Genomic DNA, 57,671 nt, shown 5'->3' with positions numbered 1-57,671 from the left:
ATTAGGTTGTTGTTTTTTTGAGTTAGAGAGAACAGTCATATTTGAAAAATTTTCACCAAATACATTACAAACGGTCTTTGTATTATTGAAATAATCTATTTCACCGATACCATTATATCCATTCCAATACCAATTAAATTTAACCTTATTAATATCTGGTTTATTTGCAGTTTCAGGATATGCCCGTTGAATTTCAGTAACCCAAATGTAAAATATATCAAACTCACTCAATATACTTGCTCCAAAATTATTTATACGAAGTGTTTTTCTACTCATAAGTATCAAATTTAAATTTTAAAATGGTTTAATACTCCTTGCTTAATCTTTGCTTCAATTTTTATTGTATGTTGCGAGAAGCTCGCATACAACGGTCTCGTATAACGTTCGTGACGGCTGGCGGCCAGTGATCTGGAAAACTAAAAGACCTTCCAATTTCTTTTAAAAAAAATTCTATAGTCTTACATTGACTACCATCTATAGCAGTTATAAAGCTATTATTTTCTAAATATTTATCAATCATTATTAATCTTTAATTTAACTAAATGTTTCATTACCATAAATATGCTCAAAAACTTTGTCGCCAATTTTTAGATTATGACCAAAGTGTGTCTTAATATTTAGTCATGTGGGGAGTAATTTTCAATTTTTAATTATTATCCCTAATTAGTAGATATTGTTAGTTTTTATTATTCAAATACTCTTCATCAAACCAATCTTCGTAGTCACTATTTGGTTTAGTTAAATACTCAACTAATAAATCTTCATTTACTATTCCCCTATGAGCAATAAAACTCTTTGTACTATCATTTTTATGAACCATTACTCCAATTGGTTCTTCTGGATGAAGAACTAACTCTGATTCTTTTTCTATTCCTAATAAAGGTTTATCCAGATCTAATCTATATATATAGTGCAGATCTCTTTTTGGGGGAACACCTCTACGAGTATATAAGATCTCTTTAACAACTATACCTTGTACTCTTATATAGTCTTCTTCATTATATTGCTCATCGTCAACATTCATTAAATTATTGGTATTCTTTTCTCCATTTTTATTTACTGTATTTTGACAAGAGATAACAAAAACAGCAAAAAATAGACATACAATTATTTCTTTTTTCATTTATAAACCATTTTTAAGTGCTTTCCAATCCATAGACATATGTGTCATATATGTTCCTCTACCTTTAAATTTTCCTTTATAGTTTCCACTAAACTTCAGATGAAATTCATTAAAACTCATGTTTTTGACGCTAGATGGAATTTCATCGGCTGAATTATATCCAAGTAATCGAGCTACTTTTGAAGAGGCACTATGTTTATTAAGTTTACTAATAGATCCTAAAAACTTACCTTTAGAACGTCCTAATTTTCCAAAAGCTCCACTAGTAAAATCAAGCTCTTCCATATACTGACTGAAAATAACCATTTTAGCTGAATTAGCATCTCCTACATAGGAGATGAAATTTGAAGCAGTTACAGGTTGATATTGTCCACTATTTTCACGTCTTAATAATTCTCTTGATATAGGATCACTACCACCTGCTAATATTTTATTACGCATTTCATAATCTGATCGATCATATAAATAGTCTGTTGTACCATTATAATAAGCTACTTCATTTCTGAGTTTATGAGTAGATAGATCTGTTAATGAATATTCACCGGAAGACTTACTTTTAGTCATACGGGCTTCAGTTAACATCAAACCACTATTAAATTCTTCCATAAATGCAATATCTTCTTCAATAAATTCACTTAATCCTTCAAAACTTCCATCACTGTCCTCCCTATTTAGGAAACCTAATAATCTCGCTATCTCATCTTCATCATTGGTTTGATAGCCTCCATCCTCTGTTCTTTCCCATAATCCTGTAGGATCGGAAAACAGTATTGGGTTATTAAAACCGAATCTATAAGGTGTATAATTTACAGCCATTTCAGACAACTCATCAATGACATTGTATCTTCCTATAGCAGGATCATATTGCCTAAATACCATTTCTGTCATTCCTAATCCTAGATCTTCATTAGATTCCATCCCATTATATTTCCATTGTTGGGCAAGGGAACTTCCATTTGACGAAATAACATTATTATACCCTAATTGTTTTAAACCAAAAGGATAGTAACTACCCGTGATTTTTTAGTCCTTTTACACTTTTCCAACCAATGTCCCTCTTTTACCAAAGGGGTATTTCAATGAACAAACTATTTGTTTCAAAACTAAATCATTATGAGTATTTGACCTAATTTCCTCAGAAAATTTAGGCTCTATAATCCAAAATTTTTTGAATTAATTCATCATCTATTTGAGGTGTTTCACTTTCCGATTCAACAATTTCATAGACGATTTTTTTTCCCCTTAATAATGTCATTTGTGGTTCATCTAGACCAAATAAACCTATTGAATATTCTCCTTGAGGGGTTCTAAATTGTATTAATATTTTTTTATCTAGAGAAGTCCATTCGTAATGGTCGTCTGGATTATCATAGTAGGGATGGACAAGCTTATATTCACAATCAAAATAATTCGCATGAAGGATCCTAATAGTATCCTTAGTTCCTTTCTTGCTAAAGCCATTGCAGTAATGACATGCCATAGCCAAGTTTTCTATTTCAAATGTAAATAGAGGGTATCTTCCCTTAGGCGCAATATGTTCAATTTGACCCTCACTTGTTCCTCCTAAATCCAGACCACAATAGGCACACTCTTGGTCTTGCATTACTAATAATTGGTCTCGAATTTCCCTTTTTATTTCCTTAATTGTATCATCTGGCGGCTTGTCCCACATATCTTTAGTGTGCGGACGTAGACCATTAATGTGATCCAAATAATTTTGTGCTAAGTTTAAGCGGGTTAGAATTTGTTTAACCATCAATATATTCTTCTATTCGTTCAATGACTTCATTTAATGGATCGTGTTTGTCTAAACTCACTTTTCTTAGCCTCAATAATATCTCTCTAATTCTGACAAAATCATCTGATTTTTCTGCAATCAGTCCTAGCACTTCTCTTAAATCTAAATCCAAATAATAATTCCTAGTTGTCCTCATTTTAAAAATACGATAAAGAACAGCCTCAGCTGACCAACCATAGGTATCGACATTGTGTGCAAACTCAAGAGTCTTAAGTCTACTATTCTCCCTAGTTAAGCCAATTATTTTTGACGAACTGGCCTTTAAATCAGAGACTAAAAAATGTGAATGGGTCGCAATAAAAATATGTGTACTATTATAAGCAGGTAGTGAAAATAATTCTCGAAGAAAGCTTATGTATTTAATCTGCCAATTTGGATGTAAGCTAACCTCTGGTTCATCAATAAAGGCTACCCCCATAGGTTTAATGGTTGCTAAAAGTCCAACCATAGATGATAAAAAATGGTACTCTCCTGAACTGCTTTGCTCTAGTTTAAAACTACCTTGATTTAAACTAATTTCGGGAGGAGTTAAAAAACCTAGATTTCTCAAATGCTCTAAGTAATAAAAGTCTTTTCCAATATCGAATGATTTAACCTTTGGTTCGAGAATGTCATACATTATTTTCTTATTCGAACTACGATAAATATGAGTGAGACTCCCATCTTTTACTAATCGATTCATAAACAGGCAAATCTCATCAAGCTCCCCAGGGGATGACTTCAAGATTTTATTAAAATAATTCAACTTAAAGGGTGGAATTGATGTCGAATCCTTATATTTCTCAGCTATACTGAAAAAGTAGTTTTCGATGTTGATTTTTTTCACATCGCCAGTGAAGAACTTTTTGGTATACCTTGTTTGATAAACAACTTGCAAGGATTCATTAAGCCCTAAAAAGTTGGTTATTCTTCTTAGTCCAACGTTAAATAACCTGTCATCAATATTTTCTACAATAAATTCAACTGTCTTTCTAATATAAGAACGAGTACTTGCTTGTTGTGGGCGGTTCCTAACACCAAGATATTTATAAGGAGCAAATTCGAACTTCTGGAGTTCTTTTTTTAGCTCTCTAGGGACAAAAAATTTATCCGTCAGCATTATGGAATTAGCAACAATCGAAATTGGAAACGATGCCTCTGAAAAAGCTACTCTTACATCATTCTTCTTAAGATAATTTGGGTTTCCTTTCTTGGTTAAAATTTTCATATCCTCTGATATGCCTTCGACCGGTAAAAAGTTGGAATACTCAAACGTATCCCCAATAAAGTGATATCTCATACGAAACCTTCCATCAACGGCATAGGTTCTTTTACCTCCTCTACTTAACAACCAGAGTTCTCGAAATAATTCGATCATAGTACGAAAAAGATTACTTTTTCCAGTTCCGTTTGGTCCAATAATCAGTGTTGTATAAATCGAAGGTTGATAATCGACATCCTCAGAATCAATAAACTCAAACTTATTTGTTCCAAGAAAAGAATTATCACTTAGTTCAAGTGAGATAATTCGAAATTTATCTTTTAAATCCATTCTTTATTTGGCATCAATATTTTATTGTTAATAATGTAATTAAATTACTACTCATTTATGTTAATATCCAATTTATACATTCAATAATTTCAGCATGGTCATTTGGCAATGTTGTCTGAGTTCCGTGAGTTTCAATGTCATTTACAAACCTCGCCCAAACAGCTTCGGTTTTCCCACTTAAATTCAGATGTCTTTCAATAGTTCCTTTTTTCCAAATCCAAATGTTTTGGACTTGCAGTTTTGTCTTTAGATTTTGAATATTCGTTTGAACATTTGGTTGTGTAGCTAATAACGTAAAAGCTTCTGCTGCCGACATGGAACTATTTTTATTCGTTGGCAAACCATTATCTAAAGATATCCCATTTGGGCCTGCTAGTGATGATAATTCCGAAAGACAAGCGGCTAAATCAGGGTCATTTACTTGTAAAAAACCATCATCAACTGCATGCTTAAAAGTATAATCTAAATCAACGATTGCTTTACATGGCAAATCCATCATTTCAAGAACCATTTTTGATTTTCTTGTATTACCAGATCCACCCTGCTTTACCAAAGCGCATTTGTGAGTTCCTAAAGTATTATTAGTAATGTTCTCTATTAAAAAGGGAATAAGTCTTTGTTCTGTTTTTCCTTCTGTTAGAACAACTCTTTCTGAAAAAAGTATGTTGCTTGAGTTACTTAATGCAAATAACAATGTTAATTGATGCTGTGCTTCTTGTTCGACTTGAGGTATAGCTGATTTTAAGGAGCTTCGTTTGTGAGTACCAAGAGTGGAATTCTTTCTAATCAAGATAGTGTTTGCCACATCTTTTTCTGTAATCATAAATGGCGAATGGGTTGTGAAAATAATTTGATACCCTTGGTTAGATAGAGTCTTTAATGAAACTCTCAATATTTCAATTGCCTGCGGGTGTAAATAAAGTTCAGGTTCATCTATCAATAATAATGTAGTTGTAGTTTGTTCTTGCGAAGCTATTTTCAAATCTGCAAGATGTCGTATCAAAGTCATCTGAATAGAACGCTGGGCACCATGTCCCAAAGCAGAAACATCTGTTCCGTTTGTGTTTTGATTCTCGTAGACTTTAATTGTCCCCTTTGTAAAAACTTCTTTCAGTTCGGGTGTAGGAACATGAACTTTGACATTAATGTCAGGGAAAAAAGCATCTAACTTTTCATTGACTTGTTGGTCAAACTCTGTTAATTCGGTTGCTCTATTTTCTCCATCTGCATCTAAAACTTCCTTTAATCCATCCAGAACCGTTCTTAACTTGTCTCCATATTGTTCTTCAATTGGCCCAATTATCTCTGATAAAAGTTTTCCAATTGTAGTTCCAGCTTTAGACTTACTTACATCTTCTTCCGAGTTTTCCATTGCCCCAATATGTATAGGTTCGGGAAATAAATCTTTGATTGCATTGTCAATCCCGGTTGGGTTTGATTGCCATTGTCCATCAGATGGATTAAGCACTTCAAGTCTAATTTGAGCAGTTGTTGTTGTAGGTGTTGCTTGTATTCTTCTTATCGTAAGTAACTCTGAATCCAAAAATGGTTCTATTCTTAGTCTGTGAGTTGTATTTAAATTTTCAAGGATTGTCTCACTTATTCCATCAATTTTTGCTGTAATAATAACAGATTCATTGACATCATTAAAATCTGTAGCTTTTAAAGAGCTTTTTCTTAAAACCCATTTTATGGCTTCAAGAATGTTGGTTTTCCCTGCATTATTATATCCAACTAATGGAGAGTATTCGGTTAGCTCAAATTCAAGTTCAATAATCGACTTAAAGTTCTGTATTTTTATTGTGGTTAATTTATGACTCATTGGCTAGTTTTGTATTTGTGTAATGTTGAGATTCATTTATTTGTTCGATTCATGATCAACTCTATAGGTGTGATAGTTTGTTCTTCTATCCATTTGTTTTTTTCAACCAATTGTTCTATTAAACTCTGGGCTTCTTTGGAGAAGGCATCCCGTTCCAAATTTGTAAACTCTCCCTTTTGCCACTGACTAAAATGTTTTCCCGATTTTATTGGTTTTAGCATTGGGTTTTTAGGAACTAATAACAAAAAATTTATGCCCTTTTCGATCAGCAATCTCTTAATCCGCAAGTATATATCCAATCCATGGTAGTCCCAATCACAAACGTAGAATATTGGATGGACTATTTTTTCTGAAGGTAGATCTTCTAGTTTTTTAGTGTTACTGCCACCTAAGTGCCATAATTCGATGTTGTTCTCTCTGAAAGCCCATGGATTTTTTAAAAAATCAATATTCTCGCAAAGCAGGATGTATTTTGGGTTTTTACAATCGACTACCAATCGCCACTGTTGTGATTTAGGGGATTGGTTCGGAAACTTTTCTACCCCCAAAATTTTTAAAATATCTTTCTGTAATCTTTTGTTGTCATCTAGAAACTTAGAATCTTTTTCTTCAAAAAAATTGCTAGAAAAAATATGTGGAGTTGATAGAGTATCTTTTAGCTCTTCTTTGTTTTTATGAATCAACATTAAAGATTTTAGTATATATTCAGAATAAGTTCGAAGTGCTGATTTTTCGATACCAACTTCATCAAAAAAATTAGCATAGTATTGATAGTGATCTAATAATTTTTCTTCAAAGAATTTATCGAAGCCATCTTGTTTTTCAATAACATTTAGATTGCCATTCTTGTAATCGATTACTCTTTCTATCTCATATAAAACCCTTTTTACATATATGTTATTCATTAACTTTAAACGTGTACTTTTCCCCTTATACAACCGATAAAGCCCTTCCAATTCTCTCCAAGTTAATTCTTCTCTCATAGTTTAACTGAATATTACTGACGGGTGGTGGTTAGCTCTTTCCTCTTCTACTATTTTGGTAAGCCTATAGATATATTGATTCTCTCTTTTAAGCTTGTTTGGGCTTATGGATAAAGAAATAATTTGATAATCGAAAAGCTCAGCTATCTTACTCAACATATCAAAGTTAGAACCAATCCCTTCCGCCTCATCAATACCCATGAAGCGAAGTCCAGGAATTGGATCTTTATTTTTCGTCCCTCTATTTTTCAAGGACAATTTAGCTATACATAATAGAGCTATGGAAGTATAGGTTTGCCCTGTACTACCAGAATTTCGTTTTCCACTTTTGGTTACGATACTGTAATCCAGGCTGTAATATGAAAATGGGTTTAATAATCTTCTAACAGAAATATTTGGTTCTGGAGTTTTGCTAAACTCCTGATATGCGAATAATAGTTTATCTTCTAAAGAAGGTAGTTCTTTGTTTTTGGAATTTAGACTTTCTTGATAATCAAATAACCCTATATCAATGGTTGCCAATTTTTTAAGATATCCTGTTATCCAGCTCAAAGAAACCGTAGTGCTCGGTTTTATTTCCAATGAAGCATTATTATCTCCTGTTATTTTTGTGTAGTCCTCCTTAAAAAATCGCTTAATTGATTTATTAATTTCGATCTGATTACTTACCTCTATCTTTAAATTATCCAAAATATCTTTTATCGCAAGAAGCTTGTTCTGATTTATTTTGGCATTGATATCTATTATCTTTTCAAGATATTTTTCAATTTCGTCTAATATCGCTGCTTCATCAAACGAAATGTTCTTAAAAATTTCCGATGGGAACAATAGTTTAGATAAATGCATAAAAGATTTTTCTCCTTCAAGTTGCTGTTCCTTATCGGATAGTTTATAAGCAATTAGTATAGCATTAAGTTCTCTACTATAATTTCTATCCGCATCATCGTAATCTTTATAAATTTTGTCGTAATCTTCTTTATTTAGTTTTTCTTCTAAATTGACATTGGCGACATAAGGGTATTTTATTTTGAGGGTTTCTAATTCTGTCTTTATTGAATTTCTGTTTTGAATAGATTCTTCGATATCTTCTTCTATGTTTAAGTTGTTGACTGCGTCGGTGTGCTTTTTTGTAAAATCTATTATGAACTTATCTTTGTCTACTGAAATATCTAAAGTTGGTTCAGTTATTACTTTTTCCTCTTTTGCTATGCTTTCTAAATTAGAATTACGTTCTGGTAGAGTATGAATTTCGAAGGTATCCAACTGCTCCCTTAGACTTTCATATTGCCTGATATTTTTACTGGTAACGCTTAGCTCTTGTTCTTTTTTTGTGAATTCGGAAATGATACTTTTTTTGTGGGGGTATTTTTCTATTTCTTTATCGAAGTCGAAATCTCCAAATCGGGTAAAGATTTCCTCTTGTTGTTCTGTTTTTTGTTCCAGATTATTTCGGTTTTGCCACACCTTTAAATCATTTTCTGGTTCAGTTAGTTGCTCTAAAACAAACCCACGTAATTTTGTACTGATTTTCAATAATACTTCCTTTTCCTCAAGTTTTATTCTCAAGTCTTTTCTTTTAGATCGGAACATTTTTTTCAATTGATCTATATTATCGGATTTAAAAATGGGAGGGTCTATTTCCTTTATAAACACATGAAGGCCAGAAAGTGTTATCCAAAATCCATTTTCTTCATTCTCAACAGTGCTATTTTCCAGAGTTTCTAAAATGTCATTTGGGCTTGGTAAATATTGACTATCATCTTTTATTTTTTCAGGTTTGACAGTTTGAATATTGAAATAGTACCTTATGACGCTTTCTTCTTTTATATTAAAATCCCTATTTTCATTAATAACCCAATATGCCATTGATTTTGGGTTTTCATAATCATGAAAATTTATCAACTCATTGTATTGTCTTATTTGATTTGTACTCTTTGAAATTTGTTCATCTAATAAACTAACAATTTCCATAAATGACTTACTGAGGTCCAAAGCATTAAAACTATCTTCTAACCCTTGCTGTTGTAGTTGCGTTTTTAATTGAGTATATCTATGTATTTGAGCTTCATTTTCTTTATATGACGCATAGGATAACTTTAATTCTTCCCATGATTTAAGGGATAGTTTCTCTAAGGCCTTATCAACAATATCAAAGAAATCCACAGTAGTTTGTAAATTTTCTTTTTCTTTTTTTAATGTTTTCTCTTGAGGTGTGATCTCTGTAATTTTTGTATCACATTCTTGGATTGTTTTTACTTTTAGATTACTTAACGATTTAAGAGTAGCTATTGCCGTAAAATAGTTTTGTAATGTTTGTCTTATTTCATTATTTATTTGTTCCAAACTGTGATTTTCAAAATTATATTTCGCGTTATTATATTTTACTTGGGTATTATCCTTTACAATCTTAAAGTTTCGTAGTTTTTTAAGTAGTTTGTTTTTTTCTTTTATTTCTTGGACTTCCTGATGATTTTTTCGATGACCTATAATCGAATCTTCCATCTGTTTTACAGCATCTTGAAACTGATTGTAAAATTTTAGCCCAGTGGTTTTTCCATGTAAAAACTCTTGTAAATCCACATCGTTTTTGACACTTATTCCCCTACGGGCAAATGCTTGTAGAATCTTTGCATAATCCATGAGATCACTATTGTTGGTAAAAATGTCAATTGGTAGTATTTTATTCTCAAACAATACTTGATGATAGTCTTTAAATAAATGAAATACTTTACAGCCTAGATGGTTACCTGTGTTAATGTGCCTATCAAATTCTTGTAACGTCATCCATTTACTGTTCATTTCAAAACGTTCCACTGTAAAAGGGGTTTCAAATGGGATCAATGTGTTTTGATCAAAATCCAAATTCTTCTGAACAATAAAGGCCTGTGTTTTTCTAGACCTTCGCTCTATATAGCTGCCTACTAGTAAGTATTTCCCTTTGGCTACTTCTACATTAAGATAAGTATAGCCATAATCTCCTTTATCAAGGGTTTCTATAATAAGACTATTGTAGGGTCTATCATCCGAGCCTTGAGTCGAGGACAAGTAGTGGGTTGAACCTACAAGGATTAGTTGAATTAAATCTGTGATAATACTTTTCCCCACACCGCTTTCACCTGTAAAATCAGTTCTAAATGGATGAAATTCATAATCAAATTCTTGATGATGTATAATATTTATAGCCCCTAAGCTGTGTATGCGCGGATATTGTTTCATTTATAGTTCTCTACTATCGTATCTATTTTGGGTATAATGTCTTCATATAGAGTTATAATTCTATGGAAAGAAGTTCTAGGTTCAAACGTATCCCCTTGATAATCTAACCATGCTAGTTTTCTAAATTGTTTTAAGGCTCTGTCCACAGCACTGTCAATTGCTTCATCATCATCAAAATTATCTTTGTCAGCTGTAGATTGGGCCACAAGCTTTCTTAGACCAGGTTTAAATTCTTCATAATCATTTCTAATGGTTCGCTTTAATTTTTGAATAGAGGATAGTTCAAGGTTTCCTTCCAGAAATATTATTTTATAGATTATTAGTCCTAAGATGATGTAGTCGTTTTTTAGGGCATCCCTGAACTGCTGCGGCATATTTCCCCTGCTTGAATCATTAAAGTCTAGAAAGAAGTATGAGTCCGCTTGTTCGTTCTCTTCTTTGAGGCTTATCCCGAAAAAGCGTTCATAATATGCATTTAAAGAGCCTTTATGTTTTTTTAAAAAACGATAGTAAGGTATTTGATCCCCATAGTCTTGAAAATGCACCCCATCTTTTAGACCGTAATCCAACCTTCCAAAATATTGAACAGAATCTTCATGTTTTAAAAACTTCAGGTATACTACTTCTGAAATATCATTGTTTTCCATAGTGCTATATTCTCACTTCTTACCAAATTAGTTTTATCTATGTCCACATCGTATTTTTCATTGTTATGGGCATCTTCAACAACCTTGAATGTGACTTTTGTTGCGATTGTTATATCATTTGTTTCTTCCAATACGGAGAAAAATCCACTTGAAATATCCAATTCTTTTTTCTGTTGTATTTGAGCAAAAAACAATTGTACCCAATCATCTATTATCTGCGTGTCTTTGAAAGCTTTTTCCAAGACAGCTTTGTTTTGTGCTTCTATTTGAGGGTTTCTAAAATATTTTTTTCTTGATTTTGACTGTATAGGGAATAAATTTCGATCTCTGTCTATCAATAGATATTTTGGGCGTTTATAATTTGAAATTTTAGTTTTTACTTCTTCAGGAAATGCAATTTCTTTATCATTTCCTTTTCCATCAAGTATCGAATATTTTAATAAAAACCGTATGAATCGATCTATTTTTGCACTGTATTCCGGTTGGCTTAATGTAAAAAAGAGTTGTTTAATTTTTGGTTGAATTCTATCTAGCCTCCTGTTTGTATTTCTGAGTCTACTTTGAACATTATCAAAAAAACGGGAAGTTTGATTTATATACTCCAATAATATCTCCTTTTCGGTATCTATTTCCATTAATAATGTACTTATGGAATAGCTTTCTGAAAATGCCGCTCGCAACTCGTCATTTTTTTTCTGTATATCTGCAAGGTCGTCACTAACCATTTGCAACAACTTTAGTGGTGATTGTCTTTCAGAAAGAGTGTCATTTCTTAATTTTTCTACAGCTTCGTCAATTTGCCTATCCAAAAAATCTATTTGCTGTTTAAGGTGAGGATGAAAGTTCTCGAAATCTATTGTAAACCATTCCTCTGTTTTGACTTCATCCCCAATGCATTTCAGGAGTTTCCGTTTCAACTGAGAACAAATGACTTTAATCTCGGTGGGTTTAAAAGACCCTCTTATAGTTTCCTCGGATATTCTGCAAAACTTTATCCCATATTCTTGAAAGGAATACAGTTGTGTTTCTTCGTCATATTTTAAGAAATACTTTTGGAGTTTGTTTATTCGCTCCTTTACTAATATTACTCTTTTTTCCCCTTCGTTTAATGTAGACTCAAACAGTGAATGAATTTCCTCAGCAGTAAAAGAATCATTATCATACAGCCCTAGTTTTACACGTTGATATAAATGAGCAATTACAAGACCCTCTCGCTGGTCTGGGTATAACTGGCGGTAGGTTTCAAAATTTGAAATTTCATCAATGAAGTTAAATATGTCTATTTTCGCTTCTTCCAATTATTCTATGTAATTCTATTTACAATTGAATGGTTAATTTATGACGCTCTACTATAGTTCGCGGTCTAAAAATCATTATGAAATTTAGACATCAAAAGCATACTGTGGTTACGGATTACCGCACTACAGTCTATATGAGCTGGGGAGAGTAAAGAGTAAAGATAGTTTAATTAAACAATAGGATGCAAACTCTCGATCATTTCATGTAAGTTTTCCAGATTGTCTTGCACGTAATGTTCAGTCGAAGAAATATAACGATGCCCTGCCATATATTGCACTTTCCGGATATTATAGGCCTTAAGCCAATGAGTAATAACCGAAGCCCGAATCTGTTTGATATCTTTTACATTGAAATTGATACGTTTTAACTTCTTAAAAAGTTCATAGGTAAAGGGAAATCTATCCCCGTGTAGTGGAAATAAGCCGTCTGTGTGGCAGTTAATCAGTTGTTGAAGTATTGGCCTGTCTATTTCAAGATATCGCGACAGTGATAATATTTGGCAGGATTCAAGTTTTAGTTCCCTGCTGTTTGTTTTTTTCGTGGATGGAATATAAATCCGACAGGTATTCAAATTCAAATGCTCTGTTTTAAGATTTTTAAGTGCTGTTGCATTTAAACCTTGATATACCATTAGACCGGTAATGACTTTATCCCTTGAAGCTACATGGGGGCTACTTGGGAGCTGAATGTTTCGAGTAGGTAGGCTGTAAAATAAATCTTCCAGTTCCTCAAACTCTAAAAGGTTGTGGTTAAGACTTCGCTTTACCCCACGAATGTTGATATTCTGAAAGGGATTATCTCCTCGGAAATTCTCTTCAATAAGGTAATTGAAAAATATTTTTAAAACTCCTATTTGATGTTTGGCAGTTTTCTTTGATATCACTTTTCCTTTTTTGGGTTGTTGTATTTTTTTGACATACTGCAAACATCCTTTGTAATCAATAGTGTCGATTTCATAATCTTTAGTATCACACCATTTAATAAAAAATTCATGTGAACGCAGATATGATTGTATCGTTGTTTTAGAATAGTCTTGTTCTAATAAGTAACCATTAAAGGATTTCATCTTTTATTAACTGCGTTTTTTGTTTATCCTCTGATATTGCCAGGTGCGTATATATTTGAGTGCTTTCCATTGAAGTATGTCCTAAGAATTGACTAATAGATTGCATAGGGACATGGTTCTGCATTAGATGAGTAGCAATACTATGACGAAGGATATGGGGAGTAATCTTCTTTTCTATGATAGTTTCATTCTCGGTAGCTTCTACAATAGCATCTAATCTTTTAGCCATGGTTATATCACTTATTCTTTTTCGTTGGCTGGAGAGTAACAATGCATCTGTCTGGTAATTGCCAAAAAACTCTGGTCTGGCTTCATAGATATAGTCTATAAGTATATCTAGGTTGTATTTGTTAAGTGGAACAAACCGCTCTTTGTAGTTTTTTCCTTTGCGGACATAGATTCTCTGTTTTTCCATTAGGATATCTTCACAGTTGACCATCACCGCTTCATTTCTTCGCAGTCCGCAACTGTATAACAATACAAGAATTGCTTTATCCCTCATTTGAAAATGCTCACTCATGTGGGAGTAATTACAAGCATCAAAGAGTTGTTTAATTTCCTCTTGGGTAAGAATTACCTTATCAGCATTATGATAGGTTATCTTTTCTCCTTTTAAGTGAACGCCAAATGTGATATTGGCATTATGCTCTTTGAGATAGACTAAAAAAAGTTTTAGAGTTTGTTGATGTTTGTTTAAAAATGCTTTGCTAATTCCACCTCCTTGTCGCTGATTAGCACGAGTGGATAGCTCTTTATAGTATTCTGTTATGAGTTTAGTTGTTACCCTGTTAAGATCAGTATGTCCTCGGCGTTCAAGAAAATAAAAAAATTCTTGGAGGTGATTAGGTAGGTTATAAACGGTAGATTCTGCATACCCAAGAACATCCAGCCAGTTCCGGTAGGAATCTAACAGGGAGATAAATGTCTCACTTCTAAGGGGTAGTTTCTTCATTTTTTTATTACGCTTTTATAATTTTAGTAATTTGTGGCGAACCTTTCGTTATCTTCTCATTATTAAATAGTTAACCTCGCCATTATGCTAATGGCGAACCTCTGGCGGTCGAGAAGCTCGACACCTATATAAAATCAACTCATTACAGGTTCTTCTTCAAGATCTTTCAAGCAATCATTTAATGCTTTTTCTACTATATCCTCTAAGTTCTTATACTCATCCACATCCACAATTTCATAACTATAGGATTCAGTTCTGTTTTCCTGTCTTTTAAGAATATATCCTTCCTGTAACAAAAGATTATGATATCTCCTGAGGGTTGATTCCGCTATGCGTAGTTCCCTTCTGATTTCCTTATTAAAGAAAACTACATCTCCCTTCTTTTTTAAGTGCCCTTTTAGGGCTTCGAGGTAATTGCGAGTAGCACCGTTGAGAGGATCGGATTTTCTAAGCAGTACCGATTTAATTAAATCATTAGCCTTTTTGATGTCCTCCAATGTAGTTTCGATATATTCTTCTCCAGTCTGCTTGCAGAATTTTGATTCTCGTTGATGTTGACAGTAGAAAGTAACAGCTTCAATGAATTGTAGGTAATGGCTGTTGCTTCTTCTTGGTTTAAATACTGATCTTGGGAGAACCAGGTATTCTGCAAATGGATTGCGGACCGTAACAGGTGATAATAGCCTCTGCGTGTTTTGTAATAGCTTGGTTGCATATAATGCATCCTCAATATTTATTTTGCCAGCGGAGGCTCTCCGTTGGTATTGCATAATTCGTTCATCCTGTTCGATACTTTCATCAATATAGAGCAGGAAGGAACGATTGGAATTATCCTCATACAAACTTTCCTGTGTTGTACACCCGGCTACACAAACGGGACCTTCCACGGTAAGATTTTTTGTTTTTCCTTGTCCGCCAATTCCCTTCTGTACTACTGACTTGGTAATACGCTTTTTGGTTTGCAATTCCCGTAGCGGATACAGTACTTCTTCAGCACCATCTAAATCTTCAATTAAGATTAGTTTGTTTTTAAGTTCATTTCTTTTGAAGTAGTAAAATGCATTGGCTGACAGGACAGTAATTTCAAGACGATCTTCCTCCGGGATTAACTCGGCGACCTTATTCTGTAAGTGTGTTTTCCCCGAACCACTACTGCCAAAGGATATACAGTGCAATGGGTTTTCCATTTTCCGGGAAGTGAAAATAAGATACATCAGCAGTCGGTTGGTTTCTTCCCCAATTACTCCGCTTGCTCCAATGAGTTTATTGGTTTTCTCCAATAAGCCAGAAGATTTTAAAAGTCGCATAGCAGATCTTCGTTCTGCTTTAGTAAGTTGGTATTCTGTTATATCCTCCTTGTTTTCCTTTTCCAACAATTCCAAACGATGTTGTTCTAGCTTATTAATGAGTTCTTGCAGGCCTCTTCTAATTTTAGAAGTGCCTACTTCCAAAAATTCGGCAATCTTACAAACGAGTTTTTCAACCCCGTTGGAATTATACAAATCAATGTTATGCCTAAGAGCGTGATACTCATCATCTAGCTTATGTACCTTTAAAGTTACTCTCATACGATCCAAGCCATGTATACTTAAACCACCAAGAATATGAAAAACCATCATTTCAGTTGTAAAAATGTAGTGATTGTTGTTAGTTGAATTAAATGTGTTCATAGAAGATATCCGCATTAGACACACAAATATAATTAAAATAATGCTTTTAAGCACATAAAATATCTTATTTAGTGTGTTTATTGGTGTTTTAATAATTTTCACCTACATTTGAAGTGAAATATTTAATGATTATGACACTTTCACATCAATTAATGATTGACAACCTGAAATTCTTTAGAAAAGAAAAGAAACTTACCCAAGCTTATGTGGCAGAGCATTCCGGTATGCTCGCCAGTACCTATTCAAGGCTAGAAACAGGACAAGTATCCCCACAGTTACAAACCTTAGAAAGGGTATGTGATGCCATCGGTATTGCCGTTGGAGATTTATTTCAATCGAGAGAAATAGCTGATAAAACCATCGCCCAAAAACTGGAAATGATCACTGATCTGTCTGACTACAATAGGAGTGTAGTAGATATCCTATTGGATTCAATTATCGAAAAGGATAAGTTGGAAAAGTTACAGGAGGTGAAAATGAAGAAGCGGTTAGAGGAGTTGGATAGAATAAGAGAGAAATAGACCTTGAGCTACCTAAATTTCACAACTAATCAAAATACTATTTAATTTTCATTGCTTTCTCCCTCTTCTTTTTTGAAGATATTACTACCAAACCTAAATGTAAGAGAAACAAAAGGATTTACAGTATATAAATCATTATGAAGTTGATCTTCAGTCAGGTTTTCTTGTATAACCTGTCCTTCTGTATATTGACCATCAAGAAACTTCTGCTTATGAGCAGTTATTCCAGCCACGAAGCTAATATTTTGATTATAGAACAAAGAGCCTCCTATAAAAGCTGTGGGAGCTTCAAGATCGAATCCTAATCCTGCGGTAAGATTTAGAGAAAAGTCTTGATTAAGACTTTCATAAGGAATCCAAGTAAAAAAAATGGACGGAGCAAAATCTAATTTTTTACGCCCTTCTTCTTTTGTAATTTCAAATGAGGAATCTACCGCTTTTGAAAAGAAAGTTTCTTCTTCATTTAAGATTCCTGCAATAAATGAAAAACCATAGCTAGTGATCCATTTTCCACGTTTAGGAGTTCTATATTTATATTTCCAGGTTTTCGGATCACCATCAGTTTTACGTACTATGGTAACTTCGAGTTCTTCCCCTTTTTTAAGTTTTCCAGAATATACTATCTTTTTGGTAAATTGGAGTACCTGTTCAGCTTTGAATACATGATATGCTGTGCATCCTTCATCCGTAGTATCTTGTACTTGAAGAATCTTCTTAATCTCACTGATATCTATTTTTATTGAATCGATTAATGCTGGCAGTTCATTTTCATCTGTGGCAAGATAGATTTTCCCTAGCTTGGTCAAAAATGCATCGCACGCTCGAAGACCTACTCCAAGCGATCTAATATTTGGATCTTCTCTTGGAAACTCCAAAGGATCCAACCAAGCCGATTTTTTCTCCACAACCACACTATAGTCTACATCTGGAAGCTTATTAATAATTGTGATAGTAACTTCCACGTTAGCAGGAATACTTTGAGTAACAAAATCATTAGTGCCTTCAGAGAGGTCAATTGTTAGGTCTTTTTGAGCCAAACAAATCTGAGAAATTATAACTATAAAAATGAATAAAGTTCGTGAAAATGTGCCCATAGTAATAATATAAAATTTTTCCCTTTTCCAGGATTAAAAGTATATAATGAAAACTCTAATTAGAATACCCAGTAATGGGTATATTCTATGGGGAGAGATATAAAGATACTTAAAAATTTGTCCTATCCAAAATTCTCAAAACAACTTTCTGAAATTGGACTGATGATAATCAAATCTCTATTTTATAGAAATTTTGGTGGTAGTCACACCAAATATTCGTTATGATACAGGTAGGCAACTCAAAAAATAATGAGTCAAAAGCGAGCAATTTATTAAACAGAATACAAACACAATCTTTTAAGATATCGGTAAGCAGGATTGCATTATGACAAGTTCTTTTTCATAATGCAGTCCTGCTAGGGAGACCCTAGAACCCCCTACGGATTATTCTATATTTACCGGACGAACACTAAATTTTCTGAAATGATATTAGGTATTGAAATCTCAGTATGGGTTAATTCCCTAGGGCTATTTATTGATATAGTTGGTGCTGTATTAATATATAAAAACACACCAAAGGCTAATTTTGATAACTTTTTTTATGACCAAGAAGTTTATGATAAAATGAGAATTACTGCAAAAAAAATGAACAAAAAAGTGAGATTGGGAACCATGTTCCTGTTTATAGGTTTTTTAATCCAGCTTATCTCAAACTGGCTTTAAGATATTAATTTATCGTTTTCTTCCTCTGGTACGGTTTCTTTGTTTTAGCCGAATATGCTTTAGGGTATCAAGGCGTTTATTTTTAGATAAGTTCTTATCAAGACTCTTTAATACTTCCCTATCATAACCAAGGGTCTTAAACCGAAATCGTCTCTTTAATACCACTCCGGCCTCACGACCACTTCGAAAGTAGATAACTAGTCCCTGTTTTCTTAGCCGGGTGTAGAAATCTTTCTCTGAGGTAGCCGAAGCAAAAGCATTTTCAAGCTCTGTAATTACCTGTTCTTTGTCAGAGACAGCACCTCTCTTTTTCATTTCTAGTTCCGGGTCTTTAAGGACGCTTTGTCTTTTTTTTTACTTGGATTGTGATCAATCTCAGACTTTGAAAGCTCTGGGAACCGCCTCTTTTGAAATGCCTCCATTTCCAACTTTACCCTATGAAAATCAGCCCTTGACAAGCGTGTTGATCTCCCCGTGCGATACTCCACCCCGGAAAAGACAAAGTGAAGATGTGTATGGGAAGTGTCCCGATGAACGCTCGCCACACACATAGCATGTTTTGACCTGAGGGAAATATACTTTCGTGCGATAGCTTGCAAGATTCGGTTGTCCTTTAGTTTCTCTCTGTCCTTTGGATGAAAAGACAACACCTCCATGTGAATTTTTACGTTGTTCTTTCGCCTATGGATACGGTGCTTTTCATTCTCTTCAAACTGCCCGGAAATAGTATCGGGAGAATGATCTTTTCCCTTTACAAAACGGGTAATCACAAAAGAGCCGTCCCGCCCGGATTCACGCATTACGTAATGAATGACCGAGCGGATGCTCCTCTTACCCTTATATCCCCGTGATTTAATGATCAATTTTTAAAATTGCTTCTTCAAGATCGGCGATCTTCTCTTCCAATGAGCGGATGGCTTCAGCACCCGCCTTAAGCTCTTCCGTTACCGTGAGATCCGTCAGGTACTCACTGATTAAAAAGAGCTGCTGCTCAATGACTGAAGTGTCCACAATCCGGGTTTTGACAGGTTTCCGGTTCATGTAACCCAGTACCGCCTCACGGATAAACCCGGAGACTGCCTTGTGAGCACCCATCTTCGTCTGAATTCGATCATACTCATCCTTTGAAAAGCGGGCAGAAACTACACGGTAGTTCTTTCGCTGACGACGTTTAAGGTCAGTGTTGTACATCCGCCAATAGTCCTTTTTGGCTTTTTTAATGTCCTTGTAGGCAACAGCCCAGCGATCTTTAAAAACCTCGTCCAAATAATCGTAAACACTTTTGTACTTAAATGCCATCTTCTATATCAGCATTTGGAACCATATCGGAGAGCTTAGCTACTTCAGGTTTGGGTAATGTGCTATAGATAAGCTCCGGTGGAGCCAGTTTGCTGAGAGTCAGGTATTTTTTGATTTTGTAAAAAGGCCTAACCCTTTTTAAGAAGACTCCACGTTCAGCCCCTACAAAGAGCAGGCACTCCCCTTCTTTCATAGCCCGGATGGAGTCGGGAGTAACCAATTTGCGGTTACGGTCAGTCTCACTCTTGGTGTCCTGATAGGTGTACTCCCCGAGCATTTCGGCAATGGTTTTGGAAAAATTAATGTCCAGGTTCCTAAGAAAGACTTTTACATAGGAATTTTGCAAAATACTGACTGCCTCTTCCCTTGAGTAGAGGGTTTCCAGTTGTTGGTAGGACTGTAACCCCAGACAGATACTGCCACCGTACTTTCTAAGGTTTACCATACACAGCGGCAACATGCTTCCGAGCTTAATGGATGAGGCTTCATCAATGAGGAAATAGATCCTTGGAGCATCTTTGTTTCTAAGCTCCCGCATCAGGGTTTCAAAGAAGAAGTAGAAGAACAAGGAATTTACCGGCCTTAGAAACTCCTGTGACAACACCGAATTTTGAATAAAGACCACTTGTTTGTCCGATGTTATAAACCGCTCCATTGAAAAGGTGTGGTTTCCCGTAACACGTGCCACCTCCGGATTGTCAAAAACACCCAAAGCTGCCTGACAGGTAGCCAAAACACCTGTAACTACTTTACTGTCGGAGGCCACCAGAGCCTTGTAAGCTCCAAAAGTAACATCTGAGGCGTAACGGGAAAAGAGTTGGTCAAATAGTTTAGGCTCCCCTGCAAAACGCTCAAGTAAGTATTTTAGAAAATACAGGGTGTGGTACTTTCGGTCAAAAACCTCTAAGATGAAGTCCATAAACAGTGCTATGGTGTTTACAGCCGAAAGGTTCCAAAAAGGGTCTGAAGCCCCCGTCATGGTATTATCCACAAGGAGTTTGGAAAAACTCTTGGTGCTTTCTGGCGAATACCGGAGTGCTTCAAAAGGATTCCAGCCATCGGTGGAACAGTCAGCCGTATTCGGGTTGATCACTGAAATTTCATAACCCCTTTCCTTCAAAGCAGCTCCGGCAATTTCAAGCAATTCTCCTGAGACATCCAACACCACAAAATTCCCATTCGATGAAAAGAGCGTATTTAAAAAGAACATGGTGGTCTTCCCTGTCCCAGAAGGGCCTATGATGATCTTCGATTTTCCACTGTCTGAGTCTGATAGCCGCAGGTGACCTACAGCATAACCCGTATTACGCCTACTTAAGGGTGACTTTGAGCCAAAGCGTGCTTTTAGGCGATGGTCTTTTTTCAAAAGATCAAAGCACAGTCCAAGAAATTCTGAAAGACTCTCTATGAGTAATTTTAGAATATCAAAAAATGCTTTCATATCAAATTTTACGCTTTAAAAATTCATTGAGGTTTTTAAGTACAATCTCCACTAAAGAGCTTATAAGGTAGAGCCAGATTATAAGGAGTTTAACAATTACGGACAGCACCGCCTTTATGATCCCCCATGCTTTGTTTCGGCTACTCATAACTACGGGTGGCACTCGTTAGATTGGCTGAAAAGGAAATGGGAATCTTTAGCTGACCGAAGACCTGGCTGTACACTGTCCGTAGTTTTTTAAACCGGGTGTTTTCTGTGTTGTCTTTAGGGATAAAAACCACATGGACACTCACATTGGAAGTGTGAGGTAGTTCCTTGGCTTTTCCCAAATACCGCTCCACCAGTTGCTTCGGTTGGTGATTCAGCAGCCACAAATCCTCACTTCTATAATAAGACAGCCAGTGGCTGTTCTCCATCAGGTCGCTGTAGACAATAAGATGTTTTACGCAGTCTGTTGGGAGAGATGCCAGTATTTTTAGCTCCGAAACTATAGGCTCAAAAATGGAGGAATGCGGAGCTTTGAATATAGCATCCTGTCTTACAAAAAGGCTGTCCAGTTTGACTTCAAACTCACGGGCTTTTCGTTTTTCATCCACCGCATTGGAAAGTAGCCCGCTCTGGCTGGCTGGGCGAACCAGTTCTTTGGAGGGATTGTAGTCCACATCGGAGATTTCAAAGTACCTGACCAGTACCGATTTTTTGGTATCGTCAAGTCTCATATACTTTTTTAACTCCTTAGAATCAGGTCTGGCGATCAGGGGATCAGTAAGGTCATACAATACAGAGTATGCTTCTGCCCGTGGAACCTCAGGGCTACATGCCACAAGGCTCATTACTATTAAAAATACTGACTTATTCATCATCTTCCATCTCCGCATTATCAAATTCAAGTAGCGCCTCGTCCTGAAAGTACAGGGTTAGCGGCGGCAACCCGGACTGATCCTTAAAGCACAGTGGTATGGCCGAATCGCTTCTGTAATGAAGGTTGTTGCTGATATATACCTGATACGCATCTTTATACATCGCGTCAATTTTGAGTTCCACATCTTTAGAACTACTAATGAGTGTTCGCCGGGTAATAAGGCTGGTACTGAGGTTCTGCTCCATATCTTCCAGTGTGGTATCCAGAATATCCTTTTGTTTTTTAAGTTTCTCAATATCTTTTTTGGCGTTTTTCCACCGGCGGTATTTTTCCAGTTCGGATTTTAGCGGGAGGTAGCTAAGTTTTAAAAACAGTGCGCAGCAGAACAGGAATAATTGTATGCCCATAAATTGAAAGGGCGAGAGCTTAAAACCTGTCTGCCCGTCTGCTATCACCCTTAAATACTCTAATCTAAAGTGTCCCAGCGTATAAAAGACTGCCCCTACTACCACTAGAATGACTGCCAAAACTCCTACAAACTGGATCTGCGAGGTGGTTTTTCGTAGAATTTTGGTGCCGATAAGGGCTGAATAGTAGAGGGCAAAGGCAAAAACAACCCCCACCAAAAGACTTAGTGCCATATTGGGCATTAGCAATTGCAAACTTGTGGCCGAGAAAAGGGCTTCCCCACAGCACAGGCCAATGATTCCCGGAAGTACTTTTTGATATTGGGCAATCTTTTCCCGATATGATTTGAGGTTTTCAAAGGCCCGTAATTGAATACGGATATTGTTGTTTGCCTTTTTTAACTTTCCCAGTAATCGCTTTTTTTGACGTTTGAACGTTTTGATCTCCTGGTTCATATGGAACTGCTGTTGGCTGTTCTGGGAAGAAGATTTGTAGTCCACAACAGCCCGGTTAAAACGGGTGGTTAGAAATTCTGTATGAATAGAACTTTTGGTTTTAGCTGACGGGATGTTCTGTCCGGCATGGTCTTTGGCTGTTTCTACAGTCAGTGGAACAATCTCCTGAAGATAAATGTTGTTAAACTTCTCTACAAACTGATGGTCCGATGCTTTGATCACTGTAACCAGTTTTTCGTGTTTGTCTTGATTTTTGTGTTTGAACATGCATAGTGTTTCGCTTTAGGCCTGCCTATCGGCAGACAGGGTTAATAATAAAAAGGAAAAGCACCTTAAAGATTTTCAGGGTGCTTTGGTAAATCTATTTTTTGTAATACTCGACTAGTTTTTTAAACTGACGCTCTACCTTTTGAAAACTAGGGGCGTGATACCCCTGATTGGTATGGCCATCGAATGCCATGTATTGTTTAGAAATGGGATCGAAAAGTAACCAAATCCGTCCCATAAAATCTAAAAAATCCATCTTCAACAGCCTTTTGTGGGTTAAAACTTCAAAAGGTTCCGTGCATTCGGGGTAGTTTCGTTTTTTCTGCTTTCGGCGCATCCATAGTTTTCCGCTTTATTTTTTGATATTCAACAAATTCCTTTCTTATGATTATTTATACTCTTCTTGGAAAGGGGAAAAATACTTCCCCATTTTTTGAATCATTAATATTTTTTCCATTTAAAAAAATATTAAGTTCTAAATGAGTTTTTTTAACTTTTCCACTTTTTATCTTATATGTATGATTTATTCTTTTTTGAGTTTTCATTTTCATTTTTTTTAATTAATTGTTGGTTGCTATAGATTTTATTTTTTAAGGAGGCTTTTGAAAAAGAGAATTAAGATGGAGGTATTGCTTATTTACAATACTGTGATTTACTACAATAAACTGTATCATAAGATTAGGAATAGTACAATCCCTAATATTTATAGTGATGATTTTTTTGGATTGAAAAGTTAATAATGACATAATCAGATATTTTATACCTGACCAAAAGCCCCTTCCAAAATTCTAGTTATCCACATAGGAGGTTGATAACCGAGACAGATTCTGCTTTAATACTTATAGAAAAGTTCCTGAAAATTATTACTTTAGAGGAAAATTTCTATTCCACATCTTTAGTCGACCAAAACTCTGAGATGTGGTAAGCTGATTAAGACTGGAAGGAAACTTTCAGTCTTATTTATTTTTTATATAAAAGGACTGTCTTTTTCCTTACTATTTCAATAAAACACTTGAATTCAAAAATATGAAAGTAATTGGCATAGTACTAATTTTCAATTAGTTATATACAGTTTTAATACAAAAAATCTATTTTTGTTGTTTATACCATTTAAGTTCTTCGGGGAAGAAGTATTTTTTAAAATTTGTATTGAAATTCTTTTCTTTTATAAAAATACCTGCGGTTAAATTATTTGGACGGCTGGTTACTCCTTTATAAGTCCCGGAAATTAACCAATAAGCTTTGTTCAAAAAACCTACATTCTTTATTTCGATCAATTCGTTAATCTGCTTTTCTTGAGAAAAAAGCCCTAATAAAACCCTTCGGGTAACCAGAAATTTCCACAATTCCTTGGGCTTAACCATTAAATCGGGAAAGCCATGGAGTTTTGATTTAGCATTTGTATGAACTGTGATGTTGTCTATTTCAGTTAGTTTAGACAGAAGTCCACTACAAATTTGTTTGGCTTTGTTGGAAATAGATCGCTCATAATCTAGCCAATCTTGGGAATAGCGCTTTTTTAGATATTCATCTTTCATGAATTCTGCTTCTTTGGTTATTTCCCCCGTTTTAATTCTAGGCCATAAATTAATCACCTCTATTATTGATATCTCATCGTTTAAATAATCATTTGCAACTATGGATGTAATACGATCTGAAATTATATTGAGGTATATACGTTCATTCTCTTTGATTTCATAGTTTAAATCATAACCGATTATTAGCCCCCCAAGGTTTCGAAACTGTCTTTTTCCATCATTATAATCCTCTACACTAGCTACGCTCAAAAGATATTCGATACTTGATTGGTAATAGTAGCTCAGAAAAGCCAGTGAGATACAACAGTTTGCTAAATAACCAAAATACTTTTTTGTTATTTCCTCTTTTGGATTGAAAATTTCAGGGTTAGATTTTCTCTTTTCGTTAAGTCTATTAACCAACTCATTGGAATATACATCCCACTTCTTATGATTAAAAAAAATTCTATATGCATCTTCATAATGTTCTTTTGTAAATTCATTTAAATCATCGAACGTCTTTATAATAAAATCATTTTCATTGTCTTTCTCAGCTAAATGAATAAAATCATCTCCATCTTTAGATTTCAATTTTTCATGAAAAACCGTAATAAAATCATCATGATTAAGTTTGTGATATTCTTCTAAAATTATACCCCTTGGGATTTTTACTTCCAAAAGCCTGAGTTTATCATTAAATTTCAAGCTTACCCTTTCAAGACTTAAGTCAACGGATACTTTGAAGTCAATATCAGATACTATGGTTTGAGAAAGCACATACGAAGTACTGAGGTTTTTCGAAACCCTGTATAAACAATAATAGTAAAATCCAAGGATTTTTTCTCTTTGAGCATTACCATAAGATTTGTAATATAAATACGAAAAAGGAATGGGTTTCCAAATATTGTTCCTGAATTGGTATTCATCTTCCAATCTAAGGAAGCCTCCCATCAAGAAAGTGAAATTCTTATTGGTAAAAAAACCATGACTGGACATGTCATTGAAAAAGCGAGATATAGTCCTATCCCTATCGATAATACCTTTAAGAGAAAATTGATATTCTCTCAATACCGATTTGTACAGGTCTATAAAATAATTCTGTATGTCATTTTTTTTAGTCATACATGTCAATAGTATCGTAGGCAATTGAGAAAAAATTGTTTCTTTTGGTATATTTGGCACATTTCATAGCTAACGCCACTGCATAAAGTGAGGTAATCCCAAATTTTTTGATCTCTTCATTATAAAAAAACTTATCCCTAACCGTTCGAATATCTAATTCATCCGTGAATTCAATCTCTAGATTATCCTCCACATACGAATCAATATGACGGAAGTTGACGTTAGGAGGCCTGAGGCCTAAAATCGGGGAGACATCAACCTTATTAAAATTAGGTTGATAGCCGTAAAATAGGCATTTTTTTTCTTTCCCACAAAAGGTTTGAAAGTATTGTAATATTCCTTTTGCAGAAGAACCATTACCCAAAGCCAAGAAACTATACTCTGGAGTCATATTTAGTTGTGATTTGAATTCAATAGCTATACGCTTGAACACATCCAATATTATGTTAGATTTCTCCTCGGCATGGTTTGGTGTAAAATATCTGAACTTGTCTTTGTCGCGTAACGCTTTGAAGTCCTTGATGCACTGATCAATATAGCCCTTTGAAGTAATGATAGTAACATGATCACCTTCAATAGCATTCCTTCTTGCTAAGGATATTTTTTCGGGAACAAATAAGGTGAGTTTGTATCCGAGTAACCGACAGGCTTTAGAAAGTGCTATTCCTGAGCTTCCAGAGGTAACTTCCAATATCTCGTCGTGAGTAGGATAAATCAACATAAGGGTTTCGGCAATAAAAAAATAGATCAACCAATAACGCGCATAGTGATTGCTGCCGAACCTGTTTTTGTATTCCAATTTTGTATAGAGGACATTGTCGTTTTTCCCAAGATTTATTTTGTGTATTGGGGTATTACCTATCGATTCATAGGCATCCTTATAAATTTTTACCCGTTCTGAATCTATAGGAGTGGGGAGGTCAAAAATACCTAAGAGCGACACATCACCATTCAAGAAATTGAAAATATCGGGACGTTCTTTTTTTACAGCATTTACACTCTGTCTCATTCCGTGAAGTCTAAATCCCTGTTAAACGTTTCCCGTAATATGGAATATGAGAGTATAGCTATGAGAAGACAAACACCCCCAACGATCAGGCTTGAAGTTATCACATCAAAGTTGTTTTTCAATCCTTGGTACAACATCAAAACCAAAATAAGCGCACCCCTTACCATATTAGGGGCAGATGTGGTTGCAGTTGCCCTGATCTGGGTTGGGAAACTTTCTGAAGTCATGATCATGAAGAGAGCCCAATACCCTGAGAATGTTCCTCCTAAGAAAACCATAAAATAGTACATTGTAGAACTCTGGGTCAAAAGTGTGATCGCCAACGTAGTAAAGAATACCATAAGCATCATACCCAAGATGACCTTTTTCCGGGACCTAAAATATGCACTGATCGGACCGCTTACGAGGTCTCCAAAAGACAGGCCAGCGTAACACCAAACAACTGCTTTTCCAGCAATGATTTCATTGTCCAGATTCAGCGCCAGTCCAATTTCATTGGAAAAGGCTGCGAAAATTCCGTAGAAAAAATAAATAGGTATAGCGACCCCTATACAGCTTAGATAAGTAAAGAGGTTCTTTTTCCTAAAAAGTAAATGAGTAAGATTACCCCTGTTCATTGTCTCTACCTCTTTTTTGGTTTTAGTAAATATGGAGGATTCCAAAAACCTGAACCTAGCTAATAGAAGAACAAGCCCAAGTATTCCACCCACAATGTAGGCGGTTCTCCAACTGGTCCATTCGAATGTGTAGTATGCCACGACCGCTCCCAATAATCCGATTCCAGTTACGAGTGATGTAGCAAAACTCCTCTTCTCCTTTTTAACTAACTCCGCTATAAGGGTAATCCCTGCTCCGAGTTCCCCGGCAAGACCTACTCCAGCAATAAACCTCCAAGCAGTATATGCTGTTGCTCCATCTACAAATGCATTGGCAATATTCGCTACAGAATATACCAGTATTGATCCAAAGAGAATATTCTTCCTGCCGTACTTGTCTCCGATAACTCCCCAAATAAACCCCCCAATTATTAGCCCCAGCAATTGGGCATTATAGATCAAAGTCCCTACCGTTGATATATCACTCTCATCGAATCCCAGATCCCTCAGGCTTGGGACTCTTAGTATTCCAAAAATGGTTAGATCGTAGATGTCAACGAAATAACCCAAACCTGCAATAATTACTGGCAAGCTCAACAAGCCATATTTCTTTTGAGTGTCCATATGAATGATTTTCCTTCAAAGGTATTTGATGGTCAGACTATTACATAATTTTTGTTGTATCAAAACTGTATTGTTTGCAAAAAAGCAATCTAAATGTGGCTATTTTTTGAATTGAAGGGATAAGAGTATATAAAAAGCGTTAGCTTTTTAAACCAACACTTCTAATTATACAACCAGCTATCCCTTTGAATTTGCTTACGCTCTTGTTCTTCTTTGATTTGATTGATTCGTAAGTGATCAGAAATTTTCTCCTGTGCGTTGTACCTATTTTGTAAAGAAATTTCTTTTGTAGTCTGCAATTCTTGCGGTTTTGTTTGGTCCTTTTTTTCGGTCTTGAGTGCAAAATTTTCAAGGTTATTCAGAACTATGGAATAGAATACACGTTTTGTTTTTTTACGTTTATTAGGGTCAGAGAGATCATTTCCAATATAATCAGTAACGGTAATTAGTCTTTTTTTAAGTAATTCTTCAATACCATTGGTTACACTTCGGTTGGAAAGCCCTGTTTTTTCAAATTGACTATGTGCTATCCAGTCCCGCCCTTTTACTTTTCCATTTTCATCTCTCCAGCCAAACGTATTTCGGACGATTTTTAAATACACCCGGATAGCAGAACCACTTAAGTCAGCAACTTGCTTATCAAAAAACACATTCGGTACGGGTGTAGTGCCTCTAAGCTTCATGGTCGTCAAAAGCAATTACTGGTAGTGATTTGTTATGGCTGGGAAAGATGAGAAAGTCGGTGTCGGGCTGTTGGTACAAATGTAAAAACCATCCTCCATTTTCGGTGACCTTAATAACACCTACCTTATGATAGATGGCTCGCTCCTTGTTATCATTGGTAATGGTTTTACGGCTAACGACATTATAAAATTTTGTCATGTTAAATTAAGTTTTACGTACGTTTTAACCTTAGGACTTTCGCCCAATACAAACTAAAAACGAATATGAGTGTGTCGTAAAACCCACTATAGGTTTTGCGACGGCGGTGTCATGTACCATATATTTTACGACCTTAAAAAGGTAATTTTTTATGCCCTGCTTAGGGCTTTCATGGAAGACACCGCAAATAGTCAATTAAATACAAAGTATTATACTTTATAATTCACACTGGTTTTTGGCCTGTATTCATAGCTAAAAGTACTGTCTATAGTATAATCTACTTTTAAGTTAAAATCAAATAATATTTTCGTCATTATATGGTCTGTGGAAACATTGGGAAAATGCTTGACACGAAAACGGTAATTTGTTACCCTGTACTTACAAATACCTTCGGGTTCGCCTCTTTTGAGGAGAAAAAGAAAAACCATCAGAGCATTGCTTTGATGGCTTTTTGTACTTTTTGAAAGGTTTGTTTATCCAGTACTCCAACCTTTTCCATGAAGCGTTTTGTATCAACCAGACGAATTTGGGAAATGATTGCTTGTGCTTCTTTGCCGTTAACCTCCCCTATAGGTATTTTGTATTTATTAGAAGCTATGGAAGTGGTTAAAGGAATTGCCAAACACACCTGTTTACTGAACCCCCTCAGTACAAGGATTGGGCGTTCATTATTACTCCCTCCATCCTGTTCAAAACCAATATTAGTTCCAATATTACACCACCAAATGTCACGTTGATGGTAAAATTTATTAATCCCTGTATTGTGAATATCTTTCTTTTGAATATTCCATAAGTCAAAATCTTTCATTCCGATATTGTACCATATAAAGCATGAAGGAGAGTACAGAAACTAGTTACATAAGTGATGTTATCAAATACAATACAAGTGATTATCCACAGTTGTTTTTAAAAATCTTCCGGCAGTTTCCTGATAGCGTTTAGGTGAGAGTTGCATGTAATGAAAACTGGATTCGGGTTTAACATGCCGAAGTATTGCTGATACATCCCGTACACTGCCTCCCTGGTCCAAAATGTCATTGGCTTTTCCATGGCGGAAGCTATGAGGAGTGATGTTCTTATCCAATAAAGTAAGTTTAGTTATTTGCTTTATCCATCGCTGAATGCTTCTTGGAGTATAAACTTTTTTTGTTTTGGGATTGATCAGTAATTTATCGCTCTGTGTTTCCATACACAGACGTATTCCCAGATAACGATTCAATAGTTCATTGGTATCCGTTCCCCATACCACCAAATTGTATCGCATACTCTTTCGGGTTCTGACTTTCGCAGTTCTTAGTCCGTTAGTTCCCTGTTTACTAATATTGGAAACCTTGATATCCAATAGTTCGCTTATCCGCATTCCAGTATCCCAAAGTAAGTTTAACACCAATTTTTTAACAAGCTCGTCATGGTATCTTTCGTCCAAGACCATATTAAGTTCTTCAAAATCTTCACGAGTGACAATATCCTTATCGGCATTCACAAATCGTATAGGGATAATTTCTTGTGGGTTGAAATGGGTTTGTCCACGGCCGTGCCAAAACCAAAAGAAGTTTCTAAGGATTCTAGCTGAATAAGCTATTGTTGCCGGGCTGTACTTGTTTTCCAAGCTTTTATGGAAAGCAACAATATGATCTCCTGAAATGTTTTTCAGTAGGATCTCCGGGGTCATAAACTCCATAAATATTTCTAATCGCCCCTTATATGCTGTATAAGCAAAGGTAGTATGGGACTCTTTCCAGTTTAGGTAAGTGTCTATAGCTTCTTTGAGCTGTATTGATTTTTGGTTGTTCATATCATAAAAGACCCGCCAAAAACGATCTAGCGGGTCTTTCATATCTCCAATTTAAAAATTAGAAAAATGAATAAACTCGCCGTTGTCGTTTTAGTTAGTACCTGAAAAGTACTAACGAGGCTTTCGCCCAACGGGGTTTCTTTCTATTTAATTGACTGATAATAGTGTAATTCATTTTTAAAATGATAGCAAGGGTGGCTAGCGCCACCTGATAAAATGCTAATGGCTTTCCTATCTCAACAGTGGTATAATGGTAGTAAGTAGAGCGTAAAAAATGCCAATAGCGAATCTTCAGATTATCACAGATTTTTCAAACAGTTACAGTTCTTTACCGACATAGTCGGACACCAAAAAATAAATACTATTTAACTAACTATTATTCTCCCCTTTATATGAACCTCGACCACTTATTTGAGGTCAGTTATTTTGCACGTACTAATTTTAGAAATGTCAAGAAACTATTTGGTATTAAACAAGCTGACAGGATGTTCCATTTCTATTGTTTTGGAAAGAGCGGAAGTGGAAAGACTTCCCTTCTGAAGACTTTAATGATTCAGGATGCAGAGGCACGAAGAGGTTTTGCTTTTTTGGATATGCACGGGGATGCTTCCCGAGAAATAGTTCTAAAAATACAAGAGCGTTTCCCAGATAGGAAACTCATCTATTTTGATGTAACCAATCCGGAAATTCCCTATGGCTATAATCCCCTTCGCAAAGTATCGGTTTCAAAACGCTCATTGGTTGCCTCCAATATTTTAGAAATCTTTCAACGTAACTGGAAATCGGCTTGGGGAATGAAAATGGAGCATATCCTTCGAATAATTTTGCTTACCCTTTTAGATCAGCCAAAAGCAAATCTATCTGATATTCTGCGTTTGCTTCACGATTCTAATTATCGAAAGCAATGTCTGGAATTTATAACATCTGAGGTGATTCGCCTCTTTTGGACAGAGGAATTTCCTAAGTACAAACCCAATGATCTGCTACCGATTATGAATAAGGTCGGAGCATTTTTAAGCCACAGGGTTATCAAAAGAATCTTAGTTGAAAACAAAGAGCAACTTTCCCTTCGTCAAATCATCGATACCAACACCATACTCATTATTAACCTTGCCAAAGGGCAAGTAGGGGCGGACGTGGGAAATATTTTGGGAGGACTCCTGCTTACTTCCCTTGCGTCAGCTTCTTTCTCTCGAATTGATATTCCTGAAAGCAAAAGAACACCATACTTTTTGTATATCGATGAGTTTCAAACCCTCTCGGGAACAGAACTTATTGCAGAAATGCTGGCACAGATTCGAAAATTCAAAATAGGACTAATTTTAGCAAACCAATTTCTGTATCAATTGCATCCAGATGTTCGAGCAAGTGTACTCGGAAATGTTGGAACCATTGTGTGTTTTCGCCTTGGAGTCACCGATGCCCGTCTTATGGAAAAAGAGTTTTTTCCAATATTTAAAACAGAAGATTTCATTTCTCTTGCCAACTATTCCATCTATCTAAAGCTAATGATTAATGGAAAACCTTCAGTTCCCTTTAGTGCGGATACAATCTTATAAACCTCACTTCCCTTTTAACTTACCTATGCCTAAAACTCCCATTACCTACTATGGCGGAAAACTAAATATGCTTAAACACATCCTGCCACTAATTCCAAAACACCGCATCTATACGGAGGCTTTTTTTGGTGGTGGTGCGGTCTTCTTTGCCAAAAAGCCTGTAGAATCTGAAATTATTAATGACACTAACAATATGGTAGTAAACTTTTTTGAAGTAGTTAAAACAGATTTTAACCGCCTCAAACTAAAGATTGAAATGACCTTGTTCTCACGAGCTAGTTACAGTGTAGCCTTTATGATTTATAAAATGCCTCACCTGTTTGATAAAATTCAGCAAGCATGGGCATTCTACATTGCAACCAATATGGGATTTTCCAGTCAGATAGGATCGTGGGGATATGACAAGTATGGAAAGCGTGTCAAGGCCCTCCAGAATAAGAAGCTACTCTTTAATGAAGATGTATATAAGCGATTGGAAAATGTACAAATTGAAAATACCGATGCTTGCAAAGTAATTGAAAGCCGGGATACAGAAGATGCTTTTCATTATGTAGATCCTCCATATATAGATGCCAATCAAGGACATTATGGAGGCTACTCTAAAGCCGACTACGAAAGTCTTCTCAATACCCTTTCCAAAGTCAAGGGAAAGTTTTTACTGAGTTCTTATCATTCTAAAATCCTTTCTGAATTTTCAAATAGAAACGGGTGGTACACTTTAATCTTTGACAAACCTCTTTCAGCTAAAAAAGCTCAAGAAGGAAAGCCACGTGAAAGAAAAGTGGAAGTGTTGACCGCTAATTATAAAATATAAACACAATTGTTAACTCTAAAACTAAATACAAAAAGCACTCAAATTTGAGTGCTTTTTAATTTTTAAAACTGTCTTAAAAAGAGTGTTCGACTTTTTGTTGCAGATTTAATAATACCTAACGTCCTATTTTGGAACATTATCTATTTTCTATTTAATTCGACAGAATATTCCTTGTATCAAGCTTATTTCTTTAAATTCTTTAACATAAGCTTTGTAATTTATACAATCATCATCTACAACCTCTAATAATTCTACAACCATCCCTCCATCCTTGTTAATCATTTTCATTTCGTCTGTAAGTTCCATCTTATTTTTATCAAACTTCTGAATAAAACTACATTCGTTAATCCACTCAATTGAATAATAGACTTTTTCTCCAAACTCATTTGTCTCGATTTGAGTATTCTCGTCTCTTAAAAAAGAGTAGAAAACTTCAGATTTTTCATTATGCTTTATAGCAAAAGAACCTACCCTGAAATTACGACATGTTGAATAATCGCTATAACTAAATAATGGTAAAAACATTAATAAAACGAAACTCCTTTTTAAAATCATTACCACCATTGAATATTATTTTTAAATGAATAAATAGAATAAACATTTAATACTATAATCACTATCATAAATATAATGGATATGATAGTATATAATCTTCTTTTTCTTACTTCCAGGCTTTCAAATTTATTTAGAATTTTTTTATTACGTTCTTTATTATGAAAATAAATATAATTAAGAAGTAACAAAATTGTTATTACAATAAATCCTAAAATTTTATTTCTTTCGAAAATAATATCACGTCTGTCCAAAATCTGAAAAAGAATAAAATCAAAAATAAATAATAATGAAAGTATCTGATAAAAAACAACCACTATTATTGTTGAAAATACAGGGTAATCTTTGTTTTTAAAAATTCTTACTGTTAACCAGTAGTTAACACTATAAAAAATATCCAGCATGATTACCAATTAATATCTTTGTGTACATTATTAAAATAAAAGTTACTTTCTACAATTGCTTTACCCATACCTGTTCCTAAGCTCCAAGCTGCTCCATATATACTTCTGAAACCGATTGCGTCAGATACTCCTAAATAACTTGCTCCTAAATTACTAAGTTTTCCTTTTTGGTATTCACCATAAGTATTGTATATACCATATAAACCTACAACAGCTCCAACACTACCTAGCCTAGCAGACCATTTTCCTGCAAATTTATTCTTGCCTCCTGTTGCTCCATTGCCTCCCCAACTAGTATCGTAAAATTTCATGTTTTTTCCAAGCCAAAAACTATCATTTCTTAGGAAATCACTTGTTAAACCTAAAACAAATCCTGATAATGAAGCTCCAGACATTCCTTGACCCCCATTTTCGTAATAACTTCGTTCTCTATTATATTTATAAGAATAAGCCCAGTGTCCATTTGAACCCATAGATTTTTCATTCCAAGGGTTAGAAACAAATTTGTCTACTTGACCACTTATATTGTCAGCTTGACGTGGACTAAATCCATTTGAATCCCCTCTTCTATTAGTCCTAATGGTTTCGCTATCCAATAATGCACTACCATTACTTAATCGACCTCCTGAGCCTCTAAATTCTTCTTGTATAAAAGTATCTATTTGAGCTCCTGAGGCTCCTCCATTAAATTCACTCTCGAACGCCAACATATCCATAAATCTTTGGATATCTTTTTCATCATTAGTAGACCAACTTTCATCATCTTTTACCTCCCACAAACCTAAAGGATCACTAAACAATATTGGATTATTAAATCCAAAGCGGTAGGGGGTCCAATTTTGAGTAAGCTCCGCCGCAGGATCAATAACATTAAACCTTCCTAATGCATTATCATATTGTCTAAAGGACATTTCATTTAAGTTTAGATTTAAGTCTTCATTATATTCTTGACCATTAAACTTAATTTTCTGTGCTGTGGAGTTTCCACTTGAAGAAACTGTGTTATTATACCCATTTTGTTTTAAGCCAAAGGGATAATAATTAGATTCTTCAATGATCTCATCAACCGGTGTGATGGCACCGTCCAGATTACCATCTGTATAGGACAGTCTTACATTTCCTAAATGATCCTTATACTGGAAAACATACTCAAATGCACTATAGGTGGTTACCCCGTTTGTTGACCCTTTTACCTGCTCGGTTACTATTACCGGTTTTACATAGCCTTCGGGGTGATTAAAAAACTGTAACTCGGCAGAAGCCAGGTCACTTCCGGAATATACATAGTTACCGGCATAATATGTACTTGTAGCTGTTCCATCGGTTAGTGTCTTTTGTAATTTCACACCGGTAGCATCATAGACATACCCAATGGTGGCTGTTGTTCCGTTATTTACCGTGATTAGAGTAGGAAGGTTTAAATGGTTATAGGTAATAGCCGTAATATTCTTGTTCTCATCCTTGGTCATATTACCGTTGTCATCGTATTCAAAGTCTACTGCTCCTGTATATCCGTCATTAAAGCCTAAAGCTTTTAAGGTAGCTCCATCACTTGCAGCATCATCTACCTTTTTGAGTTGGTTACTATTAGTGTAATAGGTATAGGTTAAGTCATCCCACTCACCACTGGTAATGCCATTTTCATCGCGCCCTTTTCTGATCAGGCTTAGTATGTTTCCATTTTGATCATAGTCCAGGTTACTTAGATCGTGTTTATCGTTAGCAGCCATGAGTGCCAAGGTTGTACCTTTATAGCCGGTAGCTGTCTTAATGCGGTTCAAATCATCATAGCTGTAGACATAACTTCTTATATCCGTATCATCGGTCACACTTTTCCATAGGGTCTGTGCAATATTACCATTGTAGAGCTTATCTCCTGAAGCGTTTCCTTCCAATTTATTGTAATTGATCCTGAACTCAAACAAGTCATAATTAGTCCCGTAACCGGCACTTTCTACATCATTGATATCAGTAAGCCAACCCCGTACGTTATAGGTATAATCCACGTTTTGCAATTTCTTATCCAGGTCAGTACCAAATAAGGTAAAATCTTCTATCTCTGCGGTACTGTGGTATAGGGAAGCTTTTCCTATAATGGTGCTCTCTCCCCCGGTATCAGTTACTGTTCCAATGGTAACAGCTCCCTTTTTATAGGTGATAAGACTACCGACCCGTTCCACAGAGAATGCATCATCAGTCTCATACCCTGCTACAACCGTGGATTGTAGTACACCGTTCTTGATCAGTTTTACATCCTTTAGGTTATCGGCATTGGTATCCTGATCGGAATGATAAATACCAAAGTCATAGGAGTTCCAGCCTCCTCCATTAGTGGTTTTTTGCAAACCTACCTGGGTGATCCTGTCATCAGTAGAGATAGTATAGTGTACTCCTCCATCTTCTAAGATCTCTCCTTTGGTCTTGGCTCCTGCGTCCCAAGCATTGGTCGCGGTGTTTTTCACCAATTTACCATCAAAGGTCATATCGGCATTGGTGATCTCTGTATAACCAAATGAGTAAGTTTCCCCTCCAACATCTTTTTTTACCAGTTGTCCCAATTCATCGTAGGTATTCTCAGCGATAAGTTGTAAAGGTTCGTTGTCCAGTTTTTGAGTATGAGATACCAATCGTCCCATATGGTCATAGGAAAAATAATCATAAATATACAAAATAGGATTATCTCCCATATTGTGAGTAGTAGTAGTTTCAATGGCCTTCCCTGTAAAGTCAAGATCTATTCTTACTATATCATCAGCATCCAAATACTCATTCAAAGATCGGGTATAAATAGCACGTCCTTTATCATCATAGCCGGTAGCCGTAACGGTCCAGTCACTTGTGCCCAACACACGTACTCTGCTTACTGTCGGTAATCCTTTGGTATCACTAGAAATAGTTTCCCCATAGGACGAAACAGGAAGACTTATGGTTCCCATAGTGTTACCCATATCTACATCATAATCATCATAGTAATTTATGGTAAGAACTTCCAGATCAGCTGTAGGATAGGCAAAGTTGGTATAATATACATTAGTGCCTCCAATAGAAGTGGCGGTTACGGTTCTCTCTTCACTGGTATAGGTAGGTGCCTTTAAAGTCGTTTCCATATCAGAGCGTTTGGTTCCATTAACATCCGTAAAGATTCCTGTATAGACCACTCGTCCAAAATCATCGTATTTGGTAAAGAGCCACTCATCTCTATCTCTTAGATTAGCGTCCTGGGTAAGGACAGGCCTGTCCAAAGCATCATAAAGTATAAATTCCTCTTCTTTTCCCGGAAGTTTCTTATCAGTTAAACGATTTCTATCATCGTATTGGTATTGGTAGCACAATTTATCGAGAATGGTCTGGTGTCCTGTAACAAGGGCTCCCCCACTACCTACAATCTGCTCTGAACCCTCAGGTGAGAGTACAAAGGTGAGATTGCCATGATCATCATAGACATAGTAAGTGTCGTGGTAGTTTGGATCCTGAGGTGTTCTGTTTGGATCATAAACAGAGCTTCTCTTTAACACCACCTGTCCACGCTTGTTGGTGTATTGATAGCTAATGCCATAAATGCCATCAGCAGGAAGCCAATTTTCATCCTTAACTCTTCTTTTATGTAATTCATGAGCTCCGTAATAGCCATTGGATTCTAATTGTGGTGTATTGTTTGAAAGGTCTACAGAAAAACTAACCACCTCACTTGTCAGGTTCGTGTCATAATCAAATTTGATGGTATGTTCTCCCCAATACTGTGCCCGCCAGTCCATTCCCGGTGCTCCTTGCTCTATTACCCTATTAAGGAGCGAATTTTCAAATATCTTTTCAGAAAAGGGGTTATCCCAATCCGGAGTATGCGAGGGAGGTTGATAAAAATCATCCGGGAATTTAGTTTTATAAAAGGTTTTTAGCTCATCTTGAATGGTTCCTGTCTGGGGGACATAAAAGTTCCCGCTATTTGGAGTAACTGGTAGTGGTAAATAGTCTTTGGGCTGTCTACCCAAACCGTCATATTCAATTGGGGTAACAAGGTCTTCACGATCTCCACCTGCCCGCTGTGCAATACTTTGTATGGGCCTTCCTATTCCATCATAATAGACAATGGATTCAATTTTGTTGTCATTAGTAACATTCCCAGTGGTGGTTTCAGTTTGATAGGCCGTTGTTTTGACATAGTTCTCTGTGGTTGTCTGTCCAATAACTAAAACTGGTAACAACACGAATATGAATATCAATAGTTTTTTCATGGTTCTTACTTTTTTAGTTATTAGTCTTTATATCTGTATTCGTTTTTACTTACCAGGTAGCCATCGGCATCTTCTATGAATTCTAACCTCCCATCGGTATCGTATTTGTACTTCATCACATAACCCTTTGGATCTGTAATGGTACTTACACCCACAAGCGGTTTATACGTATAGGTAGTAACCTGGGCATCGGGCAAGCCACTTCGTATCTTATTTAGTTCTGTTTGCAAAGCTGCTTCAGTTGCCGGATCATTAATGGTGGTCATATTAAGGCCAATACCGACAGCAGTAGCCTGGGCATAGGTGGCATTTTCTACTTTTGCAACCAAATACTGGCCATCGTATCCCCAGATATAGCTGGTGTGCACACCATTTGGTTTGGATGAATCAAGAAGGTTTCCGTCATCATCATAACTATTAAATACCAAACGGGTATCCAATGAACCTGCCTCTTTGGAGGTTTTAAGTTTATCTGGCAGTATCAGTCCATTCGAATTTTTATAATCTATCTTCTGGGTACTGAGTAGTTCCATTGGATCTGTTCCTTCCTGTACGTAAGTTTCTTCCTTTAAGAGGGTTCTAACCCTGTTCTCATTAATGAGATTTTGGGCAAAGGCCTCTCCTGGTCCAACAAGATCATGTGGATAGTAGAACTTCTTGATAACCTTTTCATTATTGTTGATCGTTGTCTCTATACTGGTAGGCTGTAAATAAGAAGCATTATCATAGTTGTAATTTGTCTGCTTAGTAACAACCCTGTTCACATCATCATTATAATATGTTTTTTCTACTTCAAGTGTTGTTGTTAAGTGTCCATACTGAAGCTGATAAAAATCGGTACCATGGTATTCATAGTTGGTGTTAAAAAGGGTTATCAACAAATTATCCATTAGACTAAATCTATAAGGTATTACCGTTGTTGGCGGGAGTATTGCATAGTGGAAGGATGAGAGGTCAGCCGGGTTCATCCACACAAAATTGTCATTGTATGATTTTTCGGTTAAAGACTTTAGGGGTATTTCAGTCTTCCGGTCTGCCCCGTACCGCCAGTCTTCCATAAAGGGAATCATAGGGTTTATATAAACTTGTGGTAATTCATAGAATCGATACGTGTTAATTCCTGTAAGCTTTACATTGTTGTCATTTTTATCTACAAAATCCTCGGTAACCCTTGTATAATTTACATTACCCGCACTAGTGGTAATTAAGGGAACAACTGCCATGGAAGATTCAGTAATAGCTTGGGCATCTCTACCTATGAAATAAGGAACCCTTAAGACCCTTCCACTTGTTTTTACCGAGTCTTCTAAAACATATTTATACTCTCTTACTTTTGCCAGGGTAGTTGCATCGGTATATTCTTCAATTTTCTTTATGCGCTGACCTCCAACAGGTATTTCAACTTCATTGTAACTATCATAGAAGTTGATCTCATCTTTAGCAACTCTGCATTTAACATCGAAGGTTACCAGATCATCATCAATTTCAAATTTAGAGACTACTGGGGGGCTTACTTCGTTTCTAATTTCAAATTCCAGAACATAAACTCCGGTACGAAGAAAACGACTCTCCTCAGTATCATCACTAAGTAAATTAGGAATGGGAGTAAAATTTGTATCGTAGGTAATGTTACTCATATCTATTTGACTCTCATTATCAAATGCTTCAGGGTCTAAATCTGTTTTTCTTATGGTTAACCAATAGGAACATTCTCCATAATTGGGAGTACTACCGGGGTCGGTAAAACAAATGTTAGCGAAGTGTTGGCTATGATCAATAACCTGATCAATAGCATAGTAAAAGACCGCTCTTCTGTGCGCAGTCAAACCTTCCATTTCATTATCAAGCAAAAAGGTTCGTCCGTTCAAAATAAGTGGTTTCCTAAATATGTACTTTCTCTCTGAAAAGTCAACTACGTATTCATAATCATCTTCTCGTGAGTTAAAATTAATCACTTTTTCATCTGAAGGAACCAAACGGAAGCCAAAAGCGTTCCCGGATACCGTAGTTGCCCTGTTGTTCTCATAGATAAGCTTGGTAGAACCCCCTTCCGGGTAGGTGATTTTTTTTAGCAAACCCGATTGAGCATAATCCTGTTCAATGTGGCGATAGGGGTAGTTTGTATATTTTTTAGAATAATTAAAGAGCAAAGTGTTATTATTATTGGCTCCATTGTAGTAGCCCCAAAAATCCTGAGCGTAGGAGTTTCGGTGTGGCAGTGGATTATCATTATAGTAGTCAAAGGTATATTTATAACTCTCCTGTGAACTATTATCAAAAACAACCACTTCATCCAGGAACATTCTTTTCATATAAGGCAAGTATGCCGATTGATTGTTTGAATCATACAAATAGGTTCCTGTCACACTTCCTGCACAACCATATATATTATAGCTTGGATAACTAGCTGCTGTAGTATAGGAATAGTTTAGATCATACTTTCTGACCAAAGCATCTTCGCTATTAAAAACTTGGATGTATTTTAAAGATCTTCCATTGGGATAGTCCTCTCTAGTTAAACTTGACCGAATAAAGTTAATATGTCCAAATTCTCCGCTAATAGAATATAACTGTCTTGATTTCCCTGATGATTCTACATAGGTAGTTTTAAGATTGTTTGCCTGACTTGTATCTACATTATGCGCATTGGATTGTCCGGAAAAAGTACAATCCGTATAGGTATCCTCCGTGTAGTAGCCAAAGATGATCTCTTCACCGGAATAGGAGGTTATCTTTGAGAGGTTCCATGTCTGGGTATAACTGGGGGTAACAGGTTCAAAAGGGTAATCCTGCGGGAGGTTATCGACAGATTCCAACGTATATGAATCTGTCGTATCTAAAATATTCCCTTCAACAAAATGATATACGTTTCCATTGGTGTCGGTAATATCCCAGGAGGTAATATTGTGATAACTATTGAAGGATGCAGTTATCTTGTTATCCGTTTTAGGAAAAGACTTTATTTCTCCATATGGATTATTGGTATCTCGTACTTGGTTGAACATAAATTTTCCGGAGATTCCGGGAGCTGAATAACTAAAAACATCCGGTTCAAAATCCAGAGTTTGGTTTCTGATTCTGGTATTGGTAAAATCGACACAGTTACCATTTCCATTAACACAGGCATCGTAAATCTCCGAGGTAGTAAAAGGGGTTCTGATGTATCCGTACTGATGGTCATCACTTAAATGTCGAACCGTTCGGGTGATACTTCCTCCGGCAATAATATTCCATCCCTGTCCTGTCCAGGGAGCTACCTCATTTACACGAACACCTCCTGAGTGATAGCTAAGTCGAACCGGTACTGAAATATCATCTAAAGGAATGGTCAAAATTGGAATTCCAATTTGAGGAATCCCGGAATTTTTAGATACCGGAACTTCCTCGTACTTCATAATTGAAGCAACATCAGGAGTTTGCGGGACAATAGGGAGGTGAGATTCTCCAAGGGTTATTTGTGAAAAAGAAAAAAAACTGTATAACAGCAAAGCTGAAAAAAGAAGGAGGTTTTTCATAGAAATGAGGTTTAAAATGTACAACAAAACAATACCAATAATAGCCAAGGCATATCACCTTAACATCATCAATATGCTATTTTAATTCAACGGGGAGATGTTCAAAGTTATCTATTTTTTCTCAAAAAAATATGATAAATGTCATAAACTAAAATGTTTTTTCATCCTTTAAGTTTCAAATTTCTAAATGAAAATACTTTTGATAATGGATACCTCCCATCCTCCTCTTTAAAAAATTACAGATGTAGCTTTGGTAGGAGGAGGGCAATACCCCCAACCCGGAGAAATATCCTTAGCGCACAACGGAGTTTTATTTTTGGATGAACTACCCGAATTCAAGCGCAGTGTGTTAGAGGTGATGCGACAACCGTTAGAAGACCGCGATGTAACTATTTCCAGGGCAAGATTTACAGTAACCTATCCTTCCAGTTTTATGTTGGTAGCAAGTATGAATCCCAGTCCCAGCGGGTACTTTAATGACCCGGACGCACCCATGACCTCATTACCTGTCGAAATGCAACGTTATTTGGGTAAGATATCAGGTCCTTTACTGGACCGTATTGATATTCATATTGAAGTCACTCCCGTTCCTTTTGAAAAGCTCAGTGAAGACAGAAGGGGAGAAGCGAGTATTGTGATCAGGGAACGGGTCACAAAAGCTCGTAGGCTACAAACAGAGCGTTTTGCGGAATTTGACAAAATCCATTATAATGCTCAAATGGGTGTGAAGCAGATTCGAAGATTTTGTAAGCTGGATGATGCTTCCATGCAATTACTAAAAACAGCTATGGAGCAGCTAAATCTTTCGGCACGAGCGTACGATCGTATTTTAAAAGTAGCACGTACCATCGCCGATCTGGATGCTTCAGGAGCTATTACTGGCGATCATATTTCCGAAGCCATTCAGTACAGAAGTTTAGACAGAGATGGTTGGTTGGGGTGAAATTATCTAACGTGCGACTCACTCCATCGTTGCTATTAAATACTATTTGTTAGTAGATTTTTGTATTGATAGAGAAAATGTAATCGGAAAGGAAAAAAGAACCATTTTTTGAACCTAAAAAAACTCGATTAGAGGAAAGCTTTCTCAAGTCTTAACGACTATCTTATGAAAGATAAATACCATACTTGAAAAATGAGACGGCTATTGTTTTTCTTTTTGATTGGATTCAATTGCATGCAATTGGTTTATTCCCAGCAAGTTAAATTGCAATTTCGGCTAGTTGATGAAACAACCCAAAAGTCAATATCAGATGCCAATATATTCATAAATAACTCCCGTCTTGGCACGGCAAGTGATATCAATGGCTACTTTGAACTTAAAGTTTCTCGACACAATACTCAAGAACTAATTATTACACATTTGTTATACGAAACGCTAATAATCAGTTCTGAGCATTATCACAGCCTTGAGAAAGGTTTCACAATAGAAATGCAGAGTAAAAATGAAAACTTAAATGAGATTGTACTCTCTGCTAAAAATAATAACAAATGGAAGAGGAATTTTAGAAGATTTAAAAAAACACTATTGGGGAAAGGTAAAGCTGCCTCAAAGTGTAAAATCTTGAATCCAGAGGTATTGCAATTCGAAGAAAAGAATGAAAATTTGTCGGCAAAGGCGATGGATCTCTTACATATCGAAAATGACTATTTAGGATATACTATTCGTTTCTGGCTTGAGGAGTTATCAATAGAAAAGAATGGTTCTACTTATTATAAAGGCTATGCCCATTTTATTGACAAAGCAGAAGCTAATGATACTCGATACATTAATAGAAGGAAAAAACACTATACTCAAAGCATACCACACTTTTTAAGAAGTCTATTGGAAAGTACCAACAAAGCTGAGCTAAAAGGCCTTGGCTATGAACTTTCATTTGAAAGATATGAAAACGGAGAGTTTGAGACGATCCCGATGCCATCAGATCCAAGTACGCTTATCCACACTGATTCTGTCACTGGAGGGTATCGATTATATTTTCCGGAAATTTTGAGGGTTGAGCATATTGGGCTAAAAGTATCTTCTGCTGATCAGGTAAAAGTTGGTGTATCCTCTGCAGAACAGCAAGCATTTGGGTCTAGTAGCACTCAATCACTAGGTAGTAATAGACAAAATGCAGTTTCTCGACTGTATAATATCGAGCCATATCTGTTATTTGATAATCGAGGGAATATCATCAATAAATCGGCTGTTAGAGAATACGGCTATTGGGCGGAGCAGCGTCTGGCTACTAACGTACCTATTGACTACAATGTAAATTCGGATATGAATACAGAGGTGTTAGCATCAAAACCGATTGACACCTTATCTATTTTTCAAAACCTCATTGGACCTGATAAAATAAAAAAGGAAGAATCATTAAAATTTTTACAAGATAATTGGTCTCAGATTTATTTAGCTCCATTACTTGATATTTTGAGGTTAAGTCAGGACGATTGGCAACAGCAAGTAATTAGATCTTTATTAGACGAAAATGTACCAGCTATTAAAGCTGATTTTTTTAATGGCATCCAATCGCTGTGGAATGACCCACCCAATTATGGGAACTACTATGCGGATTTTAAAGCATACCTCTATAGTGCTTTGGACCCTGCTTTTTATCAATACTTTAATAAAAGAGGTAATCAAGCTAAAATTCGCTTGGATGAAATCATTTGGGGAGGGGTACGCCAGGACGGTATCCCGTCACTAATTTTGCCTAAATCGATATTGGCAAGTCAAGCCTCTTATCTTACAGATACTGATGTTGTTTTTGGTTTAGTCATTAATGGAGAGGCTCGTGCTTATCCAAAACGTATTCTTGCATGGCATGAACTCCTTAATGATGAAATAGGTGAACAATCCATTACAGTGGTGTATTGTACGCTCTGCGGGACAGTTATAATATATGATAATGAATTCAATGGAGTAAAGCATAAACTAGGAACCAGTGGTTTTCTCTATCGCTCCAATAAACTAATGTATGATCAAGCTACTCAATCTTTATGGAGTACTTTCCTGGGTCAGCCAGTTGTTGGACCTCTGGTCGATCAGAATATTGAGTTAACGACGTTACCTGTAGAAACTACTAGTTGGGGAGATTGGCGTCTGAGACACCCAAATACTAAGGTGCTCTCTATTGAAACCGGGCATGATAGGAATTATGACAAGGGAGAAGCCTATAAGGAGTATTTTGCACATGACAACCTGATGTTTCCAGTAGTAAGGCTTGACAAGCGTTTGCCCAATAAAACCAGAGTATTTATTCCCCGTCCGAAAAATTTTGCAGCACAACCATTAGCTATTTCCGTAGATTTTTTAAAACGCAAAAGAATTTATCAGGATCAGATAGAAGAGCAGAAAATTTTAATCATCACTGAAAGTAATGGAGCCAGCCGTGCATATGGAATTGATGACCAGCATTTCAAATCATATAAGAATGGAAGGTTGCTGGACAATAAAAGCGAAGAATGGGTAGTCACAGAAGATGCTCTAATTGGCCCAGAGGGAGATCGTCTGTTGAGACTTCCCGCTCATGAGGCTTTTTGGTTTGCATGGATCAATGTTTTTCCAGAGACTAGAATCATCTATTAATTGCATCACAGTAACATTATGTGTGCATGTTTCATTTTAAAAAAATACAATCATCATTTATTGCAAAAAACCTCTCATCTAGGGAAAAGCTTCTCTTTTAATTATGACAAATAATAGTGACATATTATATACTATAACAGATGTGGTTTTGTTGGGAGGTGGGTAGTACCCACAACCCGGCGAGATAACGGTTTTGTTTATTTCAATTTCAATATTTTTCCAGACAGAAAACTGTTTAATGTTTTTTAATTTTTATTTAACAAAATAGTATTCATTATATATTATTTTAGTGGCTGTTATATAAGGACGATTGAAATGTTAAAACAGACCATAACCTTCTTAATATTGACAATGACTATTTCATTGGCCACACTTCCTGTTATATTCATACAAATTAATAATCATGTTGATATTATCCTACTTATGGATATAAGTGAAGAAAAAGAATCTATGCAAGATTCAGAAGTGAATAACTTCGAAATAACAAATGTGGGTTCGTCACTTCATACAGTAATTAAAAAAAAGACAATCGATAATCTGTTACTACATAATTCTAAACCATATATAAGCACAGTTTCTCCTCCTCCCGAACAGCACACAGCATAATTCCGTTTTAATTGCCAAAAAATAGGTTCAATTTGATAATTACCTTCTTTTAATTGAAGAAATATTAAAAGGGCTGTGGCTTTATTCTAGCTATAAAATTATTTAAAAATGACCTGCTTTTAAGCATCGTAAGCAGCTATTACCCATCCTTTTATTTGGCTATTGTGTTGAATATTATTTGAAAAACAAAACTCGAATGAAAAAACTGAAAATACTCATGTTATTAATGTTTCCATTTATGGGTTATTCCCAGAATAGTGATTTGGGAAATTGGCTCTTGTTTTTTGGAAACAAAAAAATCAATGAAAAGATAAATTGGCATAACGAAGTTCAATATCGTAATTATAATGCAATTGGAGATTTAGAGCAATTACTTTTAAGGACAGGATTAGGATATAATTTAGCCGATAATAACAACGTACTAGTCGGTTATGCCTATATACTAAGTCAGAATTATGACGAAACTAACAACGACAAGACTGACGTAAATGAACATAGAATTTTCCAACAGTTTATAACCAAACAACAAATAGGAAGAGTTAATATACAACATCGATATCGGATTGAACAACGTTTTATTGAAGAAAATTTTAAGATGCGCTTTCGATATTTATTAGGCTTAAGTGTTCCCTTAAATAAAAAAGAAATGATTGATAAAGCTCTATATGCTACGACATACAATGAAATATTTTTAAACACCGAAGAGAATGTTTTTGATAGAAACCGTCTTTTTGGAGGTCTGGGCTATAGATTCAATAAATTAATACGAGTTGAATTGGGCTATATGAATCAATTTCTAAACAATGCTAACAGGGATCAAATTAACATAATCACCTTTTTAAATTTTTAATTATGAAAAAAATAAGTAAAATATTGGTATTAGCGTTTATATTATTCGCTTATACATCCTGTAATGAAGAAAAAAAATCCGATTCTGCAGAAATAGATATTAAAGAAACAGAAATGGCTCTTCAACCCCTTGTAGAAGATGTATTAACTAAAGAACAACAAGAAGCTTTAACTCCGGATGAAGTAATAAAAATTCTTAAAGACGGGAATATTCGTTTTATAAATAATGACCTTACAGCTAGAGACCATTCTAAACAAGTTAGAAATAGTACCTTTTCACAATTTCCTAAAGCGATAGTTTTGTCTTGTGTAGACAGTAGAGTTCCGGTCGAAGATGTCTTTGACAGAGGTATTGGTGACTTATTTGTTGCAAGAGTAGCAGGTAATTTTGTAAATGAGGATATCTTGGGAAGTATGGAATTTGCCTGTAAAGTATCTGGTTCTAAGTTAATTCTGGTGATGGGTCATGAACATTGTGGAGCAGTTAAGGCTGCAGTTGATGATGTGAAGTTAGGAAACATTACACCAATGCTTCAAAAAATACGACCAGCTGTCGAAAGTGTAGATTATACAGGAGAAAGAAATGCTAAAAATGAAGAATTTGTTCATATGGTATGTGAAAATAATGTAAAAAACACTTTAGATCAAATTAGAATTAACAGTCCGATTTTGAAAGAAATGGAAGATAACGAACTAATTAAAATTGTAGGGGCTGTATATGATATGGATACCGGTGAAGTAAATTGGTTAGAATAAAATAATAGCGGTTTGGGCATTTGCTCAAACCGCTTTCTATTCTTGTCGGCAGGAAAGAACCTTCAAGACCAGGCCTGAGTAATAACCTAGTCAAAAACCCGGATCCATTATACCGTTTGGTTGTTTGTTTTATAAGGTATTGCAATACAAACTTCAACACCTTTATTATCATTTGTATTCTTGATCTCAAATTTATAATTATTTCCGTATAGTGTTAGAAATCGATCTTTGCAGTTAGATAATCCGGTTCCTTTTCCTAATAAATCTTTAAAGGGAGATGTTAAAAGTTCTCCGTTGTTTTCGATCCTAATATGAAGAAAACGTCCTTTTCTGAAAATGATCAAATTAATTTTTAATTCTGTTTTGTTATATGAATACCCGTGCTTTATTGAGTTTTCAATCAAAGGCTGAAGAATCATAGTAGGAAGTTGTGCATCATCAAGACCACTCTCTATTCTTTGTTCTATTACCAAATGATCTGAAAAACGAACTAAAATAATATCAATATATTTATTTAATAAACTTAGTTCTTGCTGCAGTGGAATTGTGTTCTCATCTTTGAATTCAAGAATATCTCTAAATAAATCTCCAAAATCTGCTACTAAGTTTTGAGATTTTTCAGTATCAATTTCTATTAATGATGAGATGCTGTTTAGTGTATTAAATATGAAGTGAGGATGTAATTGAGCCTTTAACATATTCAATTTAGTATCGGAAAGTTGGGCCTGTAACTTGGATTTTTGAAGCTCAATATTCTTTACTTTCTTAATATAATAATATACATTTATAATTCCGATCATAGCAAAATAGGCTAGAAAATTAAGTTCAATGATCGACATAAAATGATATATGGATAAGTTATAGAGAAACCCGCCATTCTCTACAGTATAGTCTCCTGCGATAAATCCAATTAACCCGGCAAAGAAAAAAACAAAATATCCTATAAAAAATGAAAAGAAAATATGTATTACAACAATTTTTTTCCAGCTATATCCCTTTTCAAACATCTTTTTAGTTAGAAAACTCATGATGATCATGAATATTAACACAAAGACCCAGTCCAAAAAAATATTGAACGTCAATAACTCCCACCAGGTCCTTTTTAGAAAACTCTCTCCATTTATTTTTAGGTAGGCCTTTTTAGAAAAATTTATAATTGTAAATAATGTATAAAACAGTACCAGGTATTTTAAAAGCTTTAAGTCTATAAACTTCTTCATTATTAGATACCGGTTATGTTTTGAAAATCCTTTTTGTAACCTTTACTCACTCTAAACAATTTTCCATCGATCATTTTAACATCGATTTCGCCATAATTTGAATGAATTATTTTATCAATATAATCTAAGTTGATTATTGTGGATCTGTGTATCCTTAAAAAAGAACCGGTACTTAGTTCTTTTAAAATATCTGTTAGTGAAAGACGATGAGTAAAAACTTTTTCATTCAAGAAAACATCTACATAGCTTCCGGATGCCAATATATATTTGACATCTTCTAAATCAAGAAATAGTGTTGTGTTCCCCGATTTAACAGGTAATTTTTTACGTATGGAGATTTCTTCTGCGGAAGAGGTTTCAAGATGTTTTAATAAACGATCTATTTTATTGTCCCTTGACGATTCATTTTTGTTTTTGAAATGTTCCAGAACTCTATTGATAGATGTAATGAATCGATCTTTCCGAAAAGGTTTCAAGAGGTAATCAAAAGCTAAAAACTCAAAAGCCTCTACAGCATATGTATCATATGCTGTCACAAAGATGATCATAGGTCTTCTTTTTGAGTCTATACTTCTTAAGACATCAAACCCGGACATGTCTTTCATTTGAATATCCAGAAAGATTATATCAGGATTCATCTCATTAATAAGATGAACAGCCATTTTCCCTGTCCCACATTTTTCCAGTAATTCAAATTCAGGTATTTTCTTCAATAGATTATAGAGCCTCTTTCTGGCAAGAGGTTCATCATCAATTATCAAATAGGTTAATTTCACTGAAAGATGATTTATGAAGTTAAAGCATAAAAATACTATTCTTAAATGTTAAAGATAAGGCGAATACTTATTTCTAAAACCATTTTTAATCAATTCAAAACAGTATTTTAGCTGTTGAAGTCAAAAAATAGTCTCCCTGCATCTTTATCCGCTTTTTTAGGTACTACTCTTCAATTAAAGCAAAATATAGGTAGTTCATTGAAAATTAAAACCCGTTCGCAACAAACTAATGCTGAGTATTTAGTATTAACATTAATTTTCTTAAAAATTCAAAGAAAAAGATGCATTCACCAGATCACATATTTGATGTATCAAAAATTAGTATATCAAATAAAGAAGAGATTTCACAATTTATAAGCCCTACAAAGACTATCTTTTATACAATAGAGCGAACAATAAAGGAATACCGTAAATTCTGTCAAAAAAATATTTCCGAACAAATAGGTGATATTACCTTGGATCAGGCTCTTATTCTGATAGTGATCAAGGATAATGACAACATATCTCAAATAGAAATTGCCAAACTAATATTTAAAGATTATGCTTCTATCACTCGAATGATTGACCTATTGGTTAAAAAGGAGTATTTAACACGAACTACAAATCACAAAGACCGCCGAAGGTCTGATCTCATAATTTCAAACAAAGGGAATACTGCACTTAAGAAGCTTATTCCAATTATTCAGAGAAATAGAGAAATTGCCATAAAACACCTTACTGAAATTGAAATATCACTATTACAGGATACTTTAAATAAAATCACACTCTCTATAAAAAGCAATTTTTAACAAAAAATAACAGAAAGCATTATCTAAGTTTAGAAATGCATAAATAGACAAATATATACTTAACCATTAGAATAATGGAAAACCCAATAAGGGTTATTGAGGTAAAAGAATGTTATATGAAAAAAAGAAAAATACTATTGATTTCAGCTATGCTGTTGTTTCTGTTTTTGTTAACAAAAAAATGGGAAACAACAATACATAGTGAAAATTTTGAAACAGAGGCGGCTATCAAAACTTCGGGTGCCGGAAAAAGTTTGGATATGTGGTCTTTTGAAAGAGCGTATCCTAATGAGACAGTACCTACCGAAAAGTATCTTTTGGCTTATGAAGAAAAGAAATTAATGGAAAAAAATAGGCCCAGGTCTTTTGGGGGAGGATGGGAGAGTTTAGGGCCCGAAAACATAGGAGGAAGAACACTATCTCTTGCGTTCCATCCTACAGATCCCGATATTATTTTTGCAGGTTCGGCAAGTGGAGGTTTGTGGAAAACAACCTCGCGAGGTGTCGGACGATTTGCTTGGGAATATATTCCCACGGGATTTCCGGTATTAGGAGTAGGATCTGTTGCAATAGATCAAAATGATCCTAATATCATTTTCATTGGAACAGGAGAAACCTATGGTACTGGATTAGCCGAACCAGGGACTATTAACAGAGCTACAAGAGGGACTTATGGCATTGGCATATTGCGATCGATGGATGGTGGAATTTCATGGTCTCAAGTATTACAGTTTAACATGAGTAGTATTAAAGGTGTTATGGATATTGAAATTAATAACCAAAATTCTTCCGAAATATACGCAGCTACTTCAGATGGTTTATATAGAAGCCTTAATGGCGGTGATACCTGGGTATTGGTCTTTAACCAAATAAATTGTTTTGATGTGGAAATTGATCCAAATAATGGAGACATAATATATGTAACTCAAGGTAATTTTAATAATGCTTTAGACCCTAACCTTAGTGGGATCTTCAAGTCTACAGATGGAGGAAACACTTTTAATGAACTTCTTGCCCCGGGTTTGTTAAATGCCTGGTCTGGAAATGCTAAATTGGCAATTGACCCATCAAATTCTAATACATTATATGCATCTATACAAGTAAGTTGGTTTAATACTGGCACAACGACACCTGGAGGTGTTTTTAAATCTACTGATGCAGGAAATACCTGGTCAAATATTAACAATCAAAATATTGCGCAATTTCAAGGATGGTACTCACATGATATTGCTATTAATCCCGATGACCCTACAGAGATTATTAATGTAGGTGTTCAAGTATGGAAATCTACCGATTCAGGAGTAAACTTCATTCAAAAAGCGACCAATTCATGGACTATGGGGCAGGTTTCTGTTGATTTTCCGGAAGGAGCAGATGATTATGTACATTCAGATGTTCATGCTGTTTATTACCATCCGCTAGTTCCTAATAGTATATTTTTTGCTACGGATGGAGGTGTGTTCTCATCAATTGATGGAGGAGAAACCTTTGTGACCCATAATGGAGGTTTACAAACAACTCAATTCTATTCTAATATGGGAAGTTCAGCCAGTAATCCTGATTTTTGTATTGGTGGGACTCAGGATAATGGAACTCATGTATACAGGGGGGAACCAGCGTGGTTTAGAGTTACGGGAGGAGATGGTATGTCAGCATCAGTGCGACCTGATAATGATCAAATTGTGTTTGCATCTACCCAAGGACTCAATATGAGAAAATCGTTAAATGGAGGAGCATCATTTTTTATTATAGCTCCTAATATACCAAATGAGAATAGAGCCTTTTCTGCACCATACGAAGTCGCGCCTTCCAATAATGATATTATATATGCCGGAGCACTTTTTCTTTATAAGAATTCTGAGGGTGGTAGTATAAATTGGACGGCAACATCTGCTCAGCCTGTAGATGGTACAAATGTCATCACAACTATTGCAGTTTCTCCTCTCAATCCGGATAAAATATTCGTGGCAACTGCCCCGGATCCATTTGTGGGAGGCGTTCCACATATTTTTAAATCTACTGATGGAGGGCAAACTTTTACTATATCCAACCTTAATCTTCCAATAAGAGTCTATAAGGATATTGAATTTGATCCAATAAATGACAATATAGTTTATGTCACTTTTTCGGGATTTGGTACCGCAGGCCATGTTTTTAGATCTATAGATAGTGGTGCTACTTGGTCTAATATTGATAATGGGTTACCTAACCTTCCTACCAATACTATTGCCATAGACCCTTTAAACTCTGATAATATTTATGTTGGAAATGATCTCGGGGTTTATTTTTCTGAAAATAGTGGAAACTCCTGGGAGCTTTTTAGTGAAGGACTACCCGAAGCAACCATGATTTATGATCTTAATGTTTCTCCTTCTAATAGAAAACTTCGTATTGCTACTCACGGACACGGAATTTGGGAAAGAAGTTTTGTTAATGACCCGCTTTCAGTTACGGACCTTAACATTGAAGCTAGTAAATTTAAAGTTTATCCCAATCCGGCTTCGGGTATGGTTACTATAGAGATTAATTCTAATGAAACCTTGGAAGAAGCCACTCTTGAGATCTATTCTGTTTTAGGGCAAAAACTAGCATCTATTTACTCTGGGAATTTGATAACCGGATCTAACAAATTTTCTTTTAATGCTAAACAATTTCAGTCAGGCAACTATTTTATAAAGTTAACTACTGAAGGAAAATCAACTTTAAAACAACTAATAATAAAATAGTTATGAAAATAATAACATTCCTTTTATTTATATCATTTTTTTTCATAAGCTGTTCAAATGATGAAAAAACAATAGTGCAAGATGAAACAGGTGTAAAGATATTATCATTTAACCCTTCTTCAGGACAGTGTAAGGATGTAATTACAATTATCGGCGAAAATTTTGGAGCTGACATACATGATAATATTGTTTCTATTAATGGTGCTTTGGTAGAAATAGTTGAAGCTTCAGTTACAGTAATAAAGGTCTTGGTGCCCCTTGAAGCAACTACTGGTAAAATTACCGTAACTGTTGGAAGTAATGAAGGAGTAAGTGAGTCAGACTTTGAAGTTTTGAAGCCTGATGCACCTATTATTACTAAGATGTCGGCAGGAGGAGGACTTGCACAAGATATAGTTACAATAGAAGGCGAGAATTTTGGAGATGTTTTTGAAGATGTTTCTGTTACGTTTGGAAGCTTAGAAGCCAATATTGAAGAATTTTCGTCAACATTAATTAAAGTAATTATACCAGAATCTGCTCAAACAGCCAAAATAAAAATTGAGATTAAATGTCAAATTGTTGAAAGTGAAGATGATTTTATCATTTTCACAACAGATATAAATCAGGTATTAGATGACTTTGTAGTAAATAATCCTTTAGTCCCTTCAGCTTCTTTGGCAGTTGTAAAAAATGGAAAATCGTTTTACACATATGGCTCGGGATATTATGATCATGAGCAAACCAAAATTACCGATAAGTCAACATTGTATATGTCATCTTCTATCTCCAAATTAGTTGTTTCTATAGCAGTAATGCAGCAGGTTGAAGCTGGTCGATTGGATTTGGATGCAGATGTAAGTAATTATTTACCATTTAGTGTAAGAAACACCAATTTTCCGTCTACAGTTATAACAGCCAGAATGCTAATGAAGCATTCAGCTTCATTAGCGCATCCGAATTCTGGAGAAATAACTCCTTTGGTTTTAAACTTGGAAGACCCCAATTTGGCAATTCAATTGCACCCAATGATTGAAGATGTATTAACACCGGGAAGCCCAGTTTACAACTCACAAATATGGCTAAATATTAACCCTGGAAACTTAACTAAAAACTCAAATCTTGGAATTACATTATTAGGATTTCTTGTTGAAGAATTATCTGGTATGCACTACAACGATTATACGAGAACTAACATATTTGATGCACTGGGAATGAATGATTCTAGTTTTTATTATCCGGATTTGGACCAAGGGAACGTTGCAGATATCTATCTGGACCCTACAAATAGTAATCCATTAGAGCCCTTTTCTTATTGGTTTTATCCCGCATTGATGATGCATACATCTGGCGAAGATTGGTCAAAGCTTATGTTGGCGATGCTTAATGATGGAACCTTCAATAATTCTCAGATACTACAAGATTCATCTATTGAGCAATTACTGGAAATGACCACTCCGGTAAATAATGATCTTCCTTATAATTCTAATATTGGATTAATATGGAGAGAAGCAGCAGTAAATGCCGGTTGGTACGGTCATACAGGTGCCGGTGTAGTGACACATATTACAGAGATAAATCCTGAAAGCGGAGTAGGGTATATTTTATTTACTAATGAAGGCGCAATAGATAATCTGGTAGGACCAGGAAGTGCTTTAAATTTAATTATTCACCAGTGGTTAAATGAACTTCAATGAAAATTTTAATTAGTAATATAAATAATATTGACTTTATGATAAACAGAAAGAGAACTCAAAAATTTAAACCAAAAATCTAATTGAAAAATAGATTATGAAAACATTTTATTTCAAAACAATTAATAACAGAATAATGAAAAAAAACATGAAATTACTTATAACAATTACGTTCTTATTTAATGCACTTGTATTGTTTTCACAAGATAAACTAATCTATGTATGTGATACAGGTGATCGTATGACCCCTTCGACATATAAAATAATTAAATATGATGTAAACGGTGAAAATCCTGAAATCTTCATTGATGAGCAGTTAGCTGGTCCTCAGGATATAGTATTCCTTGAGCAAGATAATACTGTGCTTATATCAAATATAGATGCTAATAGGATTACAAGATATAATGCACAAACAGGAGCTTATATAGACAACTTTGCTACAGGAATTGCCGGACCAACAAGAATGAAGATTGGTCCCGATAATTTATTATATGTTTTGGAATGGCAGGCTAATGGACTTGTAAAACGCTATACCCTTAACGGGAGCTTTGTAGATAATTTTACTAGTGTTAGCGTTTCAGGAAGTATTGGTTTGGATTGGGATACTGCTGGAAATTTATATGTTTCTTCCTACTATGGTAGTTTTATTCGAAAATTCGACTCTAATGGTAATGATCAAGGAGTCTTTACAAACACAAGCCTAAACGGACCTACAAATTTATATATTGATAATGATACCGATATTATGTATGTTCTTAATTGGAATATTGGAACAGTTGAAAGGTATGATGTTCCCACGGGAAATCATCTGGGAACATTTATAAGTGGCTTGTTCCATGTTGAAGGATTCACAAGATTACAAAATGGAAACTTTCTTATAGGAGACGAGGGAACAAACTCTGTAAAAGAATTTGATAGTAGCGGAAACTTTATTGGAGATTATGCTTCGGGAGGCGGATTAATGACACCTGTTGCTGTGGTATTGAGGGATGTTTCGCTTTCTGTTGAAGAAAACAATAACAATCAAGTGTTTGTTACACCAACTATTGGTAATAAATTTAATTTCAATAGAACAATAACTTCAAACTATAAATCTCTTGAAATTTATAATGCTATAGGTGTTCGGGTTGCGCTAATAGACCTTTCTGAAACAATTAATTGGGATGCATATGGGTTAAGTGAAGGGCTATATTTTATGACAGCTGTTAAAAAAGGTGTGAAAGCGGTTCAGAAAATAATTATTAAACATTAAGAATTATGCTAGTTAGTAAAAAACAATTATCGCACACCTTCTTTTTTTTTATGTTCATAAATATCATGACCTCTCAGAATATATGGGAAGCAAAAAGCGATATGCCAACTGCTCGTAAAGATATAACTGATGCTGCTACCGTATTGGATGGAAAAATCTTTGTACTTGGAGGTACTGATGCCAGTGGAACAATAAGTAACGTGTTTGAAATGTATGACCCGGTTTCAAACAGTTGGACGTCTTTAGCACCATATCCAATTTCAGTCTGGCGAGCGTCCTTGGAAGCTCTGGATGGTAAGATCTATGCCATGGGTGGTTATGAATCTTTAAATCCGTTTCCTTTTAGCCCAACTAGAAAGGCATATTCTTATGATCCGGTTGCTAATGTATGGTCACCTATTCAAGACTTATTAGTTGAGCGAGGTTCTGCAGCTTCCGTAGCTTTAGATGGAAAGATTCATCTTATTGGAGGAGCCAATACCGCTGCTTTGAATTTACATCATATATACGATCCGGGAATTAATGATTGGTCAGCAGTATCAACAATGAATCAGGTACGGTCCGGACTTACAGCTTCCGTTATAGATGATAAAATATATGCAGTTGGCGGATATTTTTTATCTGCCGGAGTAGTGAGCTTAAGTTCTGCTGAAGTATACGATACTGCCACAAATAATTGGACTCCAATTGCCAGCATGCCTTTTACAAAATTAGGAATATCCTCAGGAGTGATTCAGAATAAGATGTATGTATTTGGCAATGAAAATGGGATAGATGTTCTTGAATATGATCCATTAAGCGATATATGGACAGAAGGTGTAGCAATGCCGGAAAATGTAAACTTTTCCGCAGCTGCCTCATTTAACAACCTCATTTATGTTATTGGAGGAGGTGAAGTGAACCTTGCTACCGATGGAATTGCTGCAGTAAACTGTTTTAACCCAGGGGTCTTATCAATAAACCTCCCAGTGAATATCCCCATAGGAATCTATCCAAATCCTGTATCAAGCGGATTTACAGTGGAAGCAGATTTATTAGACACTTATTTAGACTTGACCTTTAGTATCTATGATATCAAAGGGAGAATGGTTAAAAAGGTTTCCGGTATTCGTTCAGAAGGAAAAAAACTGAAAACCACAATTCATATTTCTGAGCTAAAAGCCGGGCACTATTTCTTCAGTATAAATGATCATGAAAAACATTTGTTTAATGGTAAGATCATTAAAGAATAGTACCATCAAACTCATTAAAAAAATAAAAAGCTATGAAAACATTTCAAATCATATTAGTGTGCTCTTTTTTTCTCTTTACTGGCTTTGGATTAAAAGCGCAAATCACTGAGGCTTCAAAGCCTACGTATGTGGGTAAAGTTGCTTCAATGACCTATGTTCCTTCCATTCATTCAAGACTTGCCGAATTACCTGATTATATTGAGAAGAGTGAAGAAGCTAAAGATGGAAGATCTTCACGAGCAAAGGTTATTCCGGGAAAGGATCCTCAAACAGAAGATGATTATTTTGCCAGAAACTCAGACCCATTAACCCAAAAATTGAATGGAAGAGCGCCAAGTTTAGTATTTGATGCTGTAACAGCAAACTCTAATCCTTTGGATCCTACACTTGCAGTAGGGCCAGATCATGTTTTTGTTGTCTATAATACAGGTTTTATAATTTATAACAAAAATGGAGTAGCAGAGTCTTCACAAATGCCCCC

Annotated in this window: 48 protein-coding genes and 1 pseudogene (2 of these 49 cut by a window edge); 15 read left to right on the top strand and 34 right to left on the bottom strand. The window is 35.4% G+C overall.

Annotated elements, in window-relative coordinates; all coding sequences use genetic code 11:
- From ACY2RT_RS12365 to ACY2RT_RS12305, 13 genes are all read right to left on the bottom strand, one after another.
- A protein-coding gene (locus tag ACY2RT_RS12365) for a hypothetical protein (RefSeq protein ID WP_490156232.1) crosses the window boundary here: on the bottom strand, positions 1-276 show its 5' portion. Its footprint begins 96 nt before the window's first position; 276 of the gene's 372 nt are visible here — the first part of the coding sequence; it begins with the start codon at positions 274-276; its stop codon lies beyond the left edge, outside the window.
- Between the two features lie 400 nt (positions 277-676).
- A complete protein-coding gene (locus ACY2RT_RS12360) occupies positions 677-1,123 on the bottom strand; it encodes a hypothetical protein (protein WP_490156231.1) in 447 nt (148 codons plus the stop codon).
- The gene (locus tag ACY2RT_RS12355) at positions 1,124-2,143 is read right to left on the bottom strand and encodes an RHS repeat domain-containing protein (RefSeq protein WP_490156460.1); all 1,020 of its coding nucleotides are present in this window, start codon (positions 2,141-2,143) and stop codon (positions 1,124-1,126) included.
- Between the two features lie 124 nt (positions 2,144-2,267).
- Positions 2,268-2,879, bottom strand: a complete 612-nt coding sequence (locus ACY2RT_RS12350) for a retron system putative HNH endonuclease (protein WP_490156230.1) — start codon at positions 2,877-2,879, stop codon at positions 2,268-2,270.
- Entirely contained in the window at positions 2,872-4,452 is a 1,581-nt protein-coding gene (locus ACY2RT_RS12345) for an AAA family ATPase (protein ID WP_490156229.1), read from the bottom strand. Before ACY2RT_RS12345 ends, ACY2RT_RS12350 begins: the two co-directional genes overlap by 8 nt.
- 55 nt (positions 4,453-4,507) lie before the next feature.
- Positions 4,508-6,274, bottom strand: a complete 1,767-nt coding sequence (locus tag ACY2RT_RS12340) for an ATP-dependent nuclease (RefSeq protein WP_490156228.1) — start codon at positions 6,272-6,274, stop codon at positions 4,508-4,510.
- Between the two features lie 32 nt (positions 6,275-6,306).
- Positions 6,307-7,257: a hypothetical protein gene (locus ACY2RT_RS12335; RefSeq protein ID WP_490156227.1), complete on the bottom strand. Its 951-nt coding sequence runs from the start codon at positions 7,255-7,257 to the stop codon at positions 6,307-6,309.
- 3 nt (positions 7,258-7,260) lie between these two features.
- Positions 7,261-10,473, bottom strand: coding sequence for a hypothetical protein (locus ACY2RT_RS12330; RefSeq protein ID WP_490156226.1), 3,213 nt, complete (start codon positions 10,471-10,473; stop codon positions 7,261-7,263).
- Positions 10,470-11,120: a condensin complex protein MksE gene (locus ACY2RT_RS12325; protein ID WP_490156225.1), complete on the bottom strand. Its 651-nt coding sequence runs from the start codon at positions 11,118-11,120 to the stop codon at positions 10,470-10,472. The genes ACY2RT_RS12330 and ACY2RT_RS12325 overlap by 4 nt, the downstream gene beginning before the upstream one ends.
- Positions 11,093-12,418 carry a hypothetical protein gene (locus ACY2RT_RS12320; protein WP_490156224.1) on the bottom strand — a complete coding sequence of 442 codons (1,326 nt, stop codon included), beginning with the start codon at positions 12,416-12,418 and terminating at the stop codon, positions 11,093-11,095. The genes ACY2RT_RS12325 and ACY2RT_RS12320 overlap by 28 nt, the downstream gene beginning before the upstream one ends.
- 170 nt (positions 12,419-12,588) lie before the next feature.
- A complete protein-coding gene (locus ACY2RT_RS12315) occupies positions 12,589-13,485 on the bottom strand; it encodes a tyrosine-type recombinase/integrase (RefSeq protein WP_490156223.1) in 897 nt (298 codons plus the stop codon).
- Positions 13,472-14,437 (bottom strand): tyrosine-type recombinase/integrase, encoded by a 966-nt coding sequence (locus ACY2RT_RS12310; RefSeq protein WP_490156222.1) that lies wholly within the window; start codon positions 14,435-14,437, stop codon positions 13,472-13,474. Before ACY2RT_RS12310 ends, ACY2RT_RS12315 begins: the two co-directional genes overlap by 14 nt.
- 134 nt (positions 14,438-14,571) lie before the next feature.
- The gene (locus tag ACY2RT_RS12305) at positions 14,572-16,107 is read right to left on the bottom strand and encodes a hypothetical protein (RefSeq protein WP_490156221.1); all 1,536 of its coding nucleotides are present in this window, start codon (positions 16,105-16,107) and stop codon (positions 14,572-14,574) included.
- A 131-nt stretch (positions 16,108-16,238) separates the two neighbouring features.
- Here ACY2RT_RS12305 and ACY2RT_RS12300 point away from each other — a divergent pair, with 131 nt between their 5' ends.
- Entirely contained in the window at positions 16,239-16,628 is a 390-nt protein-coding gene (locus ACY2RT_RS12300) for a helix-turn-helix domain-containing protein (protein ID WP_490156220.1), read from the top strand.
- A gap of 41 nt (positions 16,629-16,669) precedes the next feature.
- Here the strand turns inward: ACY2RT_RS12300 and ACY2RT_RS12295 are convergent, their stop codons facing one another.
- Positions 16,670-17,722, bottom strand: a complete 1,053-nt coding sequence (locus ACY2RT_RS12295; protein WP_490156219.1) for a hypothetical protein — start codon at positions 17,720-17,722, stop codon at positions 16,670-16,672.
- Positions 17,723-18,145: 423 nt separating this feature from the next.
- Here ACY2RT_RS12295 and ACY2RT_RS12290 point away from each other — a divergent pair, with 423 nt between their 5' ends.
- On the top strand, positions 18,146-18,385 hold the full coding sequence (locus tag ACY2RT_RS12290; RefSeq protein WP_490156218.1) for a hypothetical protein: 240 nt from the start codon (positions 18,146-18,148) through the stop codon (positions 18,383-18,385).
- Between the two features lie 9 nt (positions 18,386-18,394).
- On the opposite strand, the gene ACY2RT_RS12285 is transcribed toward ACY2RT_RS12290, so the two are convergent.
- The 15 genes from ACY2RT_RS12285 to ACY2RT_RS12215 all read right to left on the bottom strand — a co-directional run bounded on the left by ACY2RT_RS12285 (position 18,395) and on the right by ACY2RT_RS12215 (position 30,704).
- Positions 18,395-18,700 (bottom strand): hypothetical protein, encoded by a 306-nt coding sequence (locus ACY2RT_RS12285; RefSeq protein WP_490156217.1) that lies wholly within the window; start codon positions 18,698-18,700, stop codon positions 18,395-18,397.
- Between the two features lie 2 nt (positions 18,701-18,702).
- Positions 18,703-19,185, bottom strand: a complete 483-nt coding sequence (locus ACY2RT_RS12280; protein WP_490156216.1) for a relaxase/mobilization nuclease domain-containing protein — start codon at positions 19,183-19,185, stop codon at positions 18,703-18,705.
- Between the two features lie 52 nt (positions 19,186-19,237).
- Positions 19,238-19,684 carry a hypothetical protein gene (locus ACY2RT_RS12275; protein ID WP_490156215.1) on the bottom strand — a complete coding sequence of 149 codons (447 nt, stop codon included), beginning with the start codon at positions 19,682-19,684 and terminating at the stop codon, positions 19,238-19,240.
- A complete protein-coding gene (locus ACY2RT_RS12270) occupies positions 19,674-21,125 on the bottom strand; it encodes a type IV secretory system conjugative DNA transfer family protein (RefSeq protein WP_490156214.1) in 1,452 nt (483 codons plus the stop codon). Before ACY2RT_RS12270 ends, ACY2RT_RS12275 begins: the two co-directional genes overlap by 11 nt.
- A 140-nt stretch (positions 21,126-21,265) precedes the next feature.
- Entirely contained in the window at positions 21,266-21,844 is a 579-nt protein-coding gene (locus ACY2RT_RS12265) for a hypothetical protein (protein ID WP_490156213.1), read from the bottom strand.
- A 133-nt stretch (positions 21,845-21,977) separates the two neighbouring features.
- The gene (locus ACY2RT_RS12260) at positions 21,978-23,117 is read right to left on the bottom strand and encodes a hypothetical protein (protein WP_490156212.1); all 1,140 of its coding nucleotides are present in this window, start codon (positions 23,115-23,117) and stop codon (positions 21,978-21,980) included.
- 94 nt (positions 23,118-23,211) lie between these two features.
- Positions 23,212-23,454 carry a hypothetical protein gene (locus ACY2RT_RS12255; RefSeq protein WP_490156211.1) on the bottom strand — a complete coding sequence of 81 codons (243 nt, stop codon included), beginning with the start codon at positions 23,452-23,454 and terminating at the stop codon, positions 23,212-23,214.
- A gap of 55 nt (positions 23,455-23,509) precedes the next feature.
- Positions 23,510-23,662, bottom strand: a complete 153-nt coding sequence (locus ACY2RT_RS12250) for a hypothetical protein (protein ID WP_490156210.1) — start codon at positions 23,660-23,662, stop codon at positions 23,510-23,512.
- A gap of 543 nt (positions 23,663-24,205) precedes the next feature.
- Positions 24,206-25,756 (bottom strand): hypothetical protein, encoded by a 1,551-nt coding sequence (locus ACY2RT_RS12245; protein WP_490156209.1) that lies wholly within the window; start codon positions 25,754-25,756, stop codon positions 24,206-24,208.
- Positions 25,749-26,765, bottom strand: a complete 1,017-nt coding sequence (locus ACY2RT_RS12240) for a PLP-dependent lyase/thiolase (protein ID WP_490156208.1) — start codon at positions 26,763-26,765, stop codon at positions 25,749-25,751. Before ACY2RT_RS12240 ends, ACY2RT_RS12245 begins: the two co-directional genes overlap by 8 nt.
- Positions 26,762-27,985, bottom strand: coding sequence for an MFS transporter (locus tag ACY2RT_RS12235; RefSeq protein ID WP_490156207.1), 1,224 nt, complete (start codon positions 27,983-27,985; stop codon positions 26,762-26,764). The genes ACY2RT_RS12240 and ACY2RT_RS12235 overlap by 4 nt, the downstream gene beginning before the upstream one ends.
- A gap of 161 nt (positions 27,986-28,146) precedes the next feature.
- Positions 28,147-28,668: a hypothetical protein gene (locus tag ACY2RT_RS12230; RefSeq protein WP_490156206.1), complete on the bottom strand. Its 522-nt coding sequence runs from the start codon at positions 28,666-28,668 to the stop codon at positions 28,147-28,149.
- The gene (locus ACY2RT_RS12225) at positions 28,658-28,867 is read right to left on the bottom strand and encodes a hypothetical protein (RefSeq protein ID WP_490156205.1); all 210 of its coding nucleotides are present in this window, start codon (positions 28,865-28,867) and stop codon (positions 28,658-28,660) included. The genes ACY2RT_RS12230 and ACY2RT_RS12225 overlap by 11 nt, the downstream gene beginning before the upstream one ends.
- A 427-nt stretch (positions 28,868-29,294) precedes the next feature.
- Positions 29,295-29,675 carry a type II toxin-antitoxin system PemK/MazF family toxin gene (locus ACY2RT_RS12220; protein ID WP_490156204.1) on the bottom strand — a complete coding sequence of 127 codons (381 nt, stop codon included), beginning with the start codon at positions 29,673-29,675 and terminating at the stop codon, positions 29,295-29,297.
- A gap of 63 nt (positions 29,676-29,738) precedes the next feature.
- The gene (locus ACY2RT_RS12215) at positions 29,739-30,704 is read right to left on the bottom strand and encodes a tyrosine-type recombinase/integrase (protein WP_490156203.1); all 966 of its coding nucleotides are present in this window, start codon (positions 30,702-30,704) and stop codon (positions 29,739-29,741) included.
- 350 nt (positions 30,705-31,054) lie between these two features.
- On the opposite strand from ACY2RT_RS12215, the gene ACY2RT_RS12210 reads away from it, so the two are divergent.
- Complete coding sequence (locus ACY2RT_RS12210) at positions 31,055-32,221, top strand: type IV secretory system conjugative DNA transfer family protein (RefSeq protein ID WP_490156202.1); 1,167 nt, start codon at positions 31,055-31,057, stop codon at positions 32,219-32,221.
- Positions 32,178-33,035, top strand: a complete 858-nt coding sequence (locus ACY2RT_RS12205) for a DNA adenine methylase (protein WP_490156201.1) — start codon at positions 32,178-32,180, stop codon at positions 33,033-33,035. The genes ACY2RT_RS12210 and ACY2RT_RS12205 overlap by 44 nt, the downstream gene beginning before the upstream one ends.
- Positions 33,036-33,182: 147 nt before the next feature.
- Here the strand turns inward: ACY2RT_RS12205 and ACY2RT_RS12200 are convergent, their stop codons facing one another.
- The 3 genes from ACY2RT_RS12200 to ACY2RT_RS12190 form a co-directional block, all read right to left on the bottom strand.
- Positions 33,183-33,599, bottom strand: a complete 417-nt coding sequence (locus ACY2RT_RS12200) for a hypothetical protein (RefSeq protein ID WP_490156200.1) — start codon at positions 33,597-33,599, stop codon at positions 33,183-33,185.
- A gap of 394 nt (positions 33,600-33,993) precedes the next feature.
- Positions 33,994-38,223, bottom strand: coding sequence for a DUF6443 domain-containing protein (locus ACY2RT_RS12195; protein ID WP_490156199.1), 4,230 nt, complete (start codon positions 38,221-38,223; stop codon positions 33,994-33,996).
- Positions 38,224-38,243: 20 nt separating this feature from the next.
- A complete protein-coding gene (locus tag ACY2RT_RS12190; RefSeq protein WP_490156198.1) occupies positions 38,244-41,738 on the bottom strand; it encodes a hypothetical protein in 3,495 nt (1,164 codons plus the stop codon).
- A 235-nt stretch (positions 41,739-41,973) separates the two neighbouring features.
- Here ACY2RT_RS12190 and ACY2RT_RS12185 point away from each other — a divergent pair.
- The 5 genes and pseudogenes from ACY2RT_RS12185 to ACY2RT_RS12165 form a co-directional block, all read left to right on the top strand.
- Positions 41,974-42,681: pseudogene (locus ACY2RT_RS12185) on the top strand (YifB family Mg chelatase-like AAA ATPase); the annotation flags it as partial.
- A gap of 192 nt (positions 42,682-42,873) precedes the next feature.
- Positions 42,874-45,312, top strand: coding sequence for a DUF3179 domain-containing (seleno)protein (locus ACY2RT_RS12180; protein WP_490156197.1), 2,439 nt, complete (start codon positions 42,874-42,876; stop codon positions 45,310-45,312).
- A 315-nt stretch (positions 45,313-45,627) separates the two neighbouring features.
- Complete coding sequence (locus ACY2RT_RS12175) at positions 45,628-45,918, top strand: hypothetical protein (RefSeq protein WP_490156196.1); 291 nt, start codon at positions 45,628-45,630, stop codon at positions 45,916-45,918.
- A gap of 196 nt (positions 45,919-46,114) precedes the next feature.
- On the top strand, positions 46,115-46,768 hold the full coding sequence (locus ACY2RT_RS12170; RefSeq protein WP_490156195.1) for a DUF2490 domain-containing protein: 654 nt from the start codon (positions 46,115-46,117) through the stop codon (positions 46,766-46,768).
- A gap of 2 nt (positions 46,769-46,770) precedes the next feature.
- On the top strand, positions 46,771-47,523 hold the full coding sequence (locus ACY2RT_RS12165) for a carbonic anhydrase family protein (protein ID WP_490156194.1): 753 nt from the start codon (positions 46,771-46,773) through the stop codon (positions 47,521-47,523).
- A gap of 107 nt (positions 47,524-47,630) precedes the next feature.
- On the opposite strand, the gene ACY2RT_RS12160 is transcribed toward ACY2RT_RS12165, so the two are convergent.
- Both ACY2RT_RS12160 and ACY2RT_RS12155 read right to left on the bottom strand, forming a co-directional pair.
- Positions 47,631-48,743, bottom strand: coding sequence for a sensor histidine kinase (locus tag ACY2RT_RS12160; protein ID WP_490156193.1), 1,113 nt, complete (start codon positions 48,741-48,743; stop codon positions 47,631-47,633).
- 2 nt (positions 48,744-48,745) lie between these two features.
- Complete coding sequence (locus tag ACY2RT_RS12155) at positions 48,746-49,519, bottom strand: LytR/AlgR family response regulator transcription factor (protein WP_490156192.1); 774 nt, start codon at positions 49,517-49,519, stop codon at positions 48,746-48,748.
- Positions 49,520-49,800: 281 nt separating this feature from the next.
- Here ACY2RT_RS12155 and ACY2RT_RS12150 point away from each other — a divergent pair, with 281 nt between their 5' ends.
- The 6 genes from ACY2RT_RS12150 to ACY2RT_RS12125 form a co-directional block, all read left to right on the top strand.
- Positions 49,801-50,307 carry a MarR family winged helix-turn-helix transcriptional regulator gene (locus tag ACY2RT_RS12150; RefSeq protein ID WP_490156191.1) on the top strand — a complete coding sequence of 169 codons (507 nt, stop codon included), beginning with the start codon at positions 49,801-49,803 and terminating at the stop codon, positions 50,305-50,307.
- 116 nt (positions 50,308-50,423) lie between these two features.
- Complete coding sequence (locus ACY2RT_RS12145) at positions 50,424-53,033, top strand: T9SS type A sorting domain-containing protein (RefSeq protein ID WP_490156190.1); 2,610 nt, start codon at positions 50,424-50,426, stop codon at positions 53,031-53,033.
- A 2-nt stretch (positions 53,034-53,035) separates the two neighbouring features.
- Positions 53,036-54,709 (top strand): serine hydrolase, encoded by a 1,674-nt coding sequence (locus tag ACY2RT_RS12140; RefSeq protein ID WP_490156189.1) that lies wholly within the window; start codon positions 53,036-53,038, stop codon positions 54,707-54,709.
- 145 nt (positions 54,710-54,854) lie between these two features.
- Positions 54,855-55,958: a T9SS type A sorting domain-containing protein gene (locus tag ACY2RT_RS12135; RefSeq protein ID WP_490156188.1), complete on the top strand. Its 1,104-nt coding sequence runs from the start codon at positions 54,855-54,857 to the stop codon at positions 55,956-55,958.
- A gap of 5 nt (positions 55,959-55,963) precedes the next feature.
- Complete coding sequence (locus ACY2RT_RS12130) at positions 55,964-57,190, top strand: Kelch repeat-containing protein (RefSeq protein WP_490156187.1); 1,227 nt, start codon at positions 55,964-55,966, stop codon at positions 57,188-57,190.
- A 32-nt stretch (positions 57,191-57,222) separates the two neighbouring features.
- A protein-coding gene (locus ACY2RT_RS12125) for a T9SS type A sorting domain-containing protein (RefSeq protein ID WP_490156186.1) crosses the window boundary here: on the top strand, positions 57,223-57,671 show its 5' end (the start). Its footprint extends 2,065 nt past the window's final position; only the first 449 of its 2,514 coding nucleotides appear in the window; it begins with the start codon at positions 57,223-57,225; the stop codon falls past the right edge of the window.

It is taken from the genome of Ulvibacter sp. 2210JD10-4, from assembly GCF_058148525.1.
The sequence above is the reverse complement of the archived record's forward strand: the minus strand, read 5'-3'. Positions and strand labels throughout refer to the sequence as shown.

What these genes read in the sequence shown, in the direction of transcription:
- ACY2RT_RS12250 (WP_490156210.1), bottom strand. Translation starts at nt 23,662, where the DNA reads ATGAAAACTCAAAAAAGAATAAATCATACATATAAGATAAAAAGTGGA.
- ACY2RT_RS12195 (WP_490156199.1), bottom strand. Translation starts at nt 38,223, where the DNA reads ATGAAAAAACTATTGATATTCATATTCGTGTTGTTACCAGTTTTAGTT.
- ACY2RT_RS12130 (WP_490156187.1), top strand. Translation starts at nt 55,964, where the DNA reads ATGCTAGTTAGTAAAAAACAATTATCGCACACCTTCTTTTTTTTTATG.
- ACY2RT_RS12175 (WP_490156196.1), top strand. Translation starts at nt 45,628, where the DNA reads ATGTTAAAACAGACCATAACCTTCTTAATATTGACAATGACTATTTCA.
- ACY2RT_RS12285 (WP_490156217.1), bottom strand. Translation starts at nt 18,700, where the DNA reads ATGAAAAAGAGAGGTGCTGTCTCTGACAAAGAACAGGTAATTACAGAG.
- ACY2RT_RS12170 (WP_490156195.1), top strand. Translation starts at nt 46,115, where the DNA reads ATGAAAAAACTGAAAATACTCATGTTATTAATGTTTCCATTTATGGGT.
- ACY2RT_RS12360 (WP_490156231.1), bottom strand. Translation starts at nt 1,123, where the DNA reads ATGAAAAAAGAAATAATTGTATGTCTATTTTTTGCTGTTTTTGTTATC.
- ACY2RT_RS12205 (WP_490156201.1), top strand. Translation starts at nt 32,178, where the DNA reads ATGGAAAACCTTCAGTTCCCTTTAGTGCGGATACAATCTTATAAACCT.
- ACY2RT_RS12315 (WP_490156223.1), bottom strand. Translation starts at nt 13,485, where the DNA reads ATGAAATCCTTTAATGGTTACTTATTAGAACAAGACTATTCTAAAACA.
- ACY2RT_RS12140 (WP_490156189.1), top strand. Translation starts at nt 53,036, where the DNA reads ATGAAAATAATAACATTCCTTTTATTTATATCATTTTTTTTCATAAGC.
- ACY2RT_RS12160 (WP_490156193.1), bottom strand. Translation starts at nt 48,743, where the DNA reads ATGAAGAAGTTTATAGACTTAAAGCTTTTAAAATACCTGGTACTGTTT.
- ACY2RT_RS12165 (WP_490156194.1), top strand. Translation starts at nt 46,771, where the DNA reads ATGAAAAAAATAAGTAAAATATTGGTATTAGCGTTTATATTATTCGCT.
- ACY2RT_RS12215 (WP_490156203.1), bottom strand. Translation starts at nt 30,704, where the DNA reads ATGAAAGACCCGCTAGATCGTTTTTGGCGGGTCTTTTATGATATGAAC.
- ACY2RT_RS12220 (WP_490156204.1), bottom strand. Translation starts at nt 29,675, where the DNA reads ATGAAAGATTTTGACTTATGGAATATTCAAAAGAAAGATATTCACAAT.
- ACY2RT_RS12245 (WP_490156209.1), bottom strand. Translation starts at nt 25,756, where the DNA reads ATGACTAAAAAAAATGACATACAGAATTATTTTATAGACCTGTACAAA.
- ACY2RT_RS12295 (WP_490156219.1), bottom strand. Translation starts at nt 17,722, where the DNA reads ATGGGCACATTTTCACGAACTTTATTCATTTTTATAGTTATAATTTCT.
- ACY2RT_RS12200 (WP_490156200.1), bottom strand. Translation starts at nt 33,599, where the DNA reads ATGGTGGTAATGATTTTAAAAAGGAGTTTCGTTTTATTAATGTTTTTA.
- ACY2RT_RS12230 (WP_490156206.1), bottom strand. Translation starts at nt 28,668, where the DNA reads ATGAAGCTTAGAGGCACTACACCCGTACCGAATGTGTTTTTTGATAAG.
- ACY2RT_RS12290 (WP_490156218.1), top strand. Translation starts at nt 18,146, where the DNA reads ATGATATTAGGTATTGAAATCTCAGTATGGGTTAATTCCCTAGGGCTA.
- ACY2RT_RS12210 (WP_490156202.1), top strand. Translation starts at nt 31,055, where the DNA reads ATGAACCTCGACCACTTATTTGAGGTCAGTTATTTTGCACGTACTAAT.
- ACY2RT_RS12180 (WP_490156197.1), top strand. Translation starts at nt 42,874, where the DNA reads ATGAGACGGCTATTGTTTTTCTTTTTGATTGGATTCAATTGCATGCAA.
- ACY2RT_RS12275 (WP_490156215.1), bottom strand. Translation starts at nt 19,684, where the DNA reads ATGGCATTTAAGTACAAAAGTGTTTACGATTATTTGGACGAGGTTTTT.
- ACY2RT_RS12330 (WP_490156226.1), bottom strand. Translation starts at nt 10,473, where the DNA reads ATGAAACAATATCCGCGCATACACAGCTTAGGGGCTATAAATATTATA.
- ACY2RT_RS12340 (WP_490156228.1), bottom strand. Translation starts at nt 6,274, where the DNA reads ATGAGTCATAAATTAACCACAATAAAAATACAGAACTTTAAGTCGATT.
- ACY2RT_RS12265 (WP_490156213.1), bottom strand. Translation starts at nt 21,844, where the DNA reads ATGAGACTTGACGATACCAAAAAATCGGTACTGGTCAGGTACTTTGAA.
- ACY2RT_RS12350 (WP_490156230.1), bottom strand. Translation starts at nt 2,879, where the DNA reads ATGGTTAAACAAATTCTAACCCGCTTAAACTTAGCACAAAATTATTTG.
- ACY2RT_RS12325 (WP_490156225.1), bottom strand. Translation starts at nt 11,120, where the DNA reads ATGGAAAACAATGATATTTCAGAAGTAGTATACCTGAAGTTTTTAAAA.
- ACY2RT_RS12335 (WP_490156227.1), bottom strand. Translation starts at nt 7,257, where the DNA reads ATGAGAGAAGAATTAACTTGGAGAGAATTGGAAGGGCTTTATCGGTTG.
- ACY2RT_RS12305 (WP_490156221.1), bottom strand. Translation starts at nt 16,107, where the DNA reads ATGAACACATTTAATTCAACTAACAACAATCACTACATTTTTACAACT.
- ACY2RT_RS12135 (WP_490156188.1), top strand. Translation starts at nt 54,855, where the DNA reads ATGAAATTACTTATAACAATTACGTTCTTATTTAATGCACTTGTATTG.
- ACY2RT_RS12255 (WP_490156211.1), bottom strand. Translation starts at nt 23,454, where the DNA reads ATGCGCCGAAAGCAGAAAAAACGAAACTACCCCGAATGCACGGAACCT.
- ACY2RT_RS12150 (WP_490156191.1), top strand. Translation starts at nt 49,801, where the DNA reads ATGCATTCACCAGATCACATATTTGATGTATCAAAAATTAGTATATCA.
- ACY2RT_RS12345 (WP_490156229.1), bottom strand. Translation starts at nt 4,452, where the DNA reads ATGGATTTAAAAGATAAATTTCGAATTATCTCACTTGAACTAAGTGAT.
- ACY2RT_RS12300 (WP_490156220.1), top strand. Translation starts at nt 16,239, where the DNA reads ATGACACTTTCACATCAATTAATGATTGACAACCTGAAATTCTTTAGA.
- ACY2RT_RS12225 (WP_490156205.1), bottom strand. Translation starts at nt 28,867, where the DNA reads ATGACAAAATTTTATAATGTCGTTAGCCGTAAAACCATTACCAATGAT.
- ACY2RT_RS12270 (WP_490156214.1), bottom strand. Translation starts at nt 21,125, where the DNA reads ATGAAAGCATTTTTTGATATTCTAAAATTACTCATAGAGAGTCTTTCA.
- ACY2RT_RS12145 (WP_490156190.1), top strand. Translation starts at nt 50,424, where the DNA reads ATGAAAAAAAGAAAAATACTATTGATTTCAGCTATGCTGTTGTTTCTG.
- ACY2RT_RS12310 (WP_490156222.1), bottom strand. Translation starts at nt 14,437, where the DNA reads ATGAAGAAACTACCCCTTAGAAGTGAGACATTTATCTCCCTGTTAGAT.
- ACY2RT_RS12260 (WP_490156212.1), bottom strand. Translation starts at nt 23,117, where the DNA reads ATGTTCAAACACAAAAATCAAGACAAACACGAAAAACTGGTTACAGTG.
- ACY2RT_RS12240 (WP_490156208.1), bottom strand. Translation starts at nt 26,765, where the DNA reads ATGAGACAGAGTGTAAATGCTGTAAAAAAAGAACGTCCCGATATTTTC.
- ACY2RT_RS12190 (WP_490156198.1), bottom strand. Translation starts at nt 41,738, where the DNA reads ATGAAAAACCTCCTTCTTTTTTCAGCTTTGCTGTTATACAGTTTTTTT.
- ACY2RT_RS12235 (WP_490156207.1), bottom strand. Translation starts at nt 27,985, where the DNA reads ATGGACACTCAAAAGAAATATGGCTTGTTGAGCTTGCCAGTAATTATT.
- ACY2RT_RS12280 (WP_490156216.1), bottom strand. Translation starts at nt 19,185, where the DNA reads ATGCGTGAATCCGGGCGGGACGGCTCTTTTGTGATTACCCGTTTTGTA.